Annotated in this window: 32 protein-coding genes, 1 tRNA gene and 2 pseudogenes; 11 read left to right on the forward strand and 24 right to left on the reverse strand. The window is 72.6% G+C overall.

Going from position 1 to position 43,980, the window contains the following annotated elements:
- Positions 1-60: 60 nt before the first annotated feature.
- From ACFCX4_RS07280 to dnaA, 12 genes and pseudogenes are all read right to left on the reverse strand, one after another.
- A complete protein-coding gene (locus ACFCX4_RS07280; RefSeq protein WP_014137031.1) occupies positions 61-189 on the reverse strand; it encodes a DLW-39 family protein in 129 nt (42 codons plus the stop codon).
- 256 nt (positions 190-445) lie between these two features.
- Entirely contained in the window at positions 446-793 is a 348-nt protein-coding gene (locus ACFCX4_RS07285; RefSeq protein WP_376139638.1) for a DUF6191 domain-containing protein, read from the reverse strand.
- A gap of 148 nt (positions 794-941) precedes the next feature.
- A tRNA-Ile gene (locus tag ACFCX4_RS07290) sits at positions 942-1,018 on the reverse strand.
- Positions 1,019-1,034: 16 nt separating this feature from the next.
- Positions 1,035-2,429: a class I SAM-dependent methyltransferase gene (locus ACFCX4_RS07295; protein ID WP_376139639.1), complete on the reverse strand. Its 1,395-nt coding sequence runs from the start codon at positions 2,427-2,429 to the stop codon at positions 1,035-1,037.
- Between the two features lie 273 nt (positions 2,430-2,702).
- On the reverse strand, positions 2,703-3,449 hold the full coding sequence (locus ACFCX4_RS07300) for a DUF3566 domain-containing protein (protein ID WP_376139640.1): 747 nt from the start codon (positions 3,447-3,449) through the stop codon (positions 2,703-2,705).
- Positions 3,450-3,607: 158 nt separating this feature from the next.
- Positions 3,608-6,211: a DNA gyrase subunit A gene (gene gyrA, locus ACFCX4_RS07305; protein ID WP_376139641.1), complete on the reverse strand. Its 2,604-nt coding sequence runs from the start codon at positions 6,209-6,211 to the stop codon at positions 3,608-3,610.
- A gap of 55 nt (positions 6,212-6,266) precedes the next feature.
- On the reverse strand, positions 6,267-8,297 hold the full coding sequence (gene gyrB, locus ACFCX4_RS07310) for a DNA topoisomerase (ATP-hydrolyzing) subunit B (protein WP_376139642.1): 2,031 nt from the start codon (positions 8,295-8,297) through the stop codon (positions 6,267-6,269).
- Between the two features lie 271 nt (positions 8,298-8,568).
- Positions 8,569-9,165 carry a DUF721 domain-containing protein gene (locus ACFCX4_RS07315; RefSeq protein ID WP_376139643.1) on the reverse strand — a complete coding sequence of 199 codons (597 nt, stop codon included), beginning with the start codon at positions 9,163-9,165 and terminating at the stop codon, positions 8,569-8,571.
- 174 nt (positions 9,166-9,339) lie between these two features.
- Complete coding sequence (gene recF, locus ACFCX4_RS07320) at positions 9,340-10,473, reverse strand: DNA replication/repair protein RecF (RefSeq protein ID WP_376139644.1); 1,134 nt, start codon at positions 10,471-10,473, stop codon at positions 9,340-9,342.
- A gap of 43 nt (positions 10,474-10,516) precedes the next feature.
- Positions 10,517-11,413 (reverse strand): annotated as a pseudogene (gene gnd, locus ACFCX4_RS07325) (phosphogluconate dehydrogenase (NAD(+)-dependent, decarboxylating)); the annotation flags it as partial.
- A 193-nt stretch (positions 11,414-11,606) separates the two neighbouring features.
- Positions 11,607-12,737: a DNA polymerase III subunit beta gene (gene dnaN / locus ACFCX4_RS07330; RefSeq protein WP_376139645.1), complete on the reverse strand. Its 1,131-nt coding sequence runs from the start codon at positions 12,735-12,737 to the stop codon at positions 11,607-11,609.
- A gap of 951 nt (positions 12,738-13,688) precedes the next feature.
- Positions 13,689-15,515: a chromosomal replication initiator protein DnaA gene (gene dnaA, locus ACFCX4_RS07335; protein WP_376139646.1), complete on the reverse strand. Its 1,827-nt coding sequence runs from the start codon at positions 15,513-15,515 to the stop codon at positions 13,689-13,691.
- Positions 15,516-15,868: 353 nt separating this feature from the next.
- Between dnaA and rpmH the strand changes: the two genes are divergently transcribed.
- The 9 genes from rpmH (at position 15,869) to ACFCX4_RS07380 (ending at position 22,698) form a co-directional block, all read left to right on the forward strand.
- Positions 15,869-16,006 (forward strand): 50S ribosomal protein L34, encoded by a 138-nt coding sequence (gene rpmH, locus ACFCX4_RS07340; RefSeq protein ID WP_030392420.1) that lies wholly within the window; start codon positions 15,869-15,871, stop codon positions 16,004-16,006.
- Between the two features lie 18 nt (positions 16,007-16,024).
- Positions 16,025-16,453, forward strand: a complete 429-nt coding sequence (gene rnpA, locus ACFCX4_RS07345) for a ribonuclease P protein component (RefSeq protein WP_376139647.1) — start codon at positions 16,025-16,027, stop codon at positions 16,451-16,453.
- Positions 16,450-16,821 (forward strand): membrane protein insertion efficiency factor YidD, encoded by a 372-nt coding sequence (gene yidD / locus ACFCX4_RS07350; protein WP_376139648.1) that lies wholly within the window; start codon positions 16,450-16,452, stop codon positions 16,819-16,821. The genes rnpA and yidD overlap by 4 nt, the downstream gene beginning before the upstream one ends.
- A complete protein-coding gene (yidC, locus tag ACFCX4_RS07355; RefSeq protein ID WP_376139649.1) occupies positions 16,818-18,035 on the forward strand; it encodes a membrane protein insertase YidC in 1,218 nt (405 codons plus the stop codon). Before yidD ends, yidC begins: the two co-directional genes overlap by 4 nt.
- An 84-nt stretch (positions 18,036-18,119) precedes the next feature.
- Positions 18,120-18,650 carry a protein jag gene (locus tag ACFCX4_RS07360; protein ID WP_376139650.1) on the forward strand — a complete coding sequence of 177 codons (531 nt, stop codon included), beginning with the start codon at positions 18,120-18,122 and terminating at the stop codon, positions 18,648-18,650.
- 175 nt (positions 18,651-18,825) lie between these two features.
- Positions 18,826-19,650: a 16S rRNA (guanine(527)-N(7))-methyltransferase RsmG gene (gene rsmG / locus ACFCX4_RS07365; protein WP_376139651.1), complete on the forward strand. Its 825-nt coding sequence runs from the start codon at positions 18,826-18,828 to the stop codon at positions 19,648-19,650.
- A 269-nt stretch (positions 19,651-19,919) separates the two neighbouring features.
- A complete protein-coding gene (locus ACFCX4_RS07370) occupies positions 19,920-20,894 on the forward strand; it encodes a ParA family protein (RefSeq protein WP_376139652.1) in 975 nt (324 codons plus the stop codon).
- Complete coding sequence (locus ACFCX4_RS07375) at positions 20,891-21,961, forward strand: ParB/RepB/Spo0J family partition protein (protein WP_376139653.1); 1,071 nt, start codon at positions 20,891-20,893, stop codon at positions 21,959-21,961. Before ACFCX4_RS07370 ends, ACFCX4_RS07375 begins: the two co-directional genes overlap by 4 nt.
- Before the next feature lie 119 nt (positions 21,962-22,080).
- Positions 22,081-22,698: a GNAT family N-acetyltransferase gene (locus ACFCX4_RS07380; protein ID WP_376139654.1), complete on the forward strand. Its 618-nt coding sequence runs from the start codon at positions 22,081-22,083 to the stop codon at positions 22,696-22,698.
- A 140-nt stretch (positions 22,699-22,838) separates the two neighbouring features.
- Here the strand turns inward: ACFCX4_RS07380 and trxA are convergent, their stop codons facing one another.
- The 7 genes from trxA to ACFCX4_RS07415 form a co-directional block, all read right to left on the reverse strand.
- On the reverse strand, positions 22,839-23,165 hold the full coding sequence (gene trxA, locus ACFCX4_RS07385) for a thioredoxin (protein WP_376139655.1): 327 nt from the start codon (positions 23,163-23,165) through the stop codon (positions 22,839-22,841).
- 135 nt (positions 23,166-23,300) lie between these two features.
- Positions 23,301-24,266, reverse strand: coding sequence for a thioredoxin-disulfide reductase (gene trxB / locus ACFCX4_RS07390; protein WP_376139656.1), 966 nt, complete (start codon positions 24,264-24,266; stop codon positions 23,301-23,303).
- 173 nt (positions 24,267-24,439) lie between these two features.
- Positions 24,440-25,411 (reverse strand): hypothetical protein, encoded by a 972-nt coding sequence (locus ACFCX4_RS07395; protein WP_376139657.1) that lies wholly within the window; start codon positions 25,409-25,411, stop codon positions 24,440-24,442.
- Positions 25,408-26,145: an RNA polymerase sigma factor SigM gene (gene sigM / locus ACFCX4_RS07400; RefSeq protein WP_376139658.1), complete on the reverse strand. Its 738-nt coding sequence runs from the start codon at positions 26,143-26,145 to the stop codon at positions 25,408-25,410. Before sigM ends, ACFCX4_RS07395 begins: the two co-directional genes overlap by 4 nt.
- Positions 26,146-26,188: 43 nt before the next feature.
- Complete coding sequence (locus tag ACFCX4_RS07405; protein ID WP_376139659.1) at positions 26,189-28,282, reverse strand: serine/threonine protein kinase; 2,094 nt, start codon at positions 28,280-28,282, stop codon at positions 26,189-26,191.
- Between the two features lie 229 nt (positions 28,283-28,511).
- Positions 28,512-31,103 carry a murein biosynthesis integral membrane protein MurJ gene (gene murJ / locus ACFCX4_RS07410; RefSeq protein WP_376139660.1) on the reverse strand — a complete coding sequence of 864 codons (2,592 nt, stop codon included), beginning with the start codon at positions 31,101-31,103 and terminating at the stop codon, positions 28,512-28,514.
- 57 nt (positions 31,104-31,160) lie between these two features.
- Positions 31,161-33,602 (reverse strand): DUF6049 family protein, encoded by a 2,442-nt coding sequence (locus ACFCX4_RS07415; protein ID WP_376139661.1) that lies wholly within the window; start codon positions 33,600-33,602, stop codon positions 31,161-31,163.
- Positions 33,603-33,984: 382 nt separating this feature from the next.
- On the opposite strand from ACFCX4_RS07415, the gene ACFCX4_RS07420 reads away from it, so the two are divergent.
- Positions 33,985-35,406, forward strand: a complete 1,422-nt coding sequence (locus ACFCX4_RS07420; protein WP_376139667.1) for a CCA tRNA nucleotidyltransferase — start codon at positions 33,985-33,987, stop codon at positions 35,404-35,406.
- 63 nt (positions 35,407-35,469) lie between these two features.
- Here ACFCX4_RS07420 and ACFCX4_RS07425 read toward each other — a convergent pair whose 3' ends face one another.
- From ACFCX4_RS07425 to ACFCX4_RS07445, 5 genes are all read right to left on the reverse strand, one after another.
- Positions 35,470-36,579 (reverse strand): hypothetical protein, encoded by a 1,110-nt coding sequence (locus ACFCX4_RS07425; protein WP_376139662.1) that lies wholly within the window; start codon positions 36,577-36,579, stop codon positions 35,470-35,472.
- A gap of 33 nt (positions 36,580-36,612) precedes the next feature.
- Positions 36,613-37,293, reverse strand: coding sequence for a hypothetical protein (locus tag ACFCX4_RS07430; protein ID WP_376139663.1), 681 nt, complete (start codon positions 37,291-37,293; stop codon positions 36,613-36,615).
- Positions 37,294-37,403: 110 nt separating this feature from the next.
- Positions 37,404-38,741, reverse strand: coding sequence for an MFS transporter (locus tag ACFCX4_RS07435; RefSeq protein ID WP_376139664.1), 1,338 nt, complete (start codon positions 38,739-38,741; stop codon positions 37,404-37,406).
- Between the two features lie 140 nt (positions 38,742-38,881).
- Positions 38,882-39,964 carry an inositol-3-phosphate synthase gene (locus ACFCX4_RS07440; protein WP_376139665.1) on the reverse strand — a complete coding sequence of 361 codons (1,083 nt, stop codon included), beginning with the start codon at positions 39,962-39,964 and terminating at the stop codon, positions 38,882-38,884.
- A gap of 128 nt (positions 39,965-40,092) precedes the next feature.
- Positions 40,093-40,791 carry a helix-turn-helix transcriptional regulator gene (locus tag ACFCX4_RS07445; RefSeq protein WP_376139666.1) on the reverse strand — a complete coding sequence of 233 codons (699 nt, stop codon included), beginning with the start codon at positions 40,789-40,791 and terminating at the stop codon, positions 40,093-40,095.
- Between the two features lie 817 nt (positions 40,792-41,608).
- Here ACFCX4_RS07445 and ACFCX4_RS07450 point away from each other — a divergent pair.
- Positions 41,609-43,177, forward strand: a pseudogene (locus ACFCX4_RS07450) (transglycosylase domain-containing protein); the annotation flags it as partial.
- Between the last annotated feature and the right edge of the window lie 803 nt (positions 43,178-43,980).

Consider the following 43,980-nt stretch of genomic DNA (forward strand, 5'->3'; position numbering starts at 1 on the left):
GGCCCGGGAGGCGCCGTACGGCGCCTCCGAGGACTGTCGGCCGTGGGGCCGACCGGAGCCTCAGCGACCGGCCGGAACCGGGTCGGTGGCCTCGGTCCACAGGTCCTGCTCGGCGCGGTCGGCCTGGACCTGACGGTAGACAAAGAAGCCGCCGAGGGCGACCAGGGCGACCAGGAGAAGCTTCTTCACCGCGGGACCTCGTCCTTCTTGCGTTGACGGACTCAGCAGCCGGGCGCCGATCGATCCGATCGGGCCGACGAGTCCATGGTTTGTTGCGAGCACGAATGGGCGGTCGGGATGCCGGACTGCCCTTGCGGCCGATGATACACACCGGTGTCCCAATCGTGACCAGCCACCGCTGCCTCCAACCGACCCGTCCGGCCGGAGGATTGACGCCACACCTCCTGTCGTACGGTCGGTCCGGCTCGGAGCCTCCCCGGCGCCGTCACGGTTCCCGCCCGTCGGACGCCGTTCCGGCGGGCCGGCGGGCGGCCGGGACCACCACCGCGACGCTCGCCGCGAGGTCCACCCGGGTGCGCGGCGGGGCCCCGTCGTCCTCCTCGTCGCGCAGCATCAGCGAGCTCCGCCGCTCGTCGAGCTCGTTCTGCTTGCCGGCCGAGAACTGCGCGTGCAGCTGCTCGAAGCCGGTCGCCGAGATCTGTCCCTCCCGGCCCGTCCCCCGCCACGGCACCAGCCGCGACCTGCGCGCCCTGAGCGCGAGCTGGTCGACGAACGCCAGCGCCACCAGCAGGCAGACCAGTCCGGGAATCGTCATCGCGAAGACCAGACCCATCGCGTCACCGCCTCCTCCGTCGGATGTCGGACGCCACCGGGGAGAACCCCGGCCCCCACCCGTACAACCCCCGCCCGGCGCCGGGGGTTCCGACCCCGGGGTGCGGAAACGCCGAAGGGCCCGGAGCGATGCTCCGGGCCCTTCGCGGTGGTGGGGCTAACAGGACTTGAACCTGTGGCCTCTTCCTTATCAGGGAAGCGCTCTAACCGTCTGAGCTATAGCCCCTTGCCGCACTGAAAGATTAGCGGACCGATCGCCGATCCCCCAAATCCGATTCGCCCGGGGCCGCGGCGGGGCCCTCCGGGACGGGCAGGTCGGAGGCGGTGCCCGGAGCGGTCAGCCACTGGGCGCGGGTCGCCGGGAGGTACGCCGAGCCGTCGGACGAGGTGCGCACCGCGAGGACCTGGTTGACCCCGATCCGGTTCTCCTCGAAGGCCAGCGCGGAGGCCGCCATGTAGAGCCGCCAGACCCGCGCCCGGCCCCGCCCCACCAGACCGACCGCCTCCGTCCAGTGCGCCTCCAGGTTGGCCACCCACTCACGCAGGGTCAGCCCGTAGTGCTCCCGGAGCGACTCGACGTCGCGCACCTCGAAGCCGGCCTCCTCCAGCCGCGAGACGGTGGAACCGACCGGGGACAGCTCGCCGTCCGGGAAGACGTAGCGGCTGATGAACGGGCTGGGGCGGTACGTCTCGCCGGGGTGGTCGGGACGGCGGGCGATCTGGTGGTTGAGCAGCCGGCCGCCGGGCGCCAGCAGCCCGTACAGGGCCTCCGCGTACACCCGGTACTGGGTCTCGCCGACGTGCTCGGCCATGCCCACGCTGGAGATCGCGTCGAACGGGCCGTCCGGGATCTCCCGGTAGTCCTGGAGCCGGATCTCCACCCGGTCCGCCAGCCCGGCCTCCTCGACCCGCCGGCGGGCCAGCGCGACCTGCTCCTCGGAGATCGAGACGCCGACCGCCGTCACCCCGTGGTGCCGGGCCGCGTGCAGCACCAGCGAGCCCCAGCCGCAGCCGACGTCCAGCAGCCGCATCCCGGGCCGCAGGCCGAGCTTGCGGCAGATCAGCTCCAGCTTGGCCTCCTGCGCCGCCTCCAGGCTCTTCGCCTCCGGCTCCCAGTAGGCGCACGAGTAGACCATCGACGGGCCCAGCACCAAGCCGTAGAAGTCGTTGCCGACGTCGTAGTGGTGGTGGATCGCGGCGCGGTCCCGGCCCCGGCTGTGCAGCCGCCCGCGGCCCACCGGGGCCTCCTCCGGCGGCGCGACCGGGTCGGGACCGAACGCGCCGGCCCGCAGCAGCGCGCCCAGCACCCGGCGGCCCCGGGCGCCCAGCACGTCGCCGGGCCCCAGCCGTAGCGTGCGGATCTCCGGGAGCTCAGAGAAGTGCGCGACGGCCCGCAGCACCTCGTACAGGTCGCTGCCCGGGGCGACCTCCAGGTCCCCCGAGACGTAGGCACGGGCCAGGCCGAGCTCGTTCGGCTGCCAGACCAGCCGGCGCAGCGCCCGGCGGTTGCGCAGCACCACGGTGGGCGCCCCCGGCGGACCGGCCGCGCTGCCGTCCCAGGCCCGCACCCGCAGTGGCACCGGGACCCCCAGCAGCCCGTCCAGGGCCTCGACCAGCCGCCTTGCGAGCTCCGCCATCGCGCGTCTCCGTCCTGCCGTGCCTGCACAGCCGTCCCGGGCCCGTCCGGAGGGACCGGGGAGGCCTGCGGCGGCCGGGTGACGCGGAACGGGCGGACCAAGCTAAGCCCACCCCGCTGCGGCCCCTCCGGGCGGCACGCCGCCCGGAACCGCTGTCACCCGAATGCCGACGGGCCCCACCGGCTGCAACAGCCGGTGGGGCCCGTTGATTCCGTCCGCGGGCGGAAAGTCCCCGCACGGAGGGCGAACTGACTCCGGATCACACCGGGACGGTCAGTCCTCCTCGGCCAGGGTGAGCTCGATGCCGCCGGTGAACCCGGCCGCCGCGTTGTAGATGAACGCCGAGAGCGTGGCGAGCGCGGTCAGCAGCACCACGTCGACCACGGCGATCAGCGAGGTGAAGGTCATCACCTTGCCGAAGCCCACGTAGTCCATGATGTTCAGGCCGCCGCCGTTGGTGTCCGAGCCGGTGACGTCCTTCAGCGTCTTGCCGAGCGAGTCGAAGACGCCGAGCGAGTCCAGCGTCATCCACAGCACCGCGGCCGCCACGATGATGATGATCCCGACCGCCAGCGACAGCAGGAAGCTGACCTTCATCACCGACCACGGGTCGGCCTTGGTGATCCGCAGCCGGGCCTTCCTGGTCCGGCCCAGACCGCCGCCGGTGGCGACCGGGGGCGCGCCGGCCGGACGGCGGGCGCCGCCGACCGGGGTCCCGCCGGGCGGGGTGTTGCCACCGCCGACCCGGGTGCCCCGGGGCGGGGTCGGCTGCCCCTTGGCGTAGGTGGTCGGCTGCGAGAACCCGCCCGACCCCGGCGCCGGTGCGCCCGGCGGCGGGGGCGCCGACTGGCCGCCGTAGGTGGCCCCGCCCTGGCCCGCCCCGCCCACCGGCGGCATCAGCGAGGTGGACGCGGCCGGGTGCTCGGCCGGCGGCTGCGGCACGCCGTACGCCCCGCCGCCCTGTGCTGCGCCCGGACGGCCGCCGGTGGCTCCTCCCGCAGCACCCGTGGCTCCACTCACTGGTCCTCCCGCACTTCCCGCCAGGGCGGCGGCGCCGCCCTGCTTCGTCACTCGTCATCCAGCGCCCGGCGGGATTGCCCGGTACTGGTCGTCGGCCGGTACCGGCACGCCGTGTACGGATGTACGGACGCGACGGTACCGGCCGACGCGGTACGAGGTCAGGCCTGGGCGGTCCCGCCGCCCGGCGCCGTCTCCGTACCCTCGGCCACCGCGGTGGACTCGGTACCCGACTCCTCGTCCTCCGCCGACTCCTCGTCCTCGGCCTCCGCGTTGCGGGCCATGCCCACGACCGCATCGCGCTTGCCCAGGTTGATCAGTTGGACGCCCATGGTGTCACGTCCGGTTTCACGAACCTCGGAAACCCTCGTGCGGATCACCCCACCGGACAGGGTGATCGCCATGATCTCGTCGCTCTCGTCGACGACGAGTGCGCCGACCAGCGAGCCCCGGCCCTCGACGATCTTCGCCGCCTTGGTGCCGTAGCCGCCGCGTCCCTGGACACGGTACTCGTCCACCCCGGTGCGCTTGGCGTAGCCGCCGTCGGTCGCGGTGAAGACGTAGGTGCCCGGACGGACCACGTTCATCGACAGGAGTTCGTCGTCCTCGCGGAAGGCCATGCCCTTCACGCCCGAGGTGGCGCGCCCGGTCGAGCGCAGCGCCTCGTCGGTGGCGGTGAAGCGGATCGACTGCGCCTTCTTGGAGACGAGCAGCAGATCGTCCTCGGCGGAGACCAGCTCGGCGCCGATCAGCTCGTCGTCCCGGCCCTCGTCGTCCTGGCGCAGGTTGATCGCGATCAGACCGCCGGAGCGCGGCGAGTCGTAGTCCTTCAGCAGGGACTTCTTCACCAGACCGGCCCGGGTGGCGAGGACCAGGTAGGGCTTGTCCTCGTAGGTGCGGACGGCCATCACCTGGGCGATGTGCTCGTCCGGCTGGAAGGCCAGCAGGTTGGCCACGTGCTGGCCGCGGGCGTCGCGCCCGGCGTCCGGCAGCTCGTAGCCCTTGGCGCGGTAGACCCGGCCCTTGTTGGTGAAGAACAGGATCCAGTTGTGGGTCGTCGTCACGAAGAAGTGGTCGACGATGTCGTCCTGCTTGAGCTGGGCGCCGCGCACGCCCTTGCCGCCGCGCTTCTGCGAGCGGTAGAGGTCGGAGCGGGTCCGCTTGACGTAGCCGCCACGGGTGATCGTGACGACGATGTCCTCCTCGGCGATGAGGTCCTCGATGGAGAGGTCGCCGTCGGAGGGGATCAGGGTCGAGCGCCGCTCGTCGCCGTACTTGTCGACGATCGCGGTGAGCTCCTCGGAGATGATCTCCCGCTGACGGGTCGGCGAGGCCAGGATCGCGTTGTACTCGTCGATCCGGCGCTGCAGCTCGTCGTGCTCGTCCATGATCCGCTGCCGCTCCAGGGCGGCCAGCCGGCGCAGCTGCATCTCCAGGATGGCGTTGGCCTGGAGCTCGTCGATGGAGAGCAGGCCCATCAGACCGGTGCGGGCCGCCTCGGCGCTGTCCGAGGCCCGGATCAGCGCGATGACCTCGTCGATCATGTCCAGGGCGCGGAGCAGCGCGCGCAGGATGTGGGCGCGCTCCTCGGCCTTGCGCAGCCGGAAGGTGGTGCGCCGGACGATGACCTCGACCTGGTGGTTGACCCAGTGCCGGATGAAGGCGTCCAGCGACAGGGTGCGCGGCACGCCGTCGACCAGGGCCAGCATGTTGGCGCCGAAGTTGGTCTGCAGGTCGGTGTGCTTGTAGAGGTTGTTCAGCACGACCTTGGCGACCGCGTCGCGCTTGAGCACGATCACCAGGCGCTGGCCGGTGCGCGAGGAGGACTCGTCGCGGACGTCGGCGATGCCGGCGATCCTGCCGTCCTTGACCAGGTCGGCGATCTTCAGCGCGAGGTTGTCCGGGTTGACCTGGTAGGGCAGCTCGGTGATCACCAGGCACTGGCGGCCCTGGATCTCCTCGACCTCGACGACGGCCCGCATGGTGACCGAGCCGCGGCCGGTGCGGTAGTAGTCGTCGATGCCGCGGCGGCCGACGATCAGCGCGCCGGTGGGGAAGTCCGGGCCCTTGATCCGCTCGATCAGGGCGTCCAGGAGCTCCTCGTTCGAGGCCTCCGGGTTCTCCAGGTACCAGAGCGCGCCGGAGGCGACCTCGCGGAGGTTGTGCGGCGGGATGTTGGTGGCCATGCCGACCGCGATGCCGGTGGCACCGTTGACCAGCAGGTTGGGGAAGCGCGCGGGCAGGACGGTGGGCTCCTGCGAGCGGCCGTCGTAGTTCGGCGCGAAGTCGACGGTCTCCTCGTCGATGTCGCGCATCATCTCCATCGCCAGCGGCGCCATCTTGCACTCGGTGTAGCGCATGGCCGCGGCCGGGTCGTTGCCCGGGGAGCCGAAGTTGCCGTTGCCGTCCACCAGCGGCATCCGCATCGACCACGGCTGGGCCAGGCGGACCACGGTGTCGTAGATCGAGGTGTCACCGTGCGGGTGGTAGTTGCCCATGACGTCGCCGACGACGCGGGCGCACTTGTAGTAGCCCTTCTCGGGGCGGTAGCCCCCGTCGTACATCGCGTACAGCACGCGGCGGTGCACCGGCTTGAGGCCGTCGCGCACCTCGGGCAGGGCCCGGCTGACGATCACGCTCATCGCGTAGTCGAGGTACGAGCGCTGCATCTCGGTCTCAAGCTCGACCGGCTCGATCCTCAGGGTCACCGAGGCGGCCTGGGGGGTCTCGGGCTGCTCGCCTTCGGGACGGTTGTCGTCGACCACTGGTGGTCAGTTTCCTTTCACGCGGACTGGTTCGTGCGGGCCTGCGGGGCAGGCGTCACACGTCCAGGAAGCGGACGTCCTTGGCGTTGCGCTGGATGAAGGAGCGGCGGGCCTCGACGTCCTCGCCCATGAGGATCGAGAACAGCTCGTCGGCGCGGGCGGCGTCCTCCAGGGTCACCTGGAGCAGCAGGCGGTGGGCCTGGTCCATGGTGGTGACCCGGAGCTCCTCGGCGTTCATCTCGCCGAGACCCTTGAACCGCTGGATCGCGTCGTCCTTCGGCAGCCGGCGGCCGGCGGCCACGCCCGCCGCGATCACGGCGTCGCGCTCGCGGTCGGAGTAGACGTACTCGAAGTCGTCCTTGCCCCACTTGATCTTGTACAGCGGGGGCATCGCCAGGTACACGTAGCCGGACTCGACCAGCGGCCGCATGAAGCGGAACAGCAGGGTGAGCAGCAGGGTGCGGATGTGCTGTCCGTCGACGTCGGCGTCGGCCATCAGCACGATCTTGTGGTACCGCAGCTTGGACTCGTCGTAGTCCTCCTGGATGCCGCAGCCGAAGGCCGAGATCAGTGCCTGGACCTCGGTGTTCTGCAGCACCTTGTCGATCCGGGCCTTCTCGACGTTCAGGATCTTGCCGCGGATCGGGAGGATCGCCTGGATGCGCGGGTCACGGCCCTGCTTGGCCGAGCCGCCGGCGGAGTCGCCCTCGACGATGAAGATCTCGCACTCGGCCGGGTCCTTGGACTGGCAGTCGCTGAGCTTGCCGGGCAGCGAGGCGGACTCCAGCAGGCCCTTGCGGCGGGTGAGGTCGCGGGCCTTGCGGGCGGCGACGCGCGCGGTGGCGGCCTGGATGGACTTGCGGATGATGTCCGCGGCCTCGTTGGGGTTGCGGTCCAGCCAGTCGTTCAGGTGCTCGTGGACGACCTTCTGGACGAAGGTCTTCGCCTCGGTGTTGCCCAGCTTGTCCTTGGTCTGGCCCTCGAACTGCGGCTCGCCGAGCTTGACCGAGATGATCGCGGTCAAGCCCTCGCGGATGTCCTCGCCGGAGAGGTTGTCGTCCTTCTCTCGGAGCAGCTTCTTGTCCCGGGCGTAGCGGTTGACCAGGCCGGTCAGCGCGGCGCGGAAGCCCTCCTCGTGGGTACCGCCGCCGTGGGTGTGGATGGTGTTCGCGAACGAGTAGACCCCCTCGGTGTACGAGGAGTTCCACTGCATCGCGATCTCCACCGAGATCGCCTTGTCCTTGTCCTCCGCCTCGAAGTCGATCACCGAGGGGTGGATCACCTCGCCCTTGCGGGAGTTGAGGTGGGCGACGAAGTCGGCGATGCCGCCGTCGTACTTGTACGTGACGGAGAGCGGCCGGCCCTCCTCGTCGACATGCTCGGGGCGCTCGTCGGTCAGGGCGATGGTCAGGCCCTTGTTGAGGAACGCCATCTCCTGGAAGCGCCGGGAGAGCGTCTCGAAGGAGTAGACCGTGGTCTCGAAGATCTCCGGGTCGGCCCAGAAGGTGACGCTGGTGCCGGTGCGCCCGGTGGCCTCGTGCTGCGACAGCGGGGCGACCGGGGTGCCGGCCTTGTACTCCTGCGTCCAGCGGTGGCCGTCGGTGTGGATCTCCACCGCGAGGCGGGTGGAGAGCGCGTTCACCACCGAGACGCCGACACCGTGCAGACCGCCCGAGACCGCGTAGCCGCCGTTGCCGAACTTGCCGCCCGCGTGCAGCACCGTCAGCACGACCTCGACGGCCGGCTTGCCCTGGCCGGGCATGATGCCGACCGGGATGCCGCGGCCGTTGTCGACCACGCGCACGCCGCCGTCGGCCAGGAGCGTCACGTCGATGGTGTCGGCGTGCCCGGCCATCGCCTCGTCGACGGAGTTGTCCACGATCTCCTGCACCAGGTGGTGCAGACCGCGCTCGCCGGTCGAGCCGATGTACATGCCGGGGCGCTTGCGGACGGCGTCGAGGCCCTCCAGCACCTGGATGGCATTGGCGTCGTACGACCTGTCCGACTGGTCGTTCTGGTCTGGGGTCTGGCTGGGGTTGCCGGAATCGGCCACGAAGCGCCCTCTCTGGCACAGCGCGGGCCGCATCCCCGCTCCCTACGGGCGGGCGTGCGACCACGGCGTTTCGACTCGGTTGCCACTAGCAACAGTGTTTGGCCCCCAGTCTACCGGTACGACTGACATCGATGGGCGTTTGGCAGCCTCTGAGGGCAGAAATGCCGCCCTGAATCCCCTCGGGACATGTCCCGATACTCGACCAGGGGGCTCAGAGCGCCAGGAAGGGCCGTCAGGGGTTCCGGAGGATCACGGTCCGCTCACTGCCGGACCCGCTCCGGGGCGGGCGCTCCGGGGCGGCTCGTCAGCCCCAGGTGTCCCCGGGACCCTTGCTGCCGGGGGCGCGCAGCCGGCCATAGCCGCGCACCGGGGCGGCCGGGCCGAGGACCTTGATGGTGCGGACCGTTCCGTGGCCCAGTTCGTGGTTCAGGCGGGCCACCAACTGCCTTGCCAGCCAGCGAAGTTGGGTGGCCCAGGCGGTGGAGTCGCACTGCACGGTGAGCACCGCGGCCTCGTCGTCGTAGGCGGTGGGGGTGCAGTGCGCGGCGATGTCCGGACCGACGATCTGCGGCCAGCGGCCCATCACCCCGCCGACCGCCGCCGAGGACTCCCAGCCCCGCTCGGTCAGCAGCCGGGTCAGTGCCGCTCCCAGCGGCACCGGGTCGCGGCCGTCGGAGCGGGCCCCGCTGCGCAGACCGTGCCGCTTCGCCTCGCGCTTCTCCCGCACCTGCTCACCGCGCTGGCGGGCCTGCGCCCGGGCCGCCCGCAGCGCCGAGCGCGCCAGGTCGGCACCGGTCGGCCGGGCACCGCCCGGCTCGGCACCGCCCGGCTCGGCACCGCCCGGCTCGGCACCGGCCGACTGGACACCGGCCGGCCCGGGGCGCTCCGCCGAATCGCTCACGGCGATCTCCTTATCCCCACCCTGTGGACAACGGTGAGCCGTCCAGCGTACGGGAGCGGCCGGGGCACGCGGCGGCGCGGGTGGGCATGCCGCAGGTGCGGAGCGGGACCGGCCGCGGCGGGGGCGGCGGGCGGCGGGAGGGGTGACGCGGAGCTGCCGGAGGTGACGCGGGGATCAGGAGGTGACGCGCCGCACGGTGCCGTCGGAGACCGCGAACCGGGCGCCGGCCAGCGCCTTCGGCACGTCCTCGGCCACCGCCGCGGTCACCAGCACCTGCTCGCCGCCGGCCACCAGCTCGGCCAGCCGGTCGCGGCGGGCGGCGTCCAGCTCGGCGAAGACGTCGTCCAGGATCAGCACCGGCTCCCCCCCGTCCGCGCGCAGCAGCTCGTACGAGGCGAGCCGCAGCGCCAGCGCGAACGACCAGGACTCGCCGTGGCTGGCGTAGCCCTTGGCGGGCAGCGGCCCGAGCTTGAGGACCAGTTCGTCGCGGTGCGGGCCGACCAGGGTGACGCCGCGCTCGACCTCCTGTCTGCGGGCCGTGCGCAGCGCTTCGAGCAGCTGCTCCTCGGCCTGCTCACGGCTGTTCGGCAGCTCGCCCTCGAAGGAGCTGCGGTACTCCAGCGCGGTGTCGCCGCCGCCCGGGGCGAGCCGGCCGTAGGCGGCCCCGACCAGCGGCCGGAGGGTGGCCACCAGCTGGAGGCGGAAGGCGGTGAGCTCCGCGCCGGCCCGGGCCAGGTGGCCGTCCCAGACCTCCAGGGTGGACAGGTCGGCGCCCTTGCCGCCGCCCGCCCGGCGGGCCATCGCGGCGGTCTTCAGCAGGGCGTTGCGCTGCTTCAGCACCCGCTCGTAGTCCTGCCGGACCCCGGCCAGCCGGGGCGCCCGGGCGGTCAGCAGCTCGTCCAGGAAGCGCCGGCGCTCCCCCGGGTCGCCCTTGACCAGGGCGAGGTCCTCGGGGGCGAACAGCACGGTCCGCAGCAGGCCCAGCACGTCGCGCGGGCGGACGTTGTCGGAGCGGTTGATCCGGGCCCGGTTGGCCTTGCCGGGCGTGATCTCCAGCTCGATCAGGGTGGCGCGGCCGCGGTCGGCCACCGAGGTGCGGATCACCGCGCGCTCGGCGCCGAGGCGGATCAGCGGGGCGTCGGTGGCCACCCGGTGGCTGCCCAGGGTGGCGATGTAGCCGACCGCCTCGACCAGGTTGGTCTTGCCCTCGCCGTTGGGGCCCACGAACGCCGTCACGCCCGGGTCGAGGGCGACCTCGGCCCGGGCGTAGGAACGGAAGTCGGCGAGCGACAGGTGCGCGACGTGCATGACGGTGGACTGCGCTCGCCTTCTGGGGAGGGACCTGCGGGGACTACTTCGACTCGACCGCGTGGCCGCCGAACTGGTTGCGCAGCGCGGCGATCATCTTCATCTGCGGGGAGTCCTCCTGGCGGGAGGCGAAGCGGGCGAACAGCGAGGCGGTGATCGCCGGCAGCGGGACGGCGTGGTCGATCGCGGCCTCGACGGTCCAGCGGCCCTCGCCGGAGTCGGCGGCCCAGCCCTTGAGCTTGCCCAGGTGCTCGTCCTCGTCGAGGGCGCGCACGGCCAGGTCGAGCAGCCAGGAGCGGATCACGGTGCCCTCCTGCCAGCTGCGGAAGACCTCGCGGACGTCGGTGACCTCGGGGGCGGCCTCCAGCAGCTCCCAGCCCTCGGCGAAGGCCTGCATCATCGCGTACTCGATGCCGTTGTGGACCATCTTGGCGAAGTGGCCGGCGCCGACCGCGCCCGCGTGCACCGAGCCGAAGTCGCCCTCGGGCTTGAGCGCGTCGAAGACCGGGCGGACCAGGGCGACGTGCTCGGCGTCGCCGCCGTACATCAGCGCGTAGCCGTTCTCCAGGCCCCAGACGCCGCCGGAGACGCCGCAGTCGACGAAGCCGATGCCCTTGGCGGCCAGCGCCTCGGCGTGCTTGACGTCGTCGGTCCAGCGGGAGTTGCCGCCGTCGACCACGACGTCACCGGGCGAGAGCAGCTCGGCCAGCTCGTCCACGGTGGCCTGGGTGGCGGCGCCCGCCGGCACCATGACCCAGACGACCCGGGGGCCCTTCAGCTCGGAGACCAGCGCCTGGAGGCTCTCGACGTCGGAGATGTCGGGGTTGCGGTCGTAGCCGATGACGGTGTGGCCGGCGCGGCGGATCCGCTCGCGCATGTTGCCGCCCATCTTGCCGAGACCGATGAGGCCGAGCTCCATAGCCAAATCCTTACCTGTGGTGACGTCTCTGCGGGCGGCGCCGTTGCCGCGCCACCTTGAGCCTACGTCGTACGGGGGAGCGGCCCGGGCGCGGTCGGGCCGACCGGGGGAGGGTTCCACAGGTTCGTCCACAGGGCTGTGGGCAGGGCCGTGGACGCGACGGCTCCCGGGCCGGTCCGGTGGAGGCCGGAGCGGCCCGGGAGCGGAGGCGGGCTCAGCCGGAGAGGCGGACCGGCATGATCAGGTACTGGTACGCCTCGTCGGCCTCGGCGTCCACCGCGGCCTTGCCGCTGAGCAGCGCGGGCTTGGTCGGGGTGGTGAAGCTCAGCTGGGCGTAGGCGGAGTCGATGGCCTTGAGGCCCTCCTCCAGGTAGCCGGGGTTGAACGCGATCGAGATCGCGTCGCCCTCCAGGGAGGCGTCGATCCGCTCGGTGGCCTGGGCGTCGTCGCCGGAGCCGGCCTCCAGGGTGAGCACGCCCTCCTCGAAGTTCAGCCGGACCGGGGTGTTCCGCTCGGCCACCAGGGAGACGCGCTTGAGCGCCTCCAGGAAGGGCTGGGTCTGGATCGCCGCGATCGCGTTGAACTCGGTGGGGAAGAGGCTGCGGTACTTCGGGAACTCGCCCTCCAGCAGGCGGGTGGTGGTCCGCCGGCCCGCGCCCTCGAAGCCGATCAGGCCCTCGCCCGCGCCGCCCGAGGAGAGCGCGATGGAGACGCTGTCACCGCTGCCGAGGGACTTGGCGATGTCCTGCAGGGTCTTGGCCGGGACGAGCGCGACCGCGGAGATGTCGGCCTGCTCGGGCTTCCACAGCAGCTCGCGGACCGCGAAGCGGTAGCGGTCGGTGGCGGCCAGGGTGATCCGGTCGCCCTCGATCTCGACCCGGACGCCGGTGAGCACCGGCAGCGTGTCGTCCCGGCCGGCGGCCACGGCGGCCTGGCTGACCGCGGAGGCGAAGACGTCACCGGGGACGGTGCCGGTCGCGGTGGGCATCTGGGGCAGGGCCGGGTACTCGTCCACCGGCAGCGTCGGCAGGGTGAACCGGGAGCTGCCGCAGACCACGCTGACCCGCTGGCCGTCGGTGGAGATCTCCACCGGCCGGTTGGGAAGGTTGCGCGAGATGTCGTTCAGCAGCCGGCCGGAGACCAGCACGGTGCCTGCCTCCTCGATGTCGGCCTCAAGCTCGACCCGGGCCGAGACCTCGTAGTCGAAGCCGGACAGCGCCAGGCTGCCCTCCTGGGCCGTCAGCAGCAGGCCGGCCAGCACCGGCACCGGCGGCCGTGCCGGGAGGCTGCGGGCAGCCCAGGCCACCGCCTCCGCGAGGACGTCACGCTCCACCCGGAACTTCACCGGTAACCGCCTCCTGGATCGAGCGCTCCCGCTCGCACGTCTGGTTCTTCTGATCTTGGTCTTCGGTCCGCCTGGCCGCCGAGCTCCGCCGCTCCGCTTCCAGTCGCCGAGGACAGTCTGACGTACTCCACCGACAGACGGGGCAGACGGGCGGAAGCAAGTCGAACGGATGTCGGGGAGCGGTTGTCCACAGATTTCGGCCCCACCCGCTTTTGAAGCAGTCGATGGGTCTATAGGTGTAGTGGTAGTAGTAGGGCCTGTGGAAACCGTGGATAACCCTGTTTGTGCAGGTCAGGCCCGGTTTTTTGTCCACAGGAGATGTGGACGGCGACTGTGGACGGACACGGCCCGCTGTGGACGGCGGAGCGTTACCCACAGGGCACGCTGGGTATCCACAGGTTATCCCCAGCGCCGTCCCCAGATCCGGACCCGGTTATCCACGGGCGCCGGTCAACTTTTCGTGACGGCTTTCACACCTGGGCATGAACGACGGCAGAAGCTTGTCGAACTGTGGACACGACTGTGGACAACCTGGGGAAAACCCGCCCCCGCCTGGGGACAACCGGTGGACAACCCGGGAGGCGCCGTGACGGGGCGCCAATTGTCCACAGCCTGTGGACAACGGTTGTGCACAAGTACACAGGCACCTGACCTGCGCCGAAGAGCGTAGCGGCGGCCGCCCTGTGGAGGAATTCTGGATAACTCACGGCACCCGGGCCTGTGGACGGCGGGGAACCCGCCCCGCCTGTGGATTTCCGCCCCGCGCGCCGAGGGCGTTCGAATCGCCGGTCAGATGTTCGGCGCGGGCTGTGGACTGGCGGAGCGTCCGTCACCGCGATCCCTGCCCCGCCGGCGGGCCGTGCACACCTGTGGATATGCCGAAAGGGCGTCAGGACCGCTCCTGACGCCCTTTTCCGGCCACCCGGGACCCGCCCGCGGCGGGCCCGCCGGCTAGCTCTTGATGCGGTTGGTCAGCTCGGTGACCTGGTTGTAGATCGAGCGCCGCTCCGCCATGAGTGACCGGATCTTGCGGTCCGCGTGCATCACCGTGGTGTGGTCGCGGCCGCCGAACTGCGCGCCGATCTTCGGCAGCGAGAGGTCGGTGAGCTCCCGGCAGAGGTACATGGCGATCTGACGGGCCGTCACCAGCACGCGGCTGCGCGAGGATCCGCAGAGGTCGTCGACCCCCAGCCCGAAGTAGGCGGCGGTCTGCTGCATGATCACCTGGGCGGTGATCTCCGGCCCGGCGTCCTCGTCGCCGCCCGGGATGAGGTCCTTGAGGACGATCCCGGCCAGCTCCAGGTCCACCGGCGCCCGGTTCAGGTTGGCGAACGCGGTGACCCGGATGAGGGCCCCCTCCAGCTCCCTGATGTTCCGGGTGATCCGGGACGCGATGAACTCCAGCACGTCGGCGGGGGCGTTGAGTTGCTCCTGGATCGCCTTCTTGCGCAGGATCGCGATCCGGGTCTCCAGCTCCGGCGGGGTGACGTCGGTGATCAGTCCCCACTCGAAGCGGTTGCGCAGCCGGTCCTCCAGCGTGGTCAGCAGCTTGGGCGGCCGGTCGGACGAGAGCACGATCTGCTTGTTGGCGTTGTGCAGGGTGTTGAAGGTGTGGAAGAACTCCTCCTGCGTGGACTCCTTGCTCGCCAGGAACTGGATGTCGTCCACGAGCAGGATGTCCATGTCCCGGTAGCGCTTGCGGAAGGTGTCCGCCTTGCCGTCCCGGATGGAGTTGATGAACTCGTTGGTGAACTCCTCCGAGGACACGTAGCGCACCCGGGTGCCCGGGAAGAGGCTGCGCGAGTAGTGCCCGATGGCGTGCAGCAGGTGGGTCTTGCCCAGCCCGGACTCGCCGTAGATGAAGAGCGGGTTGTACGCCTTGGCCGGGGCCTCGGCGACCGCCACCGCCGCCGCGTGCGCGAAGCGGTTGCTCGCGCCGATGACGAAGGTGTCGAACAGGTACTTGGGGTTCAGCCGGGCGGCCGGCTCGTCCTTGCGGGAGCCGCCGGCCGGGGGCGCGCCGGGCGGGGCCGGCACCCCGGGCACCGCCGGGCGGTCGGTCGCGCGCTCCGCCGGGGCCTTGTCCGCCCCGCGGCCGCCACCGGGCCGGGCCGCGGGCGCGCGGCGGCCCGCACCGGCCCGCGGGTGCTCCCCCGGGCCGGGGCCGTAGGCGCCGCCGAAGAGGTCGCCCTGGGTGGTCGAGGGCGGCGCGGGGACGGCGCGCTGCGGGGGCTGCGGAGAAGCGGACTCCTCCGGCTCGCGGTAGGCGGGCGGCCGGTCCTGGTAGCCGGGCCAGGCCGGTGCGGCCGGCGGACCGCCGTAGGGCCCGGGGCGCTGCTCGTAGCCGCCGGTGTCGTAGCGGGGCCGCTCGTAGTCCTGCGGGTAGTCCTGGTCGTAGGACTGCTCGTACGGCCGCTCGTAGGACTGCGGGTAGTCCTGGCCGCCGTAGCCGCCGGTGTCCTGCTCGGACGGGTTCGGGTAGGGCTCCGCGGGCGCGGGGGTGGTCGGCACGGCGTTGGCGTCGACCATCACGGCGATCCGCACCGGGCGGCCCAGCTCGCGGGAGAGCGCCTCGGTCAGCTGCGGCAGCAGCCGCCCCTCCAGCACCTGCTTGGCCCGCTCGTTGGGGGCCGCCAGCAGGGCGGTGTCGTGCATCATCCACATCGGCTGGGTGCGCTGCACCCACTGCTTGTCCATCTCCCCGACGTCCGGGTCGTCGACCAGCCGCTCTACGACCCTCGCCCAGACCGGGACGAGGTCGCTGTTGACATCAGCCACTGGTGCACGCTTTCCGATGAACAAACCAGACAAGTCCTGCAACGGTAGTCAGCGAACAGAGACGGATCAAGTCGTTGTCCACAGGCTGTGGGTAAAGGGCCCCCGGACGGCTGGTTTGACCCTCGCGCCCCGTCCCGCGTACCGTAACCAGGTCGAGTTGTCGATGGCCGCTGCCGCATGTCCGCGGGTCCACCCGCTCCATAAGGCGCGCAGCACGGGCGCCGTGGATTGCCTGAAACCCCAGCCGAACTGGGGCGATGGGCCGGATTTCCGAAACAGGGGAGATCACGCGGACGCACGGTGACGGCCAAGCGACCCCCCGTCATCCTACGATTCACCTCAGGAGCCCCCGAGTGAGCAAGCGCACCTTCCAGCCGAACAACCGTCGTCGCGCGAAGACCCACGGCTTCCGACTGCGTATGCGTACCCGCGCCGGCCGCGCCATCCTGGCTGCCCGCCGTGGCAAGGGCCGCACCAGCCTGTCCGCCTGATCCGCACCAGAGTCTGCTGTGCTGCCCTCCGAGAATCGGCTGCGGCGGCGCCAGGACTTCGCGACCGCGGTGAAACGCGGTCGCCGGGCCGGGAGGCCCCTGCTGGTCGTCCATCTCGCCAGGGAGGACGCCACCGGGGGCCGCACCGACCGGACCAGCGACACCCACCCGCACGTCGCCGAGGGGACCCCTTCGGCGCGTGCGGGTTTCGTCGTGAGCAAGGCCGTCGGCCCGGCGGTCACCCGCAACCTGGTCAAGCGCCGGTTGCGCCACCTTGTGCGTGATCGTCTGTCCCGGCTGCCCGCCGGTAGCCTGATAGTGGTGCGTGCGCTGCCTCCGGCCGCGTCCGCCTCGTACCAGGAACTCGAACGCGATCTGGACGCGGCGCTCAAACGGCTGCTCAAGACCGAGCACGCCACCCCGGCGCCGACAGGAGCAGGGCGATGAAGTACCTGCTGATGGGTCTGATCAGGGTCTACCAGTGGACGATCAGCCCACTGCTCGGTCCGGTCTGCCGCTACTACCCCTCCTGCTCGCACTACGGCTTCGAGGCCGTGAGGACGCACGGAGCGGTGAAGGGCGGCGGCCTGACCGTGTGGCGCATTCTGCGCTGCAATCCGTGGACGCCCGGCGGGGTCGATCATGTCCCGCCGCGCAAGCACCCGGTGTGGCACCGCCGGCTGCGGGACCGGCTGCAGGGCCGGTCCGCCGCCGACCAGCCGGTGATCATGCCCCCCGCCGGTCCGGACCCAGAGGGCCCGGCGACCATTGGCCCCGTGGGGCCAATCCCAATGTCCAAGGAGCCTGACCGGTGACCTTCTCCTTCCTCAACCCCCTGTACACAGCGGTGTCCTGGATCATCGTCCAGTTCCACTCGCTGTACAGCCACGTCTTCGATCCGAACGGTGGCTGGGCCTGGGGTCTGGCCATTGCCTCGATGGTGGTCGTCATCCGGATCTGCCTGATCCCGCTCTTCGTGAAGCAGATCAAGGCGACCCGGGCCATGCAGGCGATCCAGCCGAAGATGAAGGCGATCCAGGAGCGGTACAAGAACGACCGCCAGCGCCAGTCCGAAGAGATGATGAAGCTGTACAAGGAGGCGGGTACCAACCCGTTCTCCAGCTGCCTTCCCATCCTCGTGCAGGCGCCGTTCTTCACCGCGCTCTACGGTGTGCTCGCCAAGGTCGCCGACGGCAAGCCGATCGGCGTGATCGACGGCACCCTGCTCGACAGCGCCCAGCAGGCCCACATCTTCGGTGCCCCGCTCTCGGCGACCTTCGTCGGCAGCAGCGAGATCAGCGTGAAGATCGTCGTCGCGATCATGATCATCATGATGTCGCTGTCGCAGTTCGTCACCCAGCGCCAGCTGATGACGAAGAACGTCGACCTCACGGTGAAGACGCCGTTCATGCAGCAGCAGAAGATGCTGATGTACGTCTTCCCGATCATGTTCGCCGTGATGGGCATCAACTTCCCGGTCGGTGTCCTGGTCTACTGGCTGACCACCAACGTCTGGTCCATGGGCCAGCAGCTGATCGTCATCCGGAACAACCCGACGCCGGGCAGCAAGGCCTGGGACGAGCGCCAGGACCGGCTCAGGAAGGCCGGCCGGCTGAACCCGGACGGCTCGGTCGTCCAGGGCCCGCTCTGGGGCCTGCTGCCGGCCAAGAAGTCGGCCACCACCGCCGAGGCCGTGGTCGAGGAGTCGGTGCAGGCGCGCCGCCAGCAGCCGCGCAAGCAGAGCAAGGCCCAGCGCCAGCACGGCGGCGCCCAGCCGGCGAGCCTGACCAAGGAGGCGTCGGCCGAGCAGCCCTCGGACGCCGTTCCGGCGGAGTCGGCGGGCGCCGGCACCTCCGGCGGCAGCGGCTCCCAGGGGGCCTCGGGCACCTCGGGCACCCCGGGCGCGTCCGGCACCGCCAAGCAGACCGCGGCCCGTCCGGCCGGTACCAAGCCGGGCCCCGCCCGCCAGCAGGGCGGCCGGCAGCAGCCCAAGCGCGGCGGCGGCGGTCAGCGGCCGAAGAAGAAGTGACCGGCGCGGTCCCGACCGTGCCCGCGGCCCCCTGAACCTCGTTACCGGCCCACCACCCGGGCCCATCTCCGAAGGAGTCCATCAGTGACGGAAGGCACCACCTCCGCCGTCGAGGCCGAGGCCGCCGCCAGCGCCGACGAGAACCTCGTCCCCCGCCTGGAGCAGGAGGGCGACATCGCGGCGGACTACCTGGAGGGTCTGCTCGACATCGCCGACCTCGACGGTGACATCGACATGGACGTCGAGGGCGACCGCGCCCTGGTCTCCATCGTCAGCGACGGCAACGACCGCGCCCTGCAGCGACTGGTCGGCCAGGACGGCGAGGTGCTGGAGGCACTGCAGGAGCTGACCCGGTTGGCCGTCCACCGGGAGACCGGCGAGCGCAGCCGCCTCATGCTGGACATCGCCGGGTTCCGCGCCCGCAAGCGCACGGAGCTGGCGACCCTCGGGGCCGAGGCCGCCCAGCAGGTGAAGAGCTCGGGCGAGCAGTTCAAGCTGCGCCCGATGACTCCGTTCGAGCGCAAGGTCGTCCACGACGCCGTGGCGGCGGCCGGTCTGCGCAGCGAGTCGGAGGGCGAGGAGCCCCAGCGGTGCGTGGTCGTGCTGCCGGCCTGACGGCAGGGCGACGGCCGGCCGCCCTGGCGGCCGGCGAGCGACACGAGGACCCGACCCCGTCCGCCACGCGCGGGCGGGGTCGTCGTCCCTTCGCGGGGCGGTGGCCCGGCGAGAGATGTTTCACGTGAAACGGTGCAGGAGCGGGTCGGTGGATCCGGGGAGCGGAGAGGTCGAGATGGACACGGAGAGCGCGCCTGCCGGCGGGCCGGAGACGGGGCCCGCCGGGCCGGGTGCCGAGGGCGCTGCCACCGGGGGGCGTCCGGAGGTCGAGCCGCCGCCCGCGCCGCCGGCCGTCGCCCGGGAGGTCTTCGGCGAGCGGTACGACGCCGCGGTCCGCTACACCGAGCTGCTGGCCACCTCGGGCGTGACCCGGGGACTGATCGGTCCGCGCGAGGTGCCCCGGCTCTGGGACCGCCACGTGCTGAACTGCGCCGTCCTCGCCGAACTGCTGCCGGGCGGGACGACGCTCTGCGACGTCGGCTCGGGTGCCGGGCTGCCCGGCATCCCGGTGGCGCTGGCCCGGCCGGACGTCTCGGTCACCCTGCTGGAGCCGCTGCTGCGCCGCACCACCTTCCTGGAGGAGGTGGTCCGGGAGCTGGGGCTGGAGAACGTCACCGTGCTCCGGGGCCGGGCCGAGGAGATGGTCGGCAAGCTGGCGGTGGACGTGGTGACCGCGCGCGCCGTCGCGCCGATGGAGCGGCTGGCCGGCTGGGGGCTGCCGCTGCTGCGGCCGCACGGCCAGATGCTGGCGCTCAAGGGCGACAGCGCGGAGCAGGAGCTGGCCGACTCCCGGGCCGCGCTGGCGAAGCTCGGCGGGGTGGAGTGGTCGGTGATCTCGGTCGGCGAGGGCACCCTGGAGACCTCGACCCGGGTGGTCCAGGTCCAGGTGGGCGAGAGCCCGGGCGGGGTGAGGGCGGCGACCCGCCGGGCCAAGGCCGCGGCGAGGGCCGGCCGGGCCGGCGGCGCTCCGGCCCGCACGCCCCGGCGGCGCGGTCGCTGAGCACGCGGCGACGCCCGACACGGGCGGGTGGTCCCCGGACCACCCGCCCGTTCTGCTTTCCGGGGCCGCCCCGGCGGCTTTCCGGCGTTCGGGTGACGGGAGGGCGACCCGGAGGGTGACATCGGACCACCGGAGTGTCGCATCGTCAGAATTCCGACATTGCGGGCATGGTGTTTCACGTGAAACGTCGCTCTCTCCTCTCGGGAATCCTCTCGCGCAGCCGGGCCGCGACTGTTGCCGCTCCGGTTTCACGTGAAACACTGAGCCCCATGCAGGACTCGGAGACCATCGACCAGATCGATGACACGCCCATCGCGCGTGCCGCCCAGGCCGCGGTCCGGGCCATCGGCCGAGCGGGCGAAGGACTGCCCCGGCCCGCAGCCACCCGGGTGATCGTGGTGGCCAACCAGAAGGGCGGGGTGGGCAAGACCACCACCACCGTCAACCTCGCCGCCTCGCTGGCGATGCACGGGCTGCGCGTCCTGGTGGTCGACCTCGACCCGCAGGGCAACGCCTCGACCGCGCTCGGCATCGACCACCACGCGGAGGTGCCCTCGATCTACGACGTCCTGGTGGAGGGCAAGCCACTGGCCGACGTGGTGCAGCCGGTGGTCGACGTCGAGGGACTGTTCTGCGTCCCCGCCACCATCGACCTGGCCGGCGCGGAGATCGAACTGGTCTCGCTGGTGGCCCGGGAGAGCCGGCTCCAGCGCGCCATCGCCGCCTACGAGCAGCCGCTGGACTACATCCTGATCGACTGTCCGCCCTCGCTGGGCCTGCTGACGGTCAACGCCCTGGTCGCCGGCCAGGAGGTGCTGATCCCGATCCAGTGCGAGTACTACGCGCTGGAGGGCCTCGGCCAGTTGCTGCGCAACGTCGAGCTGGTCCGGGCGCACCTCAACCAGGCACTCCACGTCTCCACCATCCTGCTCACCATGTACGACGCCCGGACCAGGCTCGCCGCCCAGGTGGCCGAGGAGGTCCGGACGCACTTCCAGCAGGAGGTGCTGCAGACCGCGATCCCGCGCTCGGTCCGCATCTCGGAGGCGCCCAGCTACGGGCAGACGGTGCTCACCTACGATCCGGGTTCCACCGGCGCGCTCTCCTACCTGGAGGCGGCCCGGGAGCTGGCGCTGCGGGCGGTGTCCGCAGGGGGCGGAGGCTCGTTGGTGGGGCAGCAGCGGGACGGTTCGGGGCAGGGCGCCCCGGGGGCACAGCACGGTACGACGGAGGGCAATCGGTGAGTGGTGCACGCAGGGGTCTGGGACGAGGGCTGGGGGCGCTGATCGGCCCCGCCGCCCCGGCGGGCGGGGCGGCCCCGCAGCCGGCGGTGACCCCGGTGGCCTCGACCGGGGCGGTCTCGCCGGCCGCCGTGCCGGTGCTGCCGTCCGGCCGGGGGACGCTGGCGGCCAAGGCGGCGGCCGAGAGCCTGCGGGAGCAGGCCGTGGAGGCGGAGCCCGAGCGGGTGGCCGGGGCCTACTTCGCCGAGCTGCCGCTGGACGCGATCACCCCGAACCCGCGCCAGCCGCGCGAGGTCTTCGACGAGGAGAAGCTGGGCGAGCTGGTCACCTCGATCAAGGAGGTGGGCCTGCTCCAGCCGGTGGTGGTGCGCCAGACGGCGCCCGGGCGCTTCGAGCTCATCATGGGCGAACGGCGCTGGCGGGCGTCCCGGGAGGCCGGGCTGGAGCAGATCCCGGCGATCGTCCGGGCCACCGAGGACGACAAGCTGCTGCTGGACGCCCTGCTGGAGAACCTGCACCGGGCCGAGCTGAACGCGCTGGAGGAGGCCGCCGCCTACGACCAGCTGCTGCGGGACTTCTCCTGCACCCACGAGGAGCTGGCCGACCGGATCGGACGCTCGCGTTCGCACGTGTCCAACACGCTGCGGATGCTGAAGCTCCCGCCGCGGGTGCAGCGGAGCCTGGCGGCCGGGACGATCACGGCCGGCCACGCCCGGGCGGTGCTCGGGCTGGCGGACGCCGAGCGGCAGGAGGAGCTCGCCGCCCGGGTGATCGCCGAGGCGCTCACGGTCCGGATGACCGAGGAGCTCGTCACGCTGATGAACGGTGAGGAGCCCAGGCCCCGGCGCCAGACGCCCAAGGCGGGCAAGATCCTCTCGCCGGCCTTCAACGACCTGGCGAGCCGGCTCTCCGACCGCTTCGACACCCGGGTGAAGGTCGAGGTCTCGCAGCGCGGCGGCAGGCTCGGCAAGGGCAAGGTGGTCCTGGAGTTCGGCTCGGTGGACGACCTCAACCGGATCCTGGACAGCCTGGCTCCCGGAGACGACGGGCTGCGGCTGTCGCAGGGCTGAGACCGGTCCCGCAGTGGCGATGGGTGCATGTTCCGCGTGAGCGCCGTTTCACGTGAAACATGCACCCGTCGGCGTTCGGGGGAATGCTCGACCGTGGAGTGGACGAGGAGGTGCGGGGCATGGGACGCCGGATCGTACCGCTGACGCTGGACAACCTCGCGGATCTGCCGTCGACCTGTCGCTCCTGCGTGTTCTGGGAGCTGGACCCGGTCAGCGGCCGGGCGGCGGTCGAGTCCGGCAAGCCCGAGCTGGAGAAGGAGGGGTGGATCTCCGCGGTCCTGCTGGAGTGGGGCTCCTGCGGCCGGCTGGTCTACGTGGACGACCGGCCGGCCGGCTTCGTGCTCTACGCCCCGCCCGCGTACGTGCCGCGCTCGCAGTCCTTCCCCACCAGTCCGGTCGCCTCGGACGCCGTCCAGCTGATGGTCAGCCGGGTGCTGCCGGGCTTCCAGCGGCAGGGGATCGGGCGGGTGCTGGTGCAGACGGTGGCCAAGGACCTGTTGGTCCGGGGGTTCCGGGCGATCGAGGCCTTCGGGGCGGTGGGGCGGCAACCGGTCAGCTGCGTGGTGCCGGCCGAGCACCTGCTGGCAGTGGGCTTCAAGACGGTCCGCCCGCACCACCGGTACCCGCGCCTGCGGCTGGAGGCGCGGACCACGCTCTCCTGGCGGGGCGACGTGGAGGGGGCGCTGGAGCGGCTGCTGGGCGGCGGGCGGAAGGAGCCGGTGCTGCGGCCGTTCTGAGGGCGGCCCCCGGCCAGCAGGGCCCGGAGCGAGGGGCGGCCCGCGGCGAGCGGAGGCCCGCTTCCGGCAGGGGCCGGAAGCGACGAGGGCGGGACTCCCCCGGTGGGGAGTCCCGCCCTCGCGGTGTGCCGGGGACGGACCTAGATCAGGCCGTCCAGCTCGCGCAGCAGCGCGGCCTTCGGACGGGCACCGGTGATCTGCTTCACCGGCTCGCCGTTCTTGAAGAGGATCAGGGTCGGGATGGAGATGACGTTGTACGCCGCGGCGGTCTGCTGGTTGGCGTCGACGTCCAGCTTGGCGATGGTGAGCTTGTCGCCCTCCTCCGCCGCGATGTCCTCCAGGACCGGGGCGACCTGACGGCACGGGCCGCACCATTCGGCCCAGAAGTCGACGAGGACGGGCTTGTCGCTCTTGAGGACGTCCGCATCGAACGTCGCGTCGGTCACGGTGGTGGTGGCGCCGGCCACGGTCACTCCTAAGGGTCAAACGGGAGAAGGGCTGCCAGGTCTACAACGCCGCGCGGGGCGGTTCTGTTTCGGCCCGGCCGGGTGGGTGTGTTTCACGTGGAACACACCCACCGGGGTGGTGGATCGTTCGGGGGATCAGACCGCGACGGTGGCGGCCTGGGCCTCCAGGTCCGCCAGCGAGGCCAGGTAGCGCTCGGCGTCCAGGGCGGCGGAGCAGCCGGTGCCGGAGGCGGTGATGGCCTGGCGGTAGGTGTGGTCGACGACGTCGCCGGCGGCGAACACACCCGGGATGTTGGTCCGGGTGGAGGGGGACTCGACCTTGAGGTAGCCCTCGGCGTCGAGCTCCAGCTGGCCCTTGAAGAGCTCGGTGCGCGGGTCGTGGCCGATCGCGATGAACAGGCCGGTGACCGGGAGCTCGCGGGTCTCGCCGGTGGTGGTGTCGCGCAGGGTGAGGCCGGTCAGCTTGGGGTCGCCGTGGATGGCCTCGACCGCGCTGTCCCACTCGAAGCTGATCTTCTCGTCGGCGAAGGCGCGCTCCTGCATCGCCTTGGAGGCGCGCAGGGTGTCGCGGCGGTGGATGACCTTGACGCTGCGGGCGAAGCGGGAGAGGAAGGTCGCCTCCTCCAGCGCGGTGTCGCCGCCGCCGACCACCGCGATGTCCTGGTCCCGGAAGAAGAAGCCGTCGCAGGTGGCGCACCAGGAGACGCCGCGGCCGGAGAGCGCGTCCTCGTTGGGCAGGCCCAGCTTGCGGTGCTGGGAGCCGGTGGTGACGATCACGGCGCGGGCCTTGTGGACGTTGCCCTCGGAGTCGGTGACGGTCTTGATGTCCCCGGTGAGGTCGACCGCGACGATGTCGTCCGGGATCAGCTCGGCACCGAACCGCTCCGCCTGCGCCCGCATGTTGTCCATCAGCTCGGGGCCCATGATGCCGTCCCGGAAGCCCGGGAAGTTCTCGACCTCGGTGGTGTTCATCAGCGCGCCACCGGCGGTGACGGCGCCCTCGAAGACCAGCGGGTCGAGGGAGGCACGGGCCGTGTAGAGCGCAGCCGTGTAGCCGGCCGGGCCGGAACCGATGATGATCACGTTACGGACGTCGCTCACTGCATCTCCTGGTTCGCATCGCGACCCGCTTTCGCAGCGGGGAGGGCGGTCCTGCTCCGCCGCCCGGGACAACGACTGACCAGTGTCTCGCATTCCCAGGGGGATCAGTACCACGCGCCCGCACTGTGGGAGTGTCGTGCGGCCCGCGGCATGGATCGCACGGGAACCGTCGGTCAGCCGGCCGGGACGGTCCGGTGCAGCAGGAGCGGTCCGCAGTCGGCGGCGCGGAGGTAGACGTCGAGCCGGTCCGGGCGGCCGGGCAGGGCGTGGACGAGGAGCTCGGCGGGGGCGCCGGCGTAGCTCCCGAGTTCGGTGACCAGCAGGGGCGCGGTGCTGAGCGCCGGGCAGGCCGGAGCCGAGCGGCCGCCGGTCAGGCCCTGCTCGCCGTCGGCGGGCGGCACGGCGGTCGCGCCGGAGCCTTTCGGAGGAGCCCCGGCGCCGGTGCCGGCGGACGGCTCGCCCGGCAGGGCGGGGCCGCCGGAGCCGGCGCGGGCGAGCAGCTCGCGGACCTGGCCGGCGAGCTGCTCCTCCCGGTAGACCGTCCCGCCGGGCTCCCGGTCCGCCTTGCTCTCCGGGTTCTCCGGGGCGGCCGTCGCGGCGGCACGGCTGCTCATGGCGGTGTCCTGCCCCCCGGGGGAGGAGGAGAGCGCCAGGAAGGTGCCGCCGAGGCCGAGGACGAGCAGGGCGGCGGCCGAGCCGAGCAGCAGGGCCCTGCGGCGCCGGGGACGGCCCGGGCGTCCCGGCCCGGTGGTGGCGGCGGGCCGGGACGGCGGGGCGGCCGGCGGAGCACCGGGCCGGGAGGGCGCGGGCGGGGCCGGGACGGCACCGGGGAGCGGTGCGGTGGGCGCTGCGGCCGGTGCGGTGGCGTCGCGGGTTCCGGCGGCGCGGTCGGCCTCCGCCGCGAGGGCCGCGTCGATCCGGGCGGCGACATCGGCGGGCACGGCCGGGGGCTCGGCTCCGCCGAGCAGCACGGCGATCCCGGCGAGCGCGTCGACGGTCTCCCGGCATTCGGCGCAGCCGGTCAGGTGCTGCCGAAGCGCCCCGGCTCCGACGGGGTCGAGCAGGTCCTCCGCGAGGTCGGCCAGCTCGTCGACCGAGGGGTGCGGTCCGGTGGTGGGGTCGGGAGAGGAGAGGGGGGCCGTCATCGCGGGCTCGCGTCTCCTTCCAGAATCGGGCGGGCTGGGTCCGGGGCTGTCCCTGTGACGGTGCGGGCGCCCGGTGGGTTCCCGGGCGGCCGGCCGGGCCCGGGCACCGGCGCTGTTTCACGTGAAACAGCGTCCGGCCGCGGTCCGCCGTCCGGCTCCTCGCGCAGGTGCCGGACGAGCGGCAGCAGCCGGGCCCGGCCGCGGGCGCAGCGGCTCTTCACCGTGCCGACCGGGATCCCGAGCAGTTCGGCGGCCTCCGCGACCGGGTAGCCCTGCATGTCGACCAGGACGAGCGCGGCCCGCTGTTCGGCGGGCAGCTCGGCGAGGGCGGCGGTCAGCTCGCGGTGCACCTCGGCGCGGACCACCGGGGAGTCGGCCGGTTCGGCGGAGCCGACCAGGGCGTCCAGCCGCTGCGGGTCGTCGTCGAGCGGCTTGGTGCGGCGGGTGGCGCTGCGCCGGGCACGGTCCAGGCAGGCGTTGACGACGATCCGGTGCAGCCAGGTGGTGACGGCCGAGCGGCCCTGGAAGGTGTGGGCGGAGCGGAACGCGGAGACCAGGGCGTCCTGCAGGGCGTCGGCGGCCTCCTCGCGGTCGCCGAGGGTGCGCAGCGCGACGGCCCAGAGCCGGTCCCGGTGGCGGTTCACCAGCCGGCCGAAGGCCTCCCGGTCGCCGGCGACGTGCCGGGCGAGGAGCGCCGCGTCGTCGTCGCCGTGCTCCGGTCCGTCGTCCGCCACGTCCACCCCTCGCCGTGCCCGCCCCGTCGCCGCGGCCCGCGGATCAGCCGAAGACCTTCACGTCGGAGACGTGTCCCTGGTACCTGCCCGCGTACTCGCCGTCCGGGTTCTTGGACAGGCTGGTGAGCCAGATCAAGACATAGCGGGTGGTGGCCGGGCTGTCCAGCTTGTAGGTGAGGCTGGTGCCGGACTCCTTGCCGATGACGGTGAAGTCCTTGGGCTTGGCCGCGGCCGGGTTGCCGATGCCCTTGGCGGGGACCCTCAGCTCGGCCGTGACGGGGGTGGCGAGCTTGACGGTGACGCTGGAGACGCTCTGCTGCGCACCGAGGTCGAGCAGCAGGCCGGTGCCCTCCTTGGTCTTCCCGAAGGGGTCGCCGTACCAGCTGGTGATCCACTCGCTGGCCGGGTCGCCGTCGATGGCCTTCTCCAGGACCGAGGTGCCCTCCGGACCGCCGCCCAGCGGGTTGTAGGAGATGGCCTCCTTGACCGGGATCTGCACCGGGTCGTGGGTCGCCGCGTGCGGGACCGGGGTGGCGGAGGAGGAGGTGGGCTGGGGCGCCGCGCTGGCGGTGCTCGACGGGCGCAGGTAGTCGACCAGCTGCCAGGAGGCGAAGCCGATCGCCCCGAGGGCGACGGTCCACGCGGTCACCTTGACCACCCGGCGCAGCCGCCGCCCGGCGCGCCGCACCGGGGCCGGTACCGGGGTGGGCCCGGTACCGGGGGCGGCGACCACCCGGGTCGGGTTGGGCGCGGTGGGCAGCGCGTGCACGTTGTGGCGCGGCGGGTTGGCGTAGACCGGCAGCTCGGGCTCGGGCTGGCGGATGCGCGGCATCAGGCCGATCGCCCGGGCGAGGCCGTCGGGCGTGGTGATCGGCTCGGCGTGGTGCGGCGGGTGGTCGAACAGGGCGCGGGCGGCCAGCTCGGACAGGCCCTTGTGGACCCCGGCGCGGACCTGGTCGGGGGACACCGTGCCGAGGTTCCTGGGCAGGCCCTTGAGGTCGTAGCGGTCCTCGGGGAAGGGCCAGCGGTGGGTGAGCGCGGCGAACAGCAGGGCGCCGATGGCCCGGGTGTCGGTGCGCTCGGCGTCCTCGTCGGGCAGGCCGCGCAGGGCGGCGTCGACCGCGATGCCGTTGATCCGGTACTGGCCGCTGTCGGTCCGCAGCACGCAGCGCGGGGTGAGCCGGAGGTGGGCCTGGCCGCGCCGGTGGGCGGCGGCCACCGCGTCGGTGACCTGGCGGACCATCTGGTAGGCCTCGTGCGGCTCCATCGGCCCGTCGGCGAGCAGCTTGGCGAGGTCGGAGGCGTGGGGCAGCCACTCCCGCACGACGTAGACCAGCTCGCCCTCCTGGACGGCGTCCAGGACCTGGACGAACCGCGGGTCGCCGAGCAGGGCGGCGGACTTCGCGGCGGCCAGCACCTTGCGGGCGCGCTGGTGGCCGGCCGCCATCAGGTGGACACCGACGGCGCGGCGCAGCTTCTCGTCGACCGCGCGCCAGCTGCTGAAGGTCTCGGTGGACGAGATGCACTCCTCCAGCCGGTAGCGGTGACCGATCATGTCGCCGCTGCGGCGCAGCGGGGCGGGGAGGGTCTGCGGCAGGGTGGCGGTGTCCCGGGGGTCGTGGGTGGGCTGCGGGTCCCGGGGCGGGCGCTTGGCCGGGGCGGCGGCCGTGGCGGGGGTCCCGCGTCCGGCGGCGTCACGGGCGGCGAGTTCGGCGGCGATCTCGGTGGCCGACAGGGGGGCGGTGATCTCCGAGGTCTCCTCGGCCGGGGCAGGGGCCTCCTCGGGGGCGGTGACCGCCTCGTCCGCGTCGTCGTCCGCGTCCTCGCCCGCGGGCCCGCCGGCGGTCCCGTCGCGGGACTCCTCCCCGGCGGCCGGCGCGTCGGCGGCGTCCTTCCCGGTGGCGGTGCCCTTCCCGGCGGAGAGGTCCTCGCGGGCCGGGGCGTCCTCGCGGGCGGAGGAGTCCTTGCCGGCGGCCGAACCCTTCCGCGCCGGGGAGCCCTTCCCCGCGGCGGAGCCGGACGTCGTGGCCCGGGCCGCGCCGTCGGCGAGATCGTCGATCGCCGCCGCCAGCGCGGCCTCGTCCGCCGCTCCGTCAGCTGCTGACGTGTCGACGACCGCCTTGGTGCCATCAGCCACCGTGGTCCAGCCTCCCCTTGTGTCGCCCCGGGTCTGAGAGAGAGTCGTTGGAGCGCTTGGGCCGACGGCCCCGGTGCTCCAGGACAATTGTGCCCACTGTTCTCCACCGGGTACGACCGCCGAAAGGTCCGAGCGGTTGCCTGATGGTGGAGAGATGTGGTGCAGATCCGGCATCGGGCCGCCGGCGCCGGCCCGGGACGGTCCGGGGCTGCGGCGGCCCGATGCGCGGTCAGCGGCCCAGTCGGCCGCGCACCATACCCAGCATGGCGTTCAGTTCCTCGATCCGCAGCCGCTTGGCGATGAGCACGAAGACGGCCAGCTGGAGTCCGCCGGCCACCAGGACCGTCAGCACGGCCCCGGCCCAGCCGCCGACGACGGCGGGAACGGCCAGGCTGACGCCCAGGCCCACCACGGCGGCCGGCACGGAGGCCGTGGCGAGCCGCGAGTAGGTCTTGCCGATCCGCTTGGTGTCCAGGCCGCCGATCTTCTTCTTCAGCTTGGGCAGCGCGACCGTCACTCCGACGGCGTACGCGAGGCCGTAGCCGAGCGCCATTCCGGTGACCGTCCACTCGGCCGGCAGCAGCACCCAGCAGAGCAGCGAGAAGCCGGCCTGGCAGGCGGCCACCCAGACGGTGTTGGAGAACGGGGTGCGGGTGTCCTCGTAGGCGTAGAAGCCGCGGAGCATCACGTACTGCGCCGAGTAGGGGATCAGGCCCAGGGCGAAGGCCGAGAGCATCAGACCGACGTTCCGGGCGTTCTCCAGGGCCGTCGCCCCGCCGCCCACCGCGTAGATGGCCTGGCCGATGGCCGGGCCGAGCGCCAGGAAGAGGAACGCCGCCGGGACGACCGCGACGGCGGTGGTGCGCAGTCCGTAGGAGAGGTCGTCGCGGACGGCTCCGGCGTCCTCGTCGGCGGCCGCGCGGGACAGCCGGGGCAGCACCGCGCTCATGATCGAGACGGTGATGACGGCCTGCGGGAGCTGCCAGATCAGCAGGGCGTTGGAGAAGGCCGCGAGGCCGACACCGCCGTGGCCGCCCGTCTCCGCGTCGCTGCCGGCGGCGGTGGCCAGCTGGGTGATGACCAGGTAGCCGGCCTGGTTGGCGAGCACGAAGAAGAAGGTCCACTTGGCGAGCCGGGCGGCCTTGCCCAGGCCGTGGCCGCGCCAGTCGAAGCGCGGACGGAAGGAGAAGCCGGCCGCCCGCAGGTAGGGGACCATCGCCAGCGACTGGACGGCGAGGCCCACCAGGGTGCCGATGCCGAGCAGCCGGACGCCCTCGGGGGTGATGGTCTCCGGGGTGACGTGGGTACCGTCGAAGCCGCCGTAGACCCAGATGTAGGCGCCGAAGGTGAAGATCACCACGACGTTGTTGAGGACCGGGGTCCACATCATCGCGCCGAACCGGCCGCGGGCGTTGAGGATCTGGCCCATCACCACGTGGATGCCCATGAAGAAGATGGTCGGCAGGCAGTACCGGGCCAGCGCCACGGTGGTCTCGGCCCGGGCCGCGTTCTCCATCATCGGGTGGGCGATCAGCTGGACGAGCACCGGTGCCCCGAGCACGGCCAGGAACACCACGCCGGCCAGGCCGACCATCACCAGGGTGAGCAGGCGGTTGGCGTAGGCGGTGCCGCCGTCCGCGTCGTTCTTCATGCTGCGGACCAGCTGCGGCACGAAGACGGCGTTCAGCGCGCCGCCGCCGATCAGGATGTAGAGCAGGGTCGGCAGGGTGTTGGCCGCGTTGTAGGAGTCACCCATCACGGCGATGCCGATCGCGCCGGCGATCACCATGGTGCGCAGGAAGCCGGTGCCCCGGGAGACCAGGGTGCCGGCCGCCATGATCGCACTGGAGTTCAGCACCGAGGCGACCTTGCCGCCGCCGGTGGTCCTTCCGGCGGGGGCGGCCGGGGCGGCCTGCTCCTCGGCCGCGAGCTCGGCCAGCGGCTCCACCGCGGGCGGCAGCTGTACGGCGGCCACCTGCATGGTGGCCTCGTCCTCGGCGAGCGGCGGGTCGAACTCGATCGGCGGGACGAAGGGGCGGGGACCGTCCGGGCCGGGGCCGTGGCCGTAGGGGGCCTGCGGTCCGTGCTGGGGCCCGTGCTGGGGCCCGTGCTGCCCCGGGTACGCGCCGGCCGGGGGGAACGGCGCGGGCGGGGCGGCGGGGGCCGGGGCGGCGGGGGCCGGGGCGGCCGGCGGCTGCGCGGCGGACGGCTGCACGGGGGGCTGCTGGGCCGGCGGACGGGGCGCCTCGGCGGTCACCCGGTTCCCGCCGAACAGCGCGTCCACCCCGACGTACTCGGTGGACTCGGAGTCCCAGGCGGAGTGCGCCGGACCGGGCTGCCACTGCGGGGGCGCCTCCCAGCCCCGGGCCGGGGCGGCCGGAGCACCGGGGACACCGGGAACGCCCGGAGCCCCCTGGGCCGCCGGGCCGCCGGGAACGCCCGGAGCACCCTGCGCGCCCTGCGCGCCCGGGGCGGCGGCCTGCGGCGGGAGACCCTCGCGCCAGTCGCCCCGCGGCGGGGTGTCCCAGCCGGGCTGCACCGGCGGCACCGGCGGGGAGAACGGCGACGGCGCCGGGTACTCGCCGCCGTGCGGCGGCAGCTGCGGAGGCACGTCGTACGCGGCCACCGGCTGCTCCGGCGCGGCGGGCCGGGAGGCCCGCAGGCCGTACGGGTCCTGCTCGCCCGGACCGCCCCGGTACGCGTCGGCCGCGTACGGGTCCTGGGCGTAGGTGTCGGCCACGTACCAGTCGCCGGACGGCGACTCGGCCCCCGGACGGACCTCTCCGCGGCCCGGAGGCCGCTCCTCGCTGCGCCCGGTCATGTCACCTCTTCGCTGTCGTGGGGGAGGCCGTCCCGGAGTCGGGCGGTATCGGCGGTGTCAAGGACCAACCTTCTCATCACTGGTGGCCCGATCCCGGCCATCCGCGCTGCTGTCGTGCGGTGTCCGCGCCGCCGCGCCGCCGTCCGGCCCCTGCGGGCCGTCCGCCGGGTCCGGCCCGCCGGACCCGCCCGGGGTGTCCGCCCCGCCGCCCGCGGCGAGCGGTGCGTCGCCCTCGTCGTCGTGCGCCACCCGCCGCTTGCGCTGGCGGAAGAAGCGCAGCGCCGCGAGCAGCAGCAGCACCAGGCCGCCGCCGAAGACGTACAGCACGCCGTTGGTGACCGAGGTGACCTGGACGTTGAAGGTGACCGGCTCGCCGTACGGCTTCGGGTCCGGCCCGGTGGTGAACAGCTGGGCGGTCATGGTGACCCGCCCGTTGTTCTTCGCCTCGGCCGGGAAGCGCAGGGTGACGCTCTGCGAGGCGGGCAGCACCAGTTCCTCCGCCGGCATCTCGACCCGGAGCCGGTTGGGCTGGCTCGGGCTGAGCACCAGCTTGAGGTTGGTGACCGTCTGGGTCAGGTCGTTGCGGACGCTGACCTGGAGCACCCCGGTGTCCCCGGCGAAGGTGATGATCCGCTTCGGCGGCACCTTCACCGCGTCGGTCAGCTCCTTGAGGTAGCGCTCCACGCCGTCCCGGTAGACGTTCCCGGCCGGGGCCTCGGTGCGCCACTCGGTGGACAGCGAGCGGACCATGGCCGCGCTGAACGGGCCGCGCACCCGCTGCGGCAGGGTGAGCACCCGCATCAGCGTGTCCAGGTTGGCCTGGATCCGGGTGGTGGCGGTCAGGTCGGCGGCGGGCAGCTCCGAGTCGCGGACCCGGGCCGGGTAGTCGGTGGCGGCCGGGACGGCCGTGTTGGCCTTCGGGTCCGGCGCCGCTGAGGCGAGGGCGTCCAGCCTGACCGGCTCCACCCACTTGCCCTCCTGGGCCGCCTGGAGGGCGCCGGCCAGCACCTTGGCGCTGCCGGCGGTGAGGTCGCGGGGCGGCATGACCAGCAGACCGCGCGGGTTCTGCGGCTCCTGCCGGGAGATCACGTACGTCTCGGCGAGGAAGCGCTGGGCCGCCAGGGTCTGGTCCTGCGCGGTGGCCAGGTCCTCCTCGAACAGCGAGGAGACCACCTGGTCGGCGACCAGCGCGGTCTGGCCGCCGCCGATCGGCCGGGTGGCGGTGGGCGTGTACTTCAGTGCGTCCGACTCGGGCATGCTCGCGCCGTTCACCAGCACCAGGCCGGCGCCGGCCCGGAGCGCGACCGAGGCGATCCGCTGGTCCAGGTAGCCCCGGTACGGCCAGGCGACGTCGGAGCGGGTGTCCACCGAGAGCCGGCCCTCGACGGTCAGCCGGCCGGCGGTGGCCGCCTTGCCGAGCGCGGCGTCGATGCCCTCCAGCTCGGCGGCGTTGTGCGCGATCGAGGCGAGGTCCGGGTCGGCGTACGGCAGCGCCACCACCTGGCTGCCCGGCTTGGCCACGGCGGCCCGCAGCTTCTCCAGCCAGGCCGTGGCGGCGGCGGTGCCGGTGCCGACGGAGGTGTTGTCCTCCTTGGCGGCGTTGCCCGCGGTGCCGGGCTTCTGCACCCGGTAGGTCCTGGTCATCGCGAACGCGGTGTCCAGGAGGTCCGGGTCGACCACCCAGGTCAGTCCGGTCATCGCGGAGCCGGTCTCGACCAGCGCGTTCAGCCGCCCGCCGGGCGCGAACTCGGCGGCCAGGCTGTCGTCCCGCAGCACCGGGAAGGTCTGGTCGCCCTCGGAGTAGGTCTGCGCGGCGAGCACCGGGGCGTGCACCAGCGGCCACAGGGTGGTGACCCTGGACGGCTGCGCCTCGGCCTGGTTCCCCGAGTTGTACGGCAGGAAGGTGCGGGCGATGCCGAGCGGGCGATCGCGCTGGTTGTCGCCGGTGGAGCCCCAGACGTCCACCGCGAGCTCGTACACGCCCTCGCCGGTCAGCTGCAGGTCGGCCACCGCGACGCTCAGCGTGTACGGCTGGCTCTGGCCGGGGCCGAGCTCGTTCAGCGCGTACTGCGGGCTGTCCAGCGAGATGCCGTCCGACCCCTGGGGGGTGGTCCGGGTGACCACGCTGTTGAGGTCGCTGCGGTTGGTCAGCGGCTTGCCCCCCCAGGGCTTGCGGACCGTCGCGTGCGCGGACCTGAGCACCGAGGCCCCGCCGTTGGTGACGTGCCCGGTGATCGTCACGGTGCCGTTCGGGACGGCCACCGGCTTGTTCACCGAGTCGATGGTCATCACCACCGGGTACTCGGCGCTCACCGTCGACTCCGCGGCCGGCCGCACCCCGGCGGCCGGGGCCGCGGCGGCGACCGGGACGCCCGGCAGCGCCGAGGCGAGCACCAGCGCCGCGCCGAGCGCACCGGTCAGCCGCCGGGCGGCTCGTTCCAGGACGCGCCCCCGGCGTCCGTCCGTCTCCGGACCCGGGTGCCGTGCCGGCTCACTCACGCGGTTCGCCCTCGCTCACGGGTTCGCCCTCGCCGTTCTCGATCGCTGCTGCTGCTGCCGTGCCGCCGCGGATGTTCCGTCGGCCGTGGGGGATGCCGTGGGGATCAGCCGTGAAGAACTTGTGCTCGTGCGTCGCCCGGGCGGCCGTGCGGGCGCACGGCACCGCGGCCCGCCGTCGGTGCCACCGGACTCGTTCCCCCCGCATGGTAACGATGTGGTGAGGGGTGCGGTGTTGCGGGCCGGGGAGTGAGGCGGTGGAAACGCGCGGGCGGCGGGGCCGCCGGGCCACGTACCCTTGTGAGCCGTGTCCACTGCCAATGAGCCCACCGCCCACCACGCCGACGACCACCCGTCCGGTTCCACCGTCGGGACCGTCCCCGGCCTGAGCGAGGCGCAGACCCTGGGTCTGCAGGAACTGCTGCGGGTCTCCCCGGTCGCCGACGAGATCGCCCGCCGCTTCCAGGCGGCGGGTCACCGGCTCGCGCTGGTCGGCGGATCGGTCCGGGACGCCCTGCTGGGCCGGCTGGGCAACGACCTGGACTTCACCACCGACGCCCGCCCGCAGCAGGTGCTGAAGCTGGTCAGGGGCTGGGCGGACGCGGTCTGGGACGTCGGCATCGCCTTCGGCACGGTCGGCGCGCGCAAGGACACCCCGCAGGGCTCCTTCCTCATCGAGATCACCACCTACCGCTCCGAGGCGTACGACCGCACCTCCCGCAAGCCCGAGGTGACCTACGGCGACACCATCGGGGAGGACCTGGTCCGCCGCGACTTCACCGTCAACGCGATGGCCGTCGACCTGCCCGGCCGCGGCTTCGTCGACCCGCACCACGGCCTGGAGGACCTGGAGGCCCGGGTGCTGCGCACCCCCGCCACCCCCGAGGAGTCCTTCTCCGACGACCCGCTGCGGATGATGCGGGCCGCCCGCTTCGCCGCCCAGCTGGACTTCGACCCGGCCCCCGAGGTGATCGCGGCGATGACCGCGATGGCCGAGCGGATCACCATCGTCTCCGCCGAGCGGGTCCAGGCCGAGCTGAACAAGCTGCTGCTGGCCGCGCACCCGGTGAAGGGCCTGCGGCTGCTGGTCGACACCGGGCTGGCCGGGCACGTGCTGCCCGAGCTGCCGGCGCTGCGCCTGGAGCGGGACGAGCACCACCGGCACAAGGACGTCTACGAGCACTCGCTGACCGTCCTGGAGCAGGCCATCGCCCTGGAGCAGGACGGCCCGGACCTCACCCTGCGGCTGGCCGCGCTGCTGCACGACATCGGCAAGCCGCGCACCCGCCGCTTCGAGCCGGACGGCCGGGTCTCCTTCCACCACCACGAGGTGGTCGGCGCCAAGATGACCCGCAAGCGGATGCGCGAGCTGAAGTACTCGAAGGAGCTCACCGAGGACGTCTCGCGCCTGGTCGAGCTGCACCTGCGGTTCCACGGCTACGGCGGCGGCGAGTGGACCGACTCGGCGGTGCGCCGCTACGTCACCGACGGCGGCCCGCTGCTGGAGCGGCTGCACAAGCTGACCCGCTCGGACTGCACCACCCGGAACAGGAAGAAGGCCGCCGCGCTCTCCCGCACCTACGACGGCCTGGAGGAGCGGATCGCCGAGCTCAAGGCCAAGGAGGAGCTGGACGCCGTCCGGCCCGCGCTGGACGGCAACCAGATCATGGAGCTGCTCGGCCTGGCGCCCGGCCCGATGGTCGGCAAGGCGTACAAGCACATGCTGGAGCTGCGGCTGGAGCACGGCCCGCTGGAGCACGACGAGGCGGTGGCCGCGCTGCGCGCCTGGTGGGAGTCCCAGCAGTAGGACCCGCGACGGCGGAGGGGGTGGTCCCGGGCTCTCCCGGGACCACCCCCCTCCGTACGGGCCTCAGAGCTTCTTCAGGCAGAGGACGAAGCTGAGCGCCTCGGTGCTCGCGGACCGGGTGTAGGTGCTCTCGGCGTCGGCGACGCTGTCGCAGGCCTTGTCGTTGTCGCTGGTCCCGTAGACCTTCTTGATCACCTTGTACTGCGCCTTCGGGTCGGTGCAGGGCAGCATGGTGATCCGGGGGTTGGCGTCGTGGGTGGCCGTGGTCCCGTTCTCGTTGCGCAGGCAGTCGCCGGCCTTGGCGTAGTCGATGTCGCCGGGCACCTTGGAGGTGGCGGACGGCGTCGGCAGGGTGACCGTGGGGACCGGCGCCGGCGGCGGCAGCGTGATGGACGGCGAGGCGAACGGCGAGAAGGTCGGCACCGGCACGGTCACCGTGCTCGGCGTGGGCAGTACCAGCGGCCGGTAGGGGTCGTCGTGCTTGCTGCCGAGGAGGGCCCCCGTCGCGATCAGGACGATCCACGAACCGATGCCGAGCACCGGCAGCAGCAGCATGAGGATGTGCGGCCGCCTGGTGAGCGGGACGCCCGGGTCGAGCTGTGGCCCGTGGGTGCCGGGCGCCGGGGGCGGCAGGTCCTTGATCCGGTTGTGTGCGGCGAGGTTCCGCAGCAGGGTGACCACGGTGAAGATGCCGGAGAGGTAGCTCCACCAGCCCTGGACCAGCGTGCGGGCCGACATGTCGCGGACCATCGCGGTGCCGCAGGTGCGGCAGTACGGTCCCGGCTGCTTCAGGAACCGCATGATGATGATGATTCCCTGGTGGCCCCGGACCGTGGTCTCGACGGCCGGGAAGCCGCCGCAGAACCGGCAGACCGGGCCGCCCTGCACGGCGTGGCCGGGCGCCGGCCAGCCGCCGGCCTGCGGCGGCGGGTAGGCCCCGGCCTGCGGCGGCGGGTAGGCGTAGCCGCCGGGCGGGGCCTGGGCGGGCACACCGTACCCGGGCGGCGCGGCCGGGGGCGGGGCGGCGGCCGGGTAGCCGTAGCCGGCCGGGGCGGGGGCGGCCTGCGGCGGCGGGACGGGCGCCCCGGCGTACGGGTTCCCGGTGGCGTACGGGTTGGCGCCGTCGGCGGGCGGCGGGGAGCCGTACGGCAACTGGGGAGGCGGAACGGACAAGGGGATCCCCCGGAGAGGTCGGGTGGCGGACGGTCAGGACTTCTTGACCGGCGGGACGCCGGTGAGCGGGCCGAGGCAGAGCACGTAGCGCTTCTTGTTCCAGCGGCGGCCGCTCTTGCCCGAGACGGTGCTGGTGGTGCCCGCGGTCGCGCGGCACCGGGAGGTGTCGGTGGTGGAGTCGAACTTGGCCAGCACCTTGTAGTTGGCCTTGCCGTCGGTGCACTTGACCACCGAGACGTCGCGCGAGCCACTGGCCTTGACGCAGTCACCGGCCTTGGCGCTGCTGACGCTCGGACCGGTGACGAAGTAGCCGACGATCAGCGCGACCGCGCCGAGGACCACGCCGACCACCTTCAGCCGGGCCTTGCCGCGGCCCTTCGGGGCCGGTGCGCCGACGGGCACCGGGGCGGCCGGCGGGTAGCCGTGCGGCGAGGGCGGGCCGTAGGGGGCCTGCGGGCCGGGCGGGTAGGGGCCCTGGGCGTAGGGACCCGGGGCCTGGGGAGCCTGCGGGTACGGCTGCTGCGGGTACGGCGGCGCGGCCTGGGGCGCGGGCTGCCCGGCCGGGTGGCCGTAGCCGGGCGGCGGGGCGCCGTAGCCGGCGGGCACCGGCTGGGGCGGTCCGTAGGGCTGGGGCGCCGGGGCGCCGTAGGGCGGCGGGACCGGTGCGGGCCCGTACCCCTGCGGCGGCCCGTACGGACTGTGCGGTGTGCTCATCAGATCGTCCCCCGAGACATACGTCTGTCGCTCCGACAGATCTGACGTACCTTAGCGACCCGCTCCGACGCCGCCGGGGTTCAGGGGCCGACCCCGGCGGGCGGTGCTGGTCAGCGGGCCGGGTCGCCGGGGAGCGGGCCGGTGCGCCGGGCCGCGCGGAGGTAGCAGACCGCGGACACCGCGTACACCAGGGCCACCCCGAGGACGACCGGCACCGAGCGGCCGGACAGCGGCAGCACCAGCGCGGAGACCAGGGCGGCGGCCACGAAGGCGATGTTGAAGAGCACGTCGTAGATGGCGAAGATCCGGCCGCGGTAGTCGTCCTCGACGGACTCCTGCACCACGGTGTCGGCGCAGATCTTGGTGCCCTGGGTGACCACGCCCAGCAGCAGCGCCGCGATCAGACAGGGCACCAGGCGGAAGCCGAGGCCGAGCACGGGGACGAAGAGCACCGGGGCGGCCAGACAGAGCGTCATCCAGCCGGCCAGCCCGAGCCGGCGGCTGCACCAGGGGCTGATCACCGCCGCGACGAAGAACCCGGCGGCGGAGAGGCCGACCGCCTGGCCCAGGGTGGCCAGGCCGGCCGCGCTGTCCGCGGGGTCGTTGAAGGTGTACCGGGCGAGCATCACCAGGACCACGATCAGCACGCCGTAGCAGAACCGGGCGGCGGTCACGGCGGCCAGCGCGTGCGCGGCCGGCCGGCGGTCGCGCACCAGGTGGGTGACGGCGGCGCGCAGCTCGCGGGCGGCCTGGGCCAGCGCCTGTCCGAGCGCCGGGCGGTCCGGGTGGTGCCCGGGGCCGAGCAGGTCCCGGTCCATCCGCAGCGCCGCCAGCGCGGCCGAGAGGTAGAGGAAGGCGGCGAGGGTCACCAGGGCGGCGTCGGCCCCGGGGCCGGGCGGCAGCACCTGGTGCAGCAGGAACCCGAGCCCGCCGCCGCAGGCGGCCGCGACGGTGCCCAGGGTCGGGGAGAGGGCGTTGGCGGTGACCAGCTGCTCGGCGCGGACCACCCGGGGCAGCGCGGCGGAGAGGCCGGCCAGGATGAACCGGTTGAGCGCGGTGACCAGCAGCGCGGAGGCGAAGAAGAGCCACGCCGGGGCCTGCACCAGCAGGAGTCCGCCGGTGACCAGGCCGAGGCCGAAGCGGGCCAGGTTGCCCAGGTAGAGCACCTGGCGGCGGCGCCAGCGGTCCAGCAGGACGCCGGCGAAGGGGCCGACCACCGAGAACGGCAGCAGCATGACGGCCAGCACCGAGGCGATGTCGGCGGGCGAGGACTGCTTCTCGGGGGAGAAGACGACGTAGGCGGCGAGCGACACCTGGAAGACGCCGTCGGAGAGCTGGGACAGCACCCGGGCGGTCAGCAGCCGGCGGAAGTCGCGGCCGCGCAGCAGGTCGCGGAGCGTGGCGCGGTGCGCGGCCCGGTGGGTACTGCCGTTCTCGGTGATCGCCACCTGCCCAGGGTGCCATGGAAGCGGCGGGTGTTTCACGTGAAACATTCGCCGGGAGAAGGTGAACGGGTCCACGGCCGCCGGCCGTGGACCCGTTTCGGCACCTCGGTACCTCAGTGATCCGGTACCTCAGGGCGTGGAGGTCAGCGCTCGACCTCGCCGCTGATGAACTTCTCGACGTTCTCGCGGGCCTCGTCGTCGAAGTACTGGACCGGCGGGGACTTCATGAAGTACGAGGAGGCGGAGAGGATCGGGCCGCCGATGCCGCGGTCCTTGGCGATCTTCGCGGCGCGCACGGCGTCGATGATGACACCGGCGGAGTTCGGGGAGTCCCAGACCTCCAGCTTGTACTCCAGGTTCAGCGGGACGTCGCCGAAGGCACGGCCTTCGAGGCGGACGTAGGCCCACTTGCGGTCGTCCAGCCAGGCCACGTAGTCCGACGGACCGATGTGGACGTTGTTGGCGCCCAGCTCGCGGTCGCGGATCTGCGAGGTGACGGCCTGGGTCTTGGAGATCTTCTTGGACTCCAGGCGCTCGCGTTCGAGCATGTTCTTGAAGTCCATGTTGCCGCCGACGTTCAGCTGCATGGTGCGCTCAAGGACGACACCGCGGTCCTCGAACAGCTTGGCCATCACGCGGTGCGTGATGGTCGCGCCGACCTGGGACTTGATGTCGTCGCCGACGATCGGAACGCCGGCCTCGGTGAACTTGTCCGCCCACTCCTTGGTGCCGGCGATGAACACCGGGAGGGCGTTCACGAAGGCGACCTTGGCGTCGATGGCGCACTGGGCGTAGAACTTGGCGGCCTGCTCGGAACCGACCGGCAGGTAGCAGACGAGGACGTCGACCCGGGCGTCCTTCAGGGTCTGGACGACGTCGACCGGGGTCTCGTCCGACTCCTCGATGGTCTCGCGGTAGTACTTGCCCAGACCGTCGAAGGTGTGGCCGCGCTGGACGGTGACACCGGTCGGCGGCACGTCGCAGATCTTGATGGTGTTGTTCTCGGACGCCGTGATGGCGTGCGCGAGGTCCTGGCCGACCTTCTTGGCGTCGACGTCGAAGGCGGCGACGAACTCCACGTCACGGACGTGGTAGTCACCGAACTGGACGTGCATCAGCCCGGGGACCTTGCCGGCCGGGTCGGCGTCCTTGTAGTACTCGACACCCTGCACCAGCGACGTGGCGCAGTTGCCCACACCCACGATGGCTACGCGAACCGAACCCATTTCCGGTTGCTCCCTGTGATCTCATGAGCGCCGCCGAGGGTCGGCGGTACTCGTCCTGCTTCTTCGATGACTGCTGACGGGCGCATGACGCGCCCACTCCTGCCGCGTGGCACAGGGCTGACGCGGTGTCAGCGCTCCTGGGCGGAGCGCCCCGGGCGGTCGTGCGGTGGCCCGGGCGGGTCCGCGGACCCGTCCTCCTGGCCTCGGCCGTCCGAAGTCTTGGTTACTGCGGGGTCGGTCGCGCCGGCGGGCGGGCCGGTCCGGCCGGTGCGGTTGGCCCGCTCGGTCTCGATCAGCTCGTTGAGCCAGCGGACCTCGCGCTCCACCGACTCCAGCCCGTGCCGCTGCAGTTCGACGGTGTAGTCGTCGAACCTCTCGCGGGCCCGGGCGAGCGAGTTGCGCATCCGCTCCAGGCGCTCCTCCAGCCGGCTGCGGCGGCCCTCCAGCACGCGCATCCGCACGGCCCGGTCGGTCTGGCCGAAGAAGGCGAAGTGCACGCCGAAGTGCTCGTCCTCCCAGGCGTCCGGTCCGGAGTCGGCGAGCAGTTCCTCGAACCGCTGCTTGCCCTCGGCGGAGAGCCGGTAGACGATCTTGGACCGCTTGCCGTTGAGTGCGGTGGCCGGGACGTACTCGGCCTCCGGGTTGTCCTCGACCAGGAAGCCCTGGGCCACCAGGCTCTTCAGACAGGGGTAGAGCGTCCCGTAGGAGAACGCGCGGAACGAGCCGAGCAGGACGTTGAGCCGCTTCCGCAGCTCGTACCCGTGCATCGGGGCGTCGTGGAGCAGTCCGAGAACGGCGAACTCCAGCACTCCTGAGCGCCTGCCCACTGCCTTCGTCCTCCCTTCCCCGGCCGGTCCGCGACCCGCCTCCCTCGGCGGTATGCCGCTCCGATGTATCGGCTCGATATATCGAGAACGATAAGCCTGGGTCTCCGAACCGGCAAGGGGGGCGCGCGTGAATGTGATCACAAGGCGACGCGCAGGTGTGCTTGGCAACGGGCGTGTAATGATCTATCGCCGTTTTGCGTTTTTTGGCAGTTGATGCCCGATTGGTTCGGTTTCCCGGCTGCGTACGCTGTCGCGTGTGCACGAGGACCACCTCCGGGGTTAGGGCGGTTGCGGGCATCGGACGTGGACCCTGCCTTCAGGCTCGACCGGCCTGGCGAGGAGTAGCTGGAACATGAGCGAACGACGGCGCAGGTCGCCCGGTGGCGACGGTCGTCCTCCGGGTGGCGACAACGGGAGGCCGGAGGGGGCCGGGCGGGACGAGCTCGGCTCGACGGGCCTCGGTCGGCGCAGACCCCCGGGCACGCGGGACACCGCCCAGCAGCCCCGGATGACCCGGGCCGAGATGCGCAAGGCGGCTCAGAAGGGCGGCCGGCGCGGCGGTGCGGCCGAGGCCGCGGCCCCGGCGGGCAAGGGCGGCGCACCCGGCAAGAAGCGCTTCATCGACTACCCCCGCTTCGGCAAGCAGGGCGTCCGCCGCTGGCTGCCGTCCTGGCGGCAGTGGCTCAGCGCGGTGCTGCTGTTCGTCGCGGCCTGCGTGGGCGCGGTCTTCTTCGTCTACCAGACGACCAAGATCCCGCAGCTCAACGCCCTGGTGAACGACCAGAACAACATCTACTTCTGGGCCGACGGCACCGAGATGGTCCGCAAGGGCGAGACCAACCGGCAGATCGTCGAGCTCGCCGACATCTCGCCCAACCTGCAGAACGCGGTCATCGCGGCGGAGAACGCCACCTTCCGCACCGACAGCGGCATCGACCCCAAGGGCATGATGCGCGCGGTCGTCAACATGGCCAAGGGCGGCGAGACCCAGGGCGCCTCGACGATCACCCAGCAGTACGTCAAGAACGCCTACCTGACGCAGGAGCAGACCCTCAGCCGCAAGCTGAAGGAGTTCTTCATCACGCTGAAGGTCAACCAGGAGTTCGAGAAGCCCGACATCCTCAAGGGCTACCTGAACACCAGCTGGTTCGGCCGCGGTGCGACCGGCGCCCAGGCCGCGGCGCAGGCGTACTACGGCATCAACGCCAAGGACCTCGACCTCTGCCAGAGCGCGATGCTGGCCGGTCTGCTCAAGGGCGCGTCGTACTACGACCCGACGATCAAGGACAACCGGGCCCGCGCCGAGGAGCGCTGGACCTGGATCCTCAACCGGATGGTGGAGACCAAGAACACCACCCCGGAGGAGCGGGCGAAGTGCACCGCCTTCCCCGACCCGATCAAGCAGGTCCCGCCGTCCAACATGAACGGTCAGATCAGCTACCTGGTCGAGACCGCCAACAAGTTCGTCATGGCGAAGGACACCGGGATCGACCAGCGGGCCATCGACAAGGGCGGCTTCAAGATCTACACGACCTTCCAGAAGGAGAAGGTCGAGGCCCTGAAGAAGGCCGTGGACGAGGTCTCCGCCGAGACCCTCAACCCGCAGAAGCGCCCGGACAACGACAACTTCGTGCAGTTCGGCGCGGCCAGCGTGGTCCCCAACGACGGGGCGATCGTCGCCATCTACGGCGGCAACGGCGTGGAGAACGGCCACCACGACAACAACGCCGACGCCCAGGGCGTCCAGGTCGGCTCGACCTTCAAGCCCTTCGTCCTGGCCACCGCGATGCAGACCGGCGTGCTGACCGCGACCGACGACAAGGGCAAGCCCAAGCGGATCAACGCGGAGAGCCGCTACCTCTCCGACGACATGTCGGAGATCCGCAAGCCGGACGGCTCGCTGGTGCTCGGTGACGACGGCAAGCCCTACCGCCAGAAGAACGAGGAGAAGGGCAAGCGCGGCTACGTCTCCCTGCGGATGGCCATGCAGTACTCCTACAACGTGCCCTTCGTCCAGCTGAACCAGGACGTCGGCGGCCAGAACGTGCTGCAGACCGCCGAGGCGATGGGCCTGCGCAAGGAGAGCATCGAGAAGGAGTCGAAGACCGCCACCTTCCCGCTGGGCGTCTCCGCCGTCAGCCCGATCCGGATGGCCGACGCCTACGCGACCTTCGCCGCCAGCGGCAAGCAGGCCGACCCGTACTCGGTCACCAAGGTCCTGGTGGACGGCAAGGAGCGGCCCGGCTTCGGCAAGCACGAGACCAAGCAGGCGCTGGAGCCGGCCGTCGCCGACAACATCACCGACGTGCTGGTGAACGTGGCCAAGAACGGTACCGGCAAGAAGACCAACACCCTGGGCCGTCCGGTGGCCGGCAAGACCGGTACCACCGACGAGAACAAGTCGGCCTGGTGGGTCGGCTACACCCCGCAGCTGGCCACCAGCGTGGCGATGTGGCGCGAGGACGCGGCGCACCCCGGGCGGCTCTCGCTGAACGGCACCGGCGGCAAGGACTCGGTGCACGGTGGTGACGTCCCGGCGGACGTCTTCACCCGGTACATGAAGACCGCGCTGGCCAACGAGAAGAAGCTGGACTTCCCGGCCCCGCAGCCGGTCGGCACCCAGGTCGACTCCTCGGGGGCGCCGAGCACCGCGAGCGCCACCCCGACCCCGACCACCACCGAGAGCACCAGCACCGCCCCGGTGGACCCGAACGCCCAGCAGCCGACCCAGCCGCCGGTCACCCAGGGTCCGTCCTGCGTCCCCGGCGTCGACTGCCCGGGCACCGTGCCCACCCAGCCGCCGGCTCCGACCAGGACCAACCCGCCCGGCGGCACGGGCGGCGGCGCCAACGGCGGCGGTACGGGCGGCGGAGGCACCGGCGGCGGCGGTACGGGCGGCGGCGGTACGGGTGGCGGAGGCACCGGCGGCGGCGGTACCAGCCCCTCGCCGACCTGCGCGCTCGGCCCGCTCCTCTGCGGCTCGCCGACCACTCCCCCGGCGACCACCGAACCCGGTGGCGGGTCCGGCGGCTCGACCGGCGGCCCGACCACCAGGCCGCCGAAGCCGACGACGTCACCGTCGCCGTCCTCGAACGGCGTCGCCGCGGCGCAGTGCCTGCGGGTCCAGCCAGCGGCCCTCGTACATCAGCCGGCCCAGGCGGCGGCCCTCGGCGTGGTACTGGGCGAGGG

Source organism: Kitasatospora sp. NPDC056327 (assembly GCF_042261735.1).
Lineage (GTDB): Bacteria > Actinomycetota > Actinomycetes > Streptomycetales > Streptomycetaceae > Kitasatospora.

Excerpts from the sequence above, each read along its gene's own strand:
- ACFCX4_RS07430 (WP_376139663.1), bottom strand. The coding sequence starts at position 37,293 with ATGAGCACACCGCACAGTCCGTACGGGCCGCCGCAGGGGTACGGGCCC.
- ACFCX4_RS07380 (WP_376139654.1), top strand. The coding sequence starts at position 22,081 with ATGGGACGCCGGATCGTACCGCTGACGCTGGACAACCTCGCGGATCTG.
- gyrB (WP_376139642.1), bottom strand. The coding sequence starts at position 8,297 with ATGCGGCCCGCGCTGTGCCAGAGAGGGCGCTTCGTGGCCGATTCCGGC.
- recF (WP_376139644.1), bottom strand. The coding sequence starts at position 10,473 with ATGCACGTCGCGCACCTGTCGCTCGCCGACTTCCGTTCCTACGCCCGG.
- ACFCX4_RS07370 (WP_376139652.1), top strand. The coding sequence starts at position 19,920 with ATGCAGGACTCGGAGACCATCGACCAGATCGATGACACGCCCATCGCG.
- ACFCX4_RS07395 (WP_376139657.1), bottom strand. The coding sequence starts at position 25,411 with ATGACGGCCCCCCTCTCCTCTCCCGACCCCACCACCGGACCGCACCCC.
- murJ (WP_376139660.1), bottom strand. The coding sequence starts at position 31,103 with ATGACCGGGCGCAGCGAGGAGCGGCCTCCGGGCCGCGGAGAGGTCCGT.
- ACFCX4_RS07440 (WP_376139665.1), bottom strand. The coding sequence starts at position 39,964 with ATGGGTTCGGTTCGCGTAGCCATCGTGGGTGTGGGCAACTGCGCCACG.
- rsmG (WP_376139651.1), top strand. The coding sequence starts at position 18,826 with ATGGACACGGAGAGCGCGCCTGCCGGCGGGCCGGAGACGGGGCCCGCC.
- yidD (WP_376139648.1), top strand. The coding sequence starts at position 16,450 with ATGAAGTACCTGCTGATGGGTCTGATCAGGGTCTACCAGTGGACGATC.
- ACFCX4_RS07285 (WP_376139638.1), bottom strand. The coding sequence starts at position 793 with ATGGGTCTGGTCTTCGCGATGACGATTCCCGGACTGGTCTGCCTGCTG.
- ACFCX4_RS07295 (WP_376139639.1), bottom strand. The coding sequence starts at position 2,429 with ATGGCGGAGCTCGCAAGGCGGCTGGTCGAGGCCCTGGACGGGCTGCTG.